48 protein-coding genes, 2 tRNA genes and 1 pseudogene (2 of these 51 running past the window's edge) are annotated in these 57671 nt (G+C 32.2%); 17 read left to right on the top strand and 34 right to left on the bottom strand.

The window, feature by feature from the left end:
- Positions 1 to 198: the start of a bacillithiol biosynthesis cysteine-adding enzyme BshC gene (gene bshC, locus AC4FQX_RS02070; RefSeq protein ID WP_491166002.1), read on the bottom strand. 1392 nt of this gene lie to the left of the window's left edge; 198 of the gene's 1590 nt are visible here — the first part of the coding sequence; its start codon is at positions 196 to 198; its stop codon lies beyond the left edge, outside the window.
- 447 nt (positions 199 to 645) lie between these two features.
- Here bshC and AC4FQX_RS02065 point away from each other — a divergent pair.
- From AC4FQX_RS02065 to AC4FQX_RS02055, 3 genes and pseudogenes are all read left to right on the top strand, one after another.
- Positions 646 to 744, top strand: a pseudogene (locus tag AC4FQX_RS02065) (peptide chain release factor H); the annotation flags it as partial.
- A 35-nt stretch (positions 745 to 779) separates the two neighbouring features.
- A complete protein-coding gene (locus tag AC4FQX_RS02060; RefSeq protein WP_491166001.1) occupies positions 780 to 1334 on the top strand; it encodes a tetratricopeptide repeat protein in 555 nt (184 codons plus the stop codon).
- Between the two features lie 131 nt (positions 1335 to 1465).
- Positions 1466 to 3664 (top strand): B12-binding domain-containing radical SAM protein, encoded by a 2199-nt coding sequence (locus tag AC4FQX_RS02055; RefSeq protein ID WP_491166000.1) that lies wholly within the window; start codon positions 1466 to 1468, stop codon positions 3662 to 3664.
- 2 nt (positions 3665 to 3666) lie between these two features.
- Here the strand turns inward: AC4FQX_RS02055 and AC4FQX_RS02050 are convergent, their stop codons facing one another.
- Together AC4FQX_RS02050 and AC4FQX_RS02045 are read right to left on the bottom strand one after the other, a co-directional pair.
- Complete coding sequence (locus AC4FQX_RS02050) at positions 3667 to 4026, bottom strand: hypothetical protein (protein ID WP_491165999.1); 360 nt, start codon at positions 4024 to 4026, stop codon at positions 3667 to 3669.
- A 34-nt stretch (positions 4027 to 4060) separates the two neighbouring features.
- The gene (locus AC4FQX_RS02045) at positions 4061 to 4879 is read right to left on the bottom strand and encodes a class I SAM-dependent methyltransferase (protein WP_491165998.1); all 819 of its coding nucleotides are present in this window, start codon (positions 4877 to 4879) and stop codon (positions 4061 to 4063) included.
- A 425-nt stretch (positions 4880 to 5304) separates the two neighbouring features.
- Here AC4FQX_RS02045 and AC4FQX_RS02040 point away from each other — a divergent pair, with 425 nt between their 5' ends.
- The 6 genes from AC4FQX_RS02040 (at position 5305) to AC4FQX_RS02015 (ending at position 10668) form a co-directional block, all read left to right on the top strand.
- Complete coding sequence (locus tag AC4FQX_RS02040) at positions 5305 to 6066, top strand: dimethylarginine dimethylaminohydrolase family protein (protein WP_491165997.1); 762 nt, start codon at positions 5305 to 5307, stop codon at positions 6064 to 6066.
- Between the two features lie 8 nt (positions 6067 to 6074).
- Entirely contained in the window at positions 6075 to 7526 is a 1452-nt protein-coding gene (locus tag AC4FQX_RS02035) for an amino acid permease (RefSeq protein ID WP_491165996.1), read from the top strand.
- 183 nt (positions 7527 to 7709) lie between these two features.
- Positions 7710 to 8147 carry a hypothetical protein gene (locus tag AC4FQX_RS02030; RefSeq protein WP_491165995.1) on the top strand — a complete coding sequence of 146 codons (438 nt, stop codon included), beginning with the start codon at positions 7710 to 7712 and terminating at the stop codon, positions 8145 to 8147.
- Positions 8148 to 8307: 160 nt separating this feature from the next.
- Positions 8308 to 9213, top strand: coding sequence for a helix-turn-helix domain-containing protein (locus AC4FQX_RS02025; protein ID WP_491165994.1), 906 nt, complete (start codon positions 8308 to 8310; stop codon positions 9211 to 9213).
- A gap of 83 nt (positions 9214 to 9296) precedes the next feature.
- The gene (locus tag AC4FQX_RS02020) at positions 9297 to 9596 is read left to right on the top strand and encodes a putative quinol monooxygenase (RefSeq protein WP_491165993.1); all 300 of its coding nucleotides are present in this window, start codon (positions 9297 to 9299) and stop codon (positions 9594 to 9596) included.
- 85 nt (positions 9597 to 9681) lie between these two features.
- Positions 9682 to 10668, top strand: a complete 987-nt coding sequence (locus tag AC4FQX_RS02015; protein WP_491165992.1) for an aldo/keto reductase — start codon at positions 9682 to 9684, stop codon at positions 10666 to 10668.
- Between the two features lie 361 nt (positions 10669 to 11029).
- Here AC4FQX_RS02015 and AC4FQX_RS02010 read toward each other — a convergent pair whose 3' ends face one another.
- The 5 genes from AC4FQX_RS02010 to AC4FQX_RS01990 form a co-directional block, all read right to left on the bottom strand.
- A complete protein-coding gene (locus tag AC4FQX_RS02010) occupies positions 11030 to 12247 on the bottom strand; it encodes an MFS transporter (protein ID WP_491165991.1) in 1218 nt (405 codons plus the stop codon).
- 158 nt (positions 12248 to 12405) lie between these two features.
- Entirely contained in the window at positions 12406 to 13734 is a 1329-nt protein-coding gene (gene rimO, locus AC4FQX_RS02005; protein WP_491165990.1) for a 30S ribosomal protein S12 methylthiotransferase RimO, read from the bottom strand.
- A 99-nt stretch (positions 13735 to 13833) separates the two neighbouring features.
- Entirely contained in the window at positions 13834 to 15798 is a 1965-nt protein-coding gene (locus AC4FQX_RS02000; protein ID WP_491165989.1) for a T9SS type A sorting domain-containing protein, read from the bottom strand.
- Between the two features lie 234 nt (positions 15799 to 16032).
- Positions 16033 to 17520 (bottom strand): OmpP1/FadL family transporter, encoded by a 1488-nt coding sequence (locus AC4FQX_RS01995; protein ID WP_491165988.1) that lies wholly within the window; start codon positions 17518 to 17520, stop codon positions 16033 to 16035.
- Positions 17521 to 17611: 91 nt separating this feature from the next.
- The gene (locus AC4FQX_RS01990; protein ID WP_491165987.1) at positions 17612 to 18784 is read right to left on the bottom strand and encodes a hypothetical protein; all 1173 of its coding nucleotides are present in this window, start codon (positions 18782 to 18784) and stop codon (positions 17612 to 17614) included.
- 117 nt (positions 18785 to 18901) lie between these two features.
- Here AC4FQX_RS01990 and proS point away from each other — a divergent pair, with 117 nt between their 5' ends.
- The 6 genes from proS (at position 18902) to typA (ending at position 26188) form a co-directional block, all read left to right on the top strand.
- On the top strand, positions 18902 to 20380 hold the full coding sequence (gene proS, locus AC4FQX_RS01985; RefSeq protein WP_491165986.1) for a proline--tRNA ligase: 1479 nt from the start codon (positions 18902 to 18904) through the stop codon (positions 20378 to 20380).
- Positions 20381 to 20457: 77 nt separating this feature from the next.
- A tRNA-Glu gene (locus AC4FQX_RS01980) sits at positions 20458 to 20529 on the top strand.
- Between the two features lie 50 nt (positions 20530 to 20579).
- Positions 20580 to 20651: transfer RNA gene (locus AC4FQX_RS01975), tRNA-Glu, on the top strand.
- A 37-nt stretch (positions 20652 to 20688) separates the two neighbouring features.
- Positions 20689 to 20943, top strand: a complete 255-nt coding sequence (gene rpsT, locus AC4FQX_RS01970; protein WP_491165985.1) for a 30S ribosomal protein S20 — start codon at positions 20689 to 20691, stop codon at positions 20941 to 20943.
- A gap of 218 nt (positions 20944 to 21161) precedes the next feature.
- Positions 21162 to 24032: a DEAD/DEAH box helicase gene (locus tag AC4FQX_RS01965; RefSeq protein ID WP_491165984.1), complete on the top strand. Its 2871-nt coding sequence runs from the start codon at positions 21162 to 21164 to the stop codon at positions 24030 to 24032.
- A 356-nt stretch (positions 24033 to 24388) separates the two neighbouring features.
- A complete protein-coding gene (gene typA / locus AC4FQX_RS01960; RefSeq protein WP_491165983.1) occupies positions 24389 to 26188 on the top strand; it encodes a translational GTPase TypA in 1800 nt (599 codons plus the stop codon).
- 209 nt (positions 26189 to 26397) lie between these two features.
- Here the strand turns inward: typA and AC4FQX_RS01955 are convergent, their stop codons facing one another.
- The 5 genes from AC4FQX_RS01955 to AC4FQX_RS01935 all read right to left on the bottom strand — a co-directional run bounded on the left by AC4FQX_RS01955 (position 26398) and on the right by AC4FQX_RS01935 (position 31227).
- Positions 26398 to 27456 (bottom strand): CDP-glycerol glycerophosphotransferase family protein, encoded by a 1059-nt coding sequence (locus AC4FQX_RS01955; RefSeq protein ID WP_491165982.1) that lies wholly within the window; start codon positions 27454 to 27456, stop codon positions 26398 to 26400.
- Positions 27456 to 28187: a phosphocholine cytidylyltransferase family protein gene (locus AC4FQX_RS01950; RefSeq protein ID WP_491165981.1), complete on the bottom strand. Its 732-nt coding sequence runs from the start codon at positions 28185 to 28187 to the stop codon at positions 27456 to 27458. The genes AC4FQX_RS01955 and AC4FQX_RS01950 overlap by 1 nt, the downstream gene beginning before the upstream one ends.
- An 11-nt stretch (positions 28188 to 28198) precedes the next feature.
- The gene (locus AC4FQX_RS01945) at positions 28199 to 29263 is read right to left on the bottom strand and encodes a pyridoxal phosphate-dependent aminotransferase (protein ID WP_491165980.1); all 1065 of its coding nucleotides are present in this window, start codon (positions 29261 to 29263) and stop codon (positions 28199 to 28201) included.
- A gap of 184 nt (positions 29264 to 29447) precedes the next feature.
- Positions 29448 to 30287: an ABC transporter permease gene (locus AC4FQX_RS01940; RefSeq protein ID WP_491165979.1), complete on the bottom strand. Its 840-nt coding sequence runs from the start codon at positions 30285 to 30287 to the stop codon at positions 29448 to 29450.
- A gap of 46 nt (positions 30288 to 30333) precedes the next feature.
- A complete protein-coding gene (locus AC4FQX_RS01935; RefSeq protein ID WP_491165978.1) occupies positions 30334 to 31227 on the bottom strand; it encodes an ABC transporter ATP-binding protein in 894 nt (297 codons plus the stop codon).
- Between the two features lie 95 nt (positions 31228 to 31322).
- Between AC4FQX_RS01935 and AC4FQX_RS01930 the strand changes: the two genes are divergently transcribed.
- The gene (locus tag AC4FQX_RS01930) at positions 31323 to 32363 is read left to right on the top strand and encodes a hypothetical protein (RefSeq protein WP_491165977.1); all 1041 of its coding nucleotides are present in this window, start codon (positions 31323 to 31325) and stop codon (positions 32361 to 32363) included.
- Positions 32364 to 32378: 15 nt separating this feature from the next.
- On the opposite strand, the gene AC4FQX_RS01925 is transcribed toward AC4FQX_RS01930, so the two are convergent.
- The 20 genes from AC4FQX_RS01925 to AC4FQX_RS01830 form a co-directional block, all read right to left on the bottom strand.
- Positions 32379 to 34196, bottom strand: coding sequence for a hypothetical protein (locus tag AC4FQX_RS01925; RefSeq protein WP_491165976.1), 1818 nt, complete (start codon positions 34194 to 34196; stop codon positions 32379 to 32381).
- Positions 34197 to 34383: 187 nt separating this feature from the next.
- On the bottom strand, positions 34384 to 35442 hold the full coding sequence (locus AC4FQX_RS01920) for a nucleoid-associated protein (protein ID WP_491165975.1): 1059 nt from the start codon (positions 35440 to 35442) through the stop codon (positions 34384 to 34386).
- A gap of 101 nt (positions 35443 to 35543) precedes the next feature.
- Positions 35544 to 36089 (bottom strand): IS1096 element passenger TnpR family protein, encoded by a 546-nt coding sequence (locus tag AC4FQX_RS01915; protein WP_491165974.1) that lies wholly within the window; start codon positions 36087 to 36089, stop codon positions 35544 to 35546.
- A 141-nt stretch (positions 36090 to 36230) separates the two neighbouring features.
- Positions 36231 to 38024, bottom strand: a complete 1794-nt coding sequence (locus AC4FQX_RS01910; RefSeq protein ID WP_491165973.1) for an ABC transporter ATP-binding protein — start codon at positions 38022 to 38024, stop codon at positions 36231 to 36233.
- A 243-nt stretch (positions 38025 to 38267) separates the two neighbouring features.
- Complete coding sequence (locus tag AC4FQX_RS01905) at positions 38268 to 39335, bottom strand: DUF2931 family protein (RefSeq protein WP_491165972.1); 1068 nt, start codon at positions 39333 to 39335, stop codon at positions 38268 to 38270.
- Between the two features lies 1 nt (position 39336).
- Positions 39337 to 41421: a phospholipase effector Tle1 domain-containing protein gene (locus AC4FQX_RS01900; RefSeq protein WP_491165971.1), complete on the bottom strand. Its 2085-nt coding sequence runs from the start codon at positions 41419 to 41421 to the stop codon at positions 39337 to 39339.
- 18 nt (positions 41422 to 41439) lie between these two features.
- Positions 41440 to 41919: a DUF4280 domain-containing protein gene (locus tag AC4FQX_RS01895; RefSeq protein WP_491165970.1), complete on the bottom strand. Its 480-nt coding sequence runs from the start codon at positions 41917 to 41919 to the stop codon at positions 41440 to 41442.
- A 23-nt stretch (positions 41920 to 41942) separates the two neighbouring features.
- Positions 41943 to 42866: a hypothetical protein gene (locus AC4FQX_RS01890; protein WP_491165969.1), complete on the bottom strand. Its 924-nt coding sequence runs from the start codon at positions 42864 to 42866 to the stop codon at positions 41943 to 41945.
- A gap of 210 nt (positions 42867 to 43076) precedes the next feature.
- The gene (locus AC4FQX_RS01885) at positions 43077 to 43406 is read right to left on the bottom strand and encodes a DMT family transporter (RefSeq protein ID WP_491165968.1); all 330 of its coding nucleotides are present in this window, start codon (positions 43404 to 43406) and stop codon (positions 43077 to 43079) included.
- Between the two features lie 69 nt (positions 43407 to 43475).
- Positions 43476 to 44048: a Crp/Fnr family transcriptional regulator gene (locus tag AC4FQX_RS01880; RefSeq protein WP_491165967.1), complete on the bottom strand. Its 573-nt coding sequence runs from the start codon at positions 44046 to 44048 to the stop codon at positions 43476 to 43478.
- Positions 44049 to 44064: 16 nt separating this feature from the next.
- Positions 44065 to 45099: a COX15/CtaA family protein gene (locus AC4FQX_RS01875; RefSeq protein ID WP_491165966.1), complete on the bottom strand. Its 1035-nt coding sequence runs from the start codon at positions 45097 to 45099 to the stop codon at positions 44065 to 44067.
- A gap of 185 nt (positions 45100 to 45284) precedes the next feature.
- On the bottom strand, positions 45285 to 46718 hold the full coding sequence (locus tag AC4FQX_RS01870; protein WP_491165965.1) for a CCA tRNA nucleotidyltransferase: 1434 nt from the start codon (positions 46716 to 46718) through the stop codon (positions 45285 to 45287).
- On the bottom strand, positions 46718 to 47278 hold the full coding sequence (locus tag AC4FQX_RS01865) for an L-threonylcarbamoyladenylate synthase (RefSeq protein WP_491165964.1): 561 nt from the start codon (positions 47276 to 47278) through the stop codon (positions 46718 to 46720). Before AC4FQX_RS01865 ends, AC4FQX_RS01870 begins: the two co-directional genes overlap by 1 nt.
- Positions 47279 to 47308: 30 nt before the next feature.
- Positions 47309 to 48688, bottom strand: coding sequence for an ArnT family glycosyltransferase (locus AC4FQX_RS01860; protein ID WP_491165963.1), 1380 nt, complete (start codon positions 48686 to 48688; stop codon positions 47309 to 47311).
- Positions 48689 to 48704: 16 nt separating this feature from the next.
- Positions 48705 to 49820 (bottom strand): dTDP-4-amino-4,6-dideoxygalactose transaminase, encoded by a 1116-nt coding sequence (rffA, locus tag AC4FQX_RS01855; RefSeq protein WP_491165962.1) that lies wholly within the window; start codon positions 49818 to 49820, stop codon positions 48705 to 48707.
- Between the two features lie 32 nt (positions 49821 to 49852).
- Positions 49853 to 51433, bottom strand: coding sequence for a hypothetical protein (locus AC4FQX_RS01850; protein ID WP_491165961.1), 1581 nt, complete (start codon positions 51431 to 51433; stop codon positions 49853 to 49855).
- Between the two features lie 1156 nt (positions 51434 to 52589).
- Positions 52590 to 53273, bottom strand: a complete 684-nt coding sequence (locus AC4FQX_RS01845; RefSeq protein WP_491165960.1) for a GNAT family N-acetyltransferase — start codon at positions 53271 to 53273, stop codon at positions 52590 to 52592.
- On the bottom strand, positions 53270 to 54196 hold the full coding sequence (locus AC4FQX_RS01840) for a glycosyltransferase family 2 protein (RefSeq protein ID WP_491165959.1): 927 nt from the start codon (positions 54194 to 54196) through the stop codon (positions 53270 to 53272). The genes AC4FQX_RS01845 and AC4FQX_RS01840 overlap by 4 nt, the downstream gene beginning before the upstream one ends.
- A 1-nt stretch (position 54197) precedes the next feature.
- Positions 54198 to 54563, bottom strand: coding sequence for an EamA family transporter (locus tag AC4FQX_RS01835; RefSeq protein ID WP_491165958.1), 366 nt, complete (start codon positions 54561 to 54563; stop codon positions 54198 to 54200).
- 311 nt (positions 54564 to 54874) lie between these two features.
- Positions 54875 to 55984 carry a glycosyltransferase family 4 protein gene (locus AC4FQX_RS01830; protein ID WP_491165957.1) on the bottom strand — a complete coding sequence of 370 codons (1110 nt, stop codon included), beginning with the start codon at positions 55982 to 55984 and terminating at the stop codon, positions 54875 to 54877.
- A 153-nt stretch (positions 55985 to 56137) separates the two neighbouring features.
- Between AC4FQX_RS01830 and AC4FQX_RS01825 the strand changes: the two genes are divergently transcribed.
- Positions 56138 to 56911 carry a lipopolysaccharide kinase InaA family protein gene (locus AC4FQX_RS01825; RefSeq protein ID WP_491165956.1) on the top strand — a complete coding sequence of 258 codons (774 nt, stop codon included), beginning with the start codon at positions 56138 to 56140 and terminating at the stop codon, positions 56909 to 56911.
- On the opposite strand, the gene AC4FQX_RS01820 is transcribed toward AC4FQX_RS01825, so the two are convergent.
- Positions 56908 to 57671, bottom strand: the 3' portion of a protein-coding gene (locus AC4FQX_RS01820) for a glycosyltransferase family 2 protein (RefSeq protein WP_491165955.1). It continues 4 nt past the right edge of the window; the window shows 764 of its 768 coding nt (coding positions 5–768); the start codon falls outside the window, past its right edge; its stop codon occupies positions 56908 to 56910. The genes AC4FQX_RS01825 and AC4FQX_RS01820 overlap by 4 nt on opposite strands.

The raw sequence follows: 57671 nt of genomic DNA, 5'->3' as shown, positions 1-57671 counted from the left end.
TTTATGTAGTGCAGCTACCAGAACACTACGATGATTCCGGTCAAAATTTTGTTGTTTCTCTATAATTTGATCTTTGAAATTCTCTATAGAAGGAAAACGATTATAAAGAGACTGAATATTAGGTTTTTGATCTAAATAGTCATTCATTAACGGAGTGAAATATCCAGATTCTTGATAGCTAATACAATCAGTAGGCATATTAAATGATTTAAGTTTTCGCTAAATTAATGAAAAATATAGTACGAAAAAGGCTTTAACAATAGGTTATGATTTAGTGTTTTTGATTCAGTAATCAGAGTCTGAAAGAAGACTTTTACAGCAAAAAAGGAACTTTAATAGAATGAATATTTTTTTTGTCTATCTAAGTGTTTTGTTTATAGTTGATTACTTTTTTTGAGTAAAAATAATATGTAATTGATCTATTTTCCAGATGTATGATATTATTTTAATAGGAGAAAATATTGATCAAGTCTCAATGGTATATAAGGATATTACTAAAATAATAATAAATCAGGTAGAACAGGTTGATATTCTAGGTACTTTTACATTAGAAACGGTAAGAATGGATCGATAATTGCAGATGTTAGGTTATATTCTATTTTTACTGTAAGAAATAAGTGTGGAGAACAGAACCGGAAAAGGGAAAACGAACTGAATGTAGAAAGAGGAAATCCGGTAAGAACCTTTAAAGGAACTGATTTCAAAAAACAGAAAGATGAGAAAAGTTACAGAGCCACTTTTTAAAAATTAAACCACAATTTAATAAACGAACTGAAACGATGGGAACAAATATTCATGATACGCATTTATTCGAAGCATTAGATGCATATCCCTATAATTTATCGGAAGCCATAGAATCTCTTAATTATGCTTTATCTTATGATAATAAGAACACACTGGCATTATGTTTAAAAGGGAGAGTTTATGCGGAACAACTTAAGGATTACGAACAGGCAAAATTATGTTATGAGGAAGCTCTTGCAGTAGATATTCATGCACTTGAGGTATATCCAAATTTTATTCTGACTCTGATCTGGAATGAGGATTATGATCAGGCGCAAAAGCTGATTGATTTTGCGATGACAATAAAAGGAATGGATAAAGCGCAGATCTATTTGAGACAGGCTATGCTTTTTGAGAGTTTACTCCAATTTAAAGAGGCTAAAAAAGCAGCAAAACAGGCTATTTTGAATAATTTTGATGCCGATCTGCAACAGGATATTTGGGAAGTACATAGCCGAATTAAAGATAAAATAAAATTATTATCAGGGAAAACATCTAAAAAAAATAAGGAGACAAAAAAGAAGAAAAAAGTCAATAAAAAGAAAAAATAATCTTTATAAACTAAATAAGGTACAGGATAATAACTGTACCTTATTTAGTTTATAGCTTCATTTTAAAATTATCTATATAAAGTAGAGCTCTTTGAGAAATTAGAGATAATTTTGCAGTTAAATTTTTAGCATTGAAAGCAACGATTTTCTTACTTACTCCACCTTTTACTCAGCTGAACACACCTTATCCGGCAACAGCCTATATTAAGGGATTTCTGAATACAAAAAAGATAACTGCTTTTCAGGCAGATTTGGGTATTGAAGTGATTCTGGAATTATTTTCAAAAACAGGATTGCAACAACTTTTCAATGTAATTAATCAGCAGGAACTATCTAAAGATCTGAATATTCAACGGATTGTTACTCTTCAGGAAGAATATATTAAGACAATAGATGCTGTGATTTTATTTCTGCAGGGTAAAAATCCAACATTGGCACATCTGATCTGTCAGGAAGATTTTTTACCGGAAGCTTCTCGTTTTGCTGCACTGGAAGAATTGGACTGGGCATTCGGAACTATGGGGACTCAGGATAAAGCAAAACATCTGGCAACTTTATATCTTGAGGATATTTCTGATCTGATTGTAGCCTGTATAGATGAGAATTTTGGTTTTAGTCGTTATGCAGAACGGCTAGGAAGATCAGCCAACAGTTTTGATGAACTGTATCAGGTTTTGCAGCAGGAGTATACGTATACAGACGAGATTCTAATTGGAATATTAGAAGAACGAATGAAAGCAGTTCAGCCTAAAGTAGTTGCAATATCAGTTCCTTTTCCAGGAAATTTATATGCTGCTTTCCGTTGCGGACAATGGATAAAGAAATCTTATCCGGAAGTGAAAGTAGCAATGGGTGGAGGTTTTGCTAATACTGAATTACGTTCCGTGTCTGATCCGCGTGTTTTTGAATTCTTTGATTTTATTCTTCTGGATGATGGAGAAGCACCTATCGAGAATCTGATAGAATATGTGGAAGGAAATAGACCAATTACAGAATTGAAACGTACTTTTACTTTGCAGAATGGTGAGGTAACCTATATTGATACTAAAAACAGCAGAGATTATAAACAATCGGAGATAGGAACACCCGATTACAGCGATTTGTTGCTAGATCAGTATATCTCAGTAATTGAGATTGTAAATCCAATGCATCGCATGTGGAGTGACGGAAGATGGAATAAACTGACGATGGCACATGGTTGTTACTGGGGGAAATGTACCTTTTGTGATATTTCACTGGATTACATCAAAATATATGAACCTGTTGCAGCAAAGCTGTTATGTGACCGTATTGAAGAAATGATGGTGCAGACAGGGCAGAATGGATTTCATTTTGTAGATGAAGCAGCACCTCCTGCCTTGATGAGAGCACTTGCTTTAGAAATCTTAAGACGAAAAATAACAGTTACCTGGTGGACAAATATCCGATTTGAAAAAAGTTTTACACGTGATCTGTGTCTGTTGTTAAAAGCTTCCGGTTGTATGGCAGTTTCCGGAGGACTTGAAGTTGCTTCAGATCGATTACTGGAGTTGATACGAAAGGGAGTGACGGTATCGCAGGTAGCAAAAGTAACCCGTAATTTTACTGAAGCAGGAATAATGGTTCATGCCTATCTGATGTATGGTTTTCCGACACAAACAGCGCAGGAAACGATTGACTCTCTGGAAATGGTACGACAAATGTTTGAAGCGGGGGTTTTACAGTCCGGTTTCTGGCATCAGTTTGCTATGACCGCACATAGCCCTGTCGGAATGTATCCTGAAAAATTTGGTGTGCTTAAAGAAACCGAAGTGATCGGAACTTTTGCTAATAATGACATTGTTCATATTGATAAAATAGGGGCAGACCATGAGAAGTACAGTTTTGGACTAAAAAAATCATTGTTCAATTTTATGCATGGGATTTGTTTTGATTATCCTCTGCAGGATTGGTTTGAGTTTAAGATACCCAAAACAAAGATACCGGAAGATTTTATATTTAATGCTGTTCATGAAGAAGAAGAACTGCTTATAAAATCATCTGCTAAGGTTGCATGGTTAGGAGGAAAACCGATTATAAACCATTTTACAAAAAGAAAAAAAGGAAATCAGTGGGAAATAACAACGCTTACTTTTCATGATAAAAAAGAAAGTTTTAGTATTCAGATCGGCAAAGAACAGGGAGAATGGATCGTAGAAATATTGTGGAAACTCTCTGTATTAAATGAAAAGATATATTCTTTTCAGGAAATAAAAACGGATTATGAATTAAAAGGTTTAGAAGACTTTGAGTTACTCTGGTATTCTAAACCCTTTAATACATTGCGGGAATTTGGACTTTTGATTTTATAGGTCTATTTTCTCAGCATTTTTTTATCTCTTTCAGATTTTATCATCAGATACTTTTCCGTCTGTTCTTTTGTAAGTACAGGAAGTATTTCTTCATCCATTTTATCGGAAAGAAGTTTCATTTTTTCTGTTTTTTCCTCTGTTCGCATTCCTTCCTGCTCTGAGATAACGGTCATTTTATTTTTATTATCTGTTAGAACAGTTGTTATCACTGCTTTCTGAAAATCATCAAGTGTTAATAGTTTATCCAGATATTGAACAGAAGACTGAATAAAATCTAAAGGTTCTTTTTTAGATTGCGCAGAAGTGTTTATTGAAAGAAGGAAGAATACCAGTAAGGTAATATAAGATATATTCAATTTCATAGTTTGTATTATTTATGATTTAAAACCCATAAATTTACGAATTATTACTTTTAAATGCTGTTACAAAAAACAACAAATTTGGCAGAACAATAGGGTGTGTAACAATGTATCTTTCGATTTCCTGATGTGGTTGTATTACAGAATCGAAACCTTTGGAAGAAAAATAGTCTGCAACCTCTTCTTTATTAAAATGACCGATAAAAGGTTCTTTATTGGCTTCTAAAAAAGAAAGAACATTACTGATCATTTCTCTTTTTGGATGTTCTTTATCTAAAAGAACTTGTTCGTTGAAAAAGTCTGCCATTATTCCTGTAATATTGAAATTAGCAATAAAAAAATCGAGAATTTCAAAGACTTTCTTCGCTCGAATAAAACAGGTGCCTCCTTCCCAAAGTAATACAGTTCTTTTTTTGAAGGAAAAGTTATGTATTAAAAGTTCATCTTTTAATTTTTCAGGATCAATATTAGTGAGATCACAGTGTAATATTGTTGCTTTTGTTTTAAGAGGTAGTTTATTATAAGCTTCATTAATTGCAGGAGCAGAGATGTCCAGTCCTATTATTTTTTTATCTGACAAACCTTCTATTGTATCTGCTTTTGTATCCAGACCAATACTTAAGATTAATACTTGTTCAAATTTATCACTATTAGTTTTTATTTGTTTATTAAAGTAATATTCTCTGGTTTTTATATTGTTCGTAAACATTCCTCCGTTTGCATCATTAATATACTTCTGAATGAAATCAGCATCTTCTTCATGATCCTGAATTAAAAGCTGAGCTCTTTCATTTTTAAGTTTTTTTGCTCTTATATAAGAGACAGCATACATTGTTTTACTTAAGTTTTGATCCATAAATCTTTATTGTTGTTGTTTTATTGTTGTTTCTTTTAATATTGTATGGTATCTGTTATTTATTGGCTAATATAAGTTTTATTTATATAATAAATTGTGTTAAATTGTAATTTATTTATTTATTAACGCTCAGAAAAATATCTATGTACAGAAATCTATTCGATTTATAACACTTTAAAGAGCGCTTAAAGTGAAGATAATACATGTATTTAAGCTCTTTTTAGCTTATTTTTATAATTTATTGCTTTTTTTTAATTGATTCTGGAATTATTGATGTTTTATTGATATATTAGCGATATATAGAAAATAGTTTCTAACAATATGAGACTTTGTTAAACAGATTATAAATGCTGTTTATAATTTTAATGTCTCTAGTTATTATACTATCTAAAATAAATTTGTATAACTAAATTAAAAGGAAGAATATGTTCAAAAATGTTATTGTAAAAAAACCAGGAAAAAGTTATGTTGAAGGTTTAACAACCTCAAATTTAGGTGTTCCGGATTATGAAAAATTATTAAAGCAGCATCAAGGATATATTGAAGCATTAAAGAAGTGTAACGTAGGAGTTCATTATCTTGAAGAATCGGAAGCTTTTCCTGATTCTACATTTGTAGAAGATACTGCCGTTCTGACCTCTTCTTTTGCAGTAGTTACCAATCCGGGAGCAGAGACCCGTAATGGTGAAAAGGATCTGATGGAGCCTGAACTGGAAAAATTTTATACTAAAAAATACTATATCAAATTTCCCGGTACAGTAGAAGGAGGAGATGTACTTCAGATCGGTAATAAATTCTATATAGGTGTTTCCACCCGTACTAATCAGGAAGGGGCAGAACAGTTAAAAAGAATATTAGAAAGAGAGAACTATGAAGCTTATGTTTTAACTTTAAAAGAATTTTTCCATCTAAAAACAGGGATTTCCTATCTGGGCAATAATACAGTAGTTCTTGCCGGAGAATATGTAGGTCATCCGTTATTTGAGGAATATTCACAAATTGTGGTTCCTAAAGAAGATGAATATTCTGCAAACTGTATTCGTGTAAATGATTATGTGCTTATTCCTCTTGGTTATCCAAAAACTAAAGAAAAAATGCAGTCTTCCGGGTTTTCAGTTATTGAAGTAGAAATGAGTGAGTTTCAGAAACAGGATGGAGGATTAAGCTGTCTTTCTTTACGTTTTTAATTTTTTTTATGCAGAATAAAAAAAAGAAAAATAAAAAAGTATTAGTTCGCGCAATGAAGAGTAGACATCTTATGATGCTGTCTTTAGGAGGGATTATAGGTACAGGTTTGTTTCTGAATGTGGGTTTGACCATTAATCAGGCAGGTCCTGCAGGAGCCATATTGGGTTACCTGATCGGAGGAGCTATTTTATTTATGGTAATGACTTGTTTAGGAGAGCTGGCTGTTGAAATGCCGGTTTCAGGGTCTTTTCAAACCTATGCAACAAAATTCATTAGCCCTTCTGTTGGTTACGCTCTAGGCTGGGTTTACTTTATAGGAGTTGCAGCAACTGCTGGTGTAGAAGTTACAGCAACAGGAATTTTAATGCAGCATTGGTTTCCGGACGTACCCGTTTGGATATGGTGTGTTGTTTTCATAATGGCATTATTTGTTATGAATGCTGTTTCTACGAAAGCTTTTGCCGAATCTGAATTCTGGTTTGCAGGAATAAAAATAGCAGCTGTAGCTTTCTTTATTGTTATAGGAGTTTTAGTTATTTTTGGTTGGATACCTATTGAAAGAGCAGAGCCTGCGCACTTTGTGGATAATTTATTTCCTGCTAAGATGTTTCCCTCAGGTATATTCATTGTGTTTGTCACTATGATGAATGTTATATTTTCCTATCAGGGATCAGAAGTAGTAGGAATAGCAGCAGGAGAATCAGAAAACCCTCAAAAGAATGTTCCAAGAGCTATAAAAACAATTATTATCAGAGTTATATTTTTTTATATTGCTTCGATAATTGTATTGGCAACCATATTTCCATATACGGAACTGGGGGTGTCAGAAAGTCCTTTTGTTACCCTTATGAAAGTTGTAGGAATCCCATATGCTCCGGATATTATGAATTTAGTGATATTAATTGCTATTTTATCAGTAGGAAACTCCTGTATATATGCCTCTTCTCGAATTATATGGGCAATGTCAAAACAGGGAATGGTTACTAAATCTCTTTCAAAACTAACTAAAAATAAAGTTCCAATGAATGCATTGCTTTTTACTTTATTATTTTCATGCATTTCATTGTTGACAGTAGTAATGGAGGCAGATATTGTATATGTATTATTGGTTTCTATTGCTGGAATTGCGGTAACTATCTCATGGATGGGTATTACAATGTCTCATTTTATGTTCCGGCGTAAGTTTATAAGAAAGGGGGGGGATCTGGCAGATTTAAAGTATAAAGCGATATGGTATCCTTTTTTACCTTTATTCTGTTTTTCTTTTTGTTTTATGATTTTAGTATTTTTAGCCTGGGATCCAACTCAGCGTATTGGTTTACTCTGTGGAGTTTCTTTTTTCATTTTGACAGGATCTTATTATAAAATAATCTTAGAACCCCGAATAAAGGCTAAAAAAGAAAGGAAAAATATAGCAAAAGCAAAGCTGGTCTATCAAGAAATTTCAGATAAAGAATAAAATAGAAATGGTTATTTTAAAAAGGGAGGTACAATAGTTTGTATCTCCTTTTTTATGAAATATAGAGGCTGTTTTCTGTTAATAGAATCGTTGAAGATTTAAAGTAGTATAGAATCTGATTCTAATAGGATTGTTTTATTTATATTCGCGATTATTAATTTTTAATTATAAAATAATAGAGTTATGGCTGTATTGAATACGTTTCTACAAATAGTAGCAGGTGTTGTAGTGTTGGTTTTGATTTATTATATATTTCATTTATTTAATTATATCTATTTTAAAAAAGGTGATTTTAAGAAAGCTCTAAAAGGAGTAGTTGTTACTGTTATTGTTTTATTTGGTTTGATTTTTCTTGGGATTAAAGTAGAAAATAGTATTGTGACTTATAGAGATATTGATGGGTATTATCTTGAAGCGCTTGAGAAAGATTCAGTTGATCGCAATCCCTCAGATTTACAAATAATTGCAAGTTTAGCAAGGGTCAATTTAAAAGAAGAAGATGAGCAAAAATATAGAGAAGTTATAAAAGAAGCTTTTCTGGAGGCATATACCAATCCATTTAAAACAAGAGAAATGGCTCTGGAAGAGTATGAGAAAATAATGAAAGAAAAAAAGAAGTAAAAAGATGTTCGTTTTCTCGGATATTTCCAGTAGGAAATAAGAAAATATATTTCAAAAAAAAACAGAATTAGTATAAATTTTTTTATACTGATTCTGTTTTTTATTTTTATATAAAAAAATTCCGGTTTGATTTTTTGTTTGATTTTTATAACTTTAAAAAATGAGACATACAGAAACGATACAGGAGTTCTACGACCGTTTTTCTACGGCAAATGAAATTAATTTACCTATTAGTAAAGCGGGGGTTGGTCATTTTAATATTTTCCCCCGATGGCGTTGTTCTGCAGAATATAGACGTCGTGATTTTTATAAAATAGCTTTGGTAATAGGAACAGGGAAATTATTTTATGCAGATAAAGAAATTATAATTGACCGACCTGCTTTGATTTTTTCTAATCCGGTTATTCCTTATTCATGGGAAGCAGTATCGGATTTGCAGGAAGGCTGGATTTGTTTATTTACAGAAGAGTTTATTCAGCCATGGAATCATATAGTTTCTGTGCAGGATTTTTCGATATTTCGTATGGAAGATAGTCCTGTGTTTTTTCCGGAAGAAAACTCCTTGAAAGAGATTTTTTTCCTGTTTGAGAAAATGGCACAGGAAATGGCTTCTGATTATTTGTATAAATACAATATATTGCGAAATTATTTACAGCTAATAATTCATGAAATATTAAAACAGTATTCCGAAACAGGAATTAAAAATAAGCAAGTTAATGCAGCTCATCGCATTACATTTGATTTTTTAGAATTACTGGAAAAACAATTTCCGATTGATTCACCTGAGAACCCTCTGAAATTGAAAACAGTACAGGATTATGCACAAACTCTGTCAGTCCACAGTAATCATCTGAATCATTCTGTAAAAGAGATTACCGGTAAAACAACTTCTCAGCATTTATCAGACAGAGTGATACAGGAAGGAAAAGCACTACTCCAAAATACGGATTGGAACATATCAGAAATAGCATATGCCTTGGGATTTAATTATTCATCTTATTTTACTAACTTTTTTCGTAAAAATACAGGTATTTCTCCAAAAGAGTTTCGGATAAGAATTATTTGATTTTTATATGTATCACTTTCATTTTTATAATTTATAAAAACAGAAGTGTTTTAATTTTGTGATATTAAAAAATATAATAAATCATGGGGTTAAAAAATAAAAAAAGAGAAGTTACGGTAATTATAAAGTCTAAATTAGGTAAATCTGAAGAACTTAAAGTTGCTGTTTTAGATTTAATTGAAGAAACAATAAAAGAACCCGGATGTGAAATATTTAAAGTATTTCAAAATGATCAGGATCCTGAAGAATTTATTCTTTGGGAGGTTTTTAGTGACTCATCTGCAATTGATATACATATGGAAAAAGAGTACACCAAAAAATATTTCTCTCTAGAGCTTGCAGAATCTTATAAAGGGATTTATCATTCAGAATTATCCAGATAAACGATAGCGCCAGAGGCTTAAAAATAGAAGAGTTTATTTTAAATTTTAAACAGACTCTAAGAATAATTAAATTTTATTTATCAAAATGAAGTACAGAAAATTAGGAAAAACGGATGAGAACCTTTCTGCAATAGGATTAGGTTGTATGGGAATGTCACATGCTTATGGAAGTAGAGATGATAAAGAAAGTATAGCTACTTTACATAAAGCATTAGATCTGGGTATTAACTTCTGGGATACTGCCGATTTTTATGGCGGTGGGGCTAACGAAGAGTTAATAGCAAAGGTTTTAAAAGAGAACAGAGATAAAGTGTTTCTTGCTACAAAATTTGGTTATCGCTTTAAAGGAGGAAACCTTTTAGCGACTGAATTTGACGGGTCTCCTAAATGGATGAGACAAGCAATTGAATTAAGCTTAAAGAGATTAAATGTGGAATGTATTGATTTGTATTATGCACATCGAGTAGATCCAAACGTGCCTATAGAAGAAACTGTTGGAGCAATGGCGGAACTGGTACAGGAAGGAAAGGTGAAGTATTTGGGATTATCAGAAGCTTCGGTCAAATCTTTACGAAAAGCAAATAGTGTACACCCGATCTCAGCATTACAAAGTGAATATTCATTATTGACAAGAGATGTCGAAAAAGAAATAATACCGGTTGTAAATGAATTGGGAATATCATTTATTCCATTCTCACCGCTAGGAAGAGGGATGTTTACAGATAATTTTGACATGTCTCAGATCGAAGAAGGTGATGCCAGATTGTTTCTGCCTCGTTTTCAAGGAGAACATCTTATTAATAATCAGAATCTGATGAAAGAGTTAACCAAATTTGCTCATGGAAAAAATAGTAGTACGGCACAACTTGCTTTAGCATGGATTCTGGCAAAAGGAACAAATATTATTCCAATACCGGGAACAAAAAAACAAAAATATCTGGAGTTGAATGCTCAGGCAGTTACTATTGATCTCACCATAGACGAAGTGGCTGAAATAGAAAATATAATAGCGAAATACCCTAATACAGGAGATCGTTATCCTGAAGCAGCAATGAAACAAGTTAATCATTAAAAATTAAAACACGGTTATTTCAGAAAAGGAATAACCGTGTTTTTTATAAGATACTATTTATGTTTTATCTTCTAATTTTGCTCATGTGTCAAGCGAATATTCTTTACAGATAGCATAATCTTTGTTTACGAGTATTTTTAAAACTTGTGAAACGTTCATAGCTTCCATTTCAAGATATTTTGCTGGGTATTATCCATATTAAATTTTTTCTTATAAAATAACCGTTTAATATTAACCATCGCCATATTTTTTGGAACTTTATGATATATTTGAGAATGGTGTTCAGACGTTTAATTTGTTTGCGAACTTAAAATGTAAAGACGTAGTCTATCTGTTTAAATGAAAAATAATTATTGTTTTTTTATTGTTTAGAACGAAGTAATCGGCTTGATAAAATGAAAGAGATCAGGATTAATCCGGTTAAACTAAGTGTAAGAAGATTCCATTTTCCATGATAATAAATTACTCCTGTTCCTGTTCCGATTAGACTGGAACCGATATAATAAAATAACCAGTAAATAGAGGTAGCCATACTTTTTCCTTTTTTGGCATGTTCTGATATCATTCGGCTGGCTAAGGTATGTGTAGCAAAAAAACTAAAGGTAAATATTCCTAATCCAATGATTATAAAGAACAGATTATCGGGAAGCATTAGTCCTAATCCTATGATGACTAAAATGATAGATAGTCTGATTAGTTTGAAGGAGGAGTAGATATCCGACCATTTTCCTATTATCATTGATCCGGCAACTCCTGTTATATACATTAAAAAGATAAAAGCAATAACATAATGCGGAAGTGAAAAGGGAATAGTTTCCAGACGAAAGCCCAAATAATTATAAATACTGACAAAACTACCCATCATTAAGGCTGCCACAAAGTACAGCCGAATCATTAGATCGTCTTTTAAAAAGATTTTCATCTGATGCAGACTTTCTGTGCTATTTGATTTTTGCGGTTTGAAAAATTTGGATTCCGGGAATAAGCGGGTAAAGAGTAGCCCCAGAAGTAAACTTCCGATCCCTATGCCGATCACAGCACCTCTCCAGCCAACCCATCCTGACAAAAGAGCTGCAAAAACACGTCCGCTCATTCCTCCAATTGTATTTCCGCTCAGATATAAACTGATTGCAAAACCAAGTATTCGCACATCGACTTCTTCTGATAAATAGGCTAAAGACACGGAGGAAACACCTGCAAGGACCATTCCTTTGATTAAATTGAGTCCAATCAGTACCGGAAAACTAAAAATAAATCCGGAAGCAATGGTCAGTAAAGAGGAAACAAGAAGTGAAAAGGCCATTAATTTTTTTCTTGGTAATTCATCTGCTTTAAAGGCAAGAAAGAACAAACCTAAAGCCATTCCTATTGTACAGGATGAAACCGTCCAGCTACTTTCTGCGGGAGTAATATTAAATTCTTCGCAGAGCGAAGATAACATAGGCTGGAATACATAAAGCTGAGCAAATATTGAAAGTCCGGATAAGAATATACCGATTTTAATGCTGTTAAAACGTTTCGTATTCTTTTGTGCTTTTTCCAAAAGATCAGATTCTTTTGCTATGGGAGATACTATCATATTCTGCATCCTTATTGAGTAAGGATTTCAACTAAGATTAATTTGTAATACGTAAAGTTATCAATTTTTTAGTTTTGTAGGGTAGAAAAAAAGTTTCAAAATAAAAAAGCCAACTACTTAGAAAGAGTTGGCTTTTTTACTATAATATCTGTTTATACTTACAAAGTAGAAGCTTCAACAGGAACTCCATATAAGTCAAATTCCGTAGCATCTGTAATCGTTATATTTACAAATTCTCCGGTTTTTACATAATGTAAGTTAGCATCAATTAAGACTTCATTATCTACATCAGGAGAGTCAAACTCTGTTCTTCCAATAAAATGTTCTCCTTCTTTTCTGTCAATGATACAACGATACGTTTTGCCTATTTTTTCCTGATTCAGATCCCATGATATTTGCGCCTGAATCTCCATGATTTCGGCGGCACGTTGTTGTTTTACTTCTTCAGGAACATCATCTTCTAATGAGTAAGCATGTGTGTTTTCTTCATGTGAATATGCGAAACATCCCAAACGTTCAAAACGCATTTCCTCAACCCAGTTTTTCAGTATTTGGAAATCTTCTTCGGTTTCTCCCGGATATCCTACTATCAGAGTAGTACGAATTGCCATTTCCGGAACGGCAGCTCTGAATTCTTTTAATAATTTAGTTGTTTTTTCCTGAGTAGTTCCGCGACGCATCGATTTCAGAATAGAATCTGAAATGTGTTGTAATGGAATATCAAGGTAATTACAAATTTTCGGTTCACGTTTCATGATTTCCAGTACATCCATCGGGAAACCGGTAGGGAAAGCGTAATGTAAACGAATCCATTCGATTCCTTCTACTTTTACCAGCGCTTCAAGTAACTCTCCTAAATTACGTTTCTTATATAAATCCAGACCGTAATAAGTCAAATCCTGAGCAATTAAGATTAGTTCTTTTACTCCGTTTTTAGCCAGACCTTCTGCTTCTTTTACTAATTTTTCAATAGATTGAGAAATATGTTTACCACGCATAATTGGAATAGCACAGAAACTGCATGGACGATCACAACCTTCTGCAATTTTCAGGTAAGCATAATTTTTAGGAGTAGTTGTTAATCGTTCTCCTAATAATTCGTGTTTATAATCCGCACCTAAAGCTTTCAGTAATAGAGGTAACTCTGTAGTTCCGAAATACTGATTTACATTAGGGATTTCTTTTTCTAAATCCGGTCTGTAACGTTCCGATAAACATCCTGTTACAAAAACTTTATCTACTAAACCCTGTTCTTTTTTATCAACGTATTCTAAAATAGTATTGATCGATTCTTCTTTTGCGTTATTAATAAATCCGCAGGTATTAATTACTATAATATTTCCTTCTTCTGCCTGAGGAGCTTCGTGTGTTACTTCTTTACCGCTGGCACGTAGTTGTCCCATCAGTACTTCACTGTCATATACGTTTTTAGAACACCCGAGAGTGATCACGTTAATCTTGTTCTTTTTTAAAGATTTGGTTCTCATAGAATTATAAATTGGAGTGCAAAATTACATTTTTTATCATTAGAAGTACCATGATTCCTTCTATTATTTGAAGAGGGTTTAAGTTTGTAAATATTTAATTTAGTTTTTGATTATTTTTTTTGTTAGAAGTGTTTCTTCATTATTTATATGTAGAATATAGATTCCTGATGGAGCAGAATGAGTATTTATTTCTATTAAATTATCAGAAATTATAGTTTTATTAATTTTTATTTCATTACCAAATGTATCGAAAAGTTTTATTTTTTCTAAATTTTTAAATTTGTTGGTATTTTGTAAATAAAAATTATTTGTTGTTGGGTTTGGATATAAATTGAAATTGTTATTTGTTATAGATAAGTTTCTTTCTGTTTCAATATTCTGTAAATGTATATTGTCAATTATCGGATTTGAATTTAAGTTTTCTCGGTCTTCTGAGATAGAGATTATTTCTTTTTTATTTTCGTTATTTGTTATCAATGTTAAACTTCTTCTACCTCCTCCTCTAGAGCCTGTAGTGCCTATTGGTCTATTGACTATTATTTCATTGCCATTATTTATAGTTGCATTATTTTGAATAATTAATCTCCTAAAAGTTGTTTTTGAAGTACCTCTTCGAGCAGGACTTGTAAAAACATGAATATAATTTTGATTTATTGCTCCATTTATGTTATTCCATATTAGAGGATTTGATTCATTTGTTGCTATTTGCCATTGGTAAGAAAAATTATCAGAAATATTAGGGATATTTCCATTGAAAGGTTGAGGTTGACTATTGTTTGAATTTAAATTTTGACTACAGCAAATTGTATTTTCTATAATTTTATCGCTTACATTTATCGTTATTGTATTACTTACATTATGACCATTGTTGTAGAATGCTACTCTTCTATACGATATTGTTTTAGTAAATAAATTTGTGGGTGAATAATCTTTGGATATTATGCCGATAATATTTGTCCAATCATTATTTAAATATTTTTGTTGCCATTGATATGTTGATATATTTGAATACTCTGCTATGTCATTACAGCCTCTTCTTACACATCCTTCTTTTATTTTTATTTTTGGTTGTGTCGTAGAGAAAGGTTGTGCTTGCTTTCCAGTAGTAACAATTTGATTTTCAGATATATTATTGTATAAAATAGGATTGCTGCTTTTTATTATTGCACAATTAAAATTTATATCTATTTCTTGAAAACTAAGCCGAATCTTTAAATATGAGCTTGGGGATAAATCAGATGATTTTATTTTTAGATTATTAAATGTTAATGTACCATTGGTAATAGTTGGTGTAGTCCATTCACTTAAACTTGCTTTAATCGATGTGTTGTCAGCTATTTGAATTACTATACTTGGATAATAACCAAGATTAAGTTCTGATCCGTATGTACAATTAAAATTAAAAGATAAATCAATTGTTCTTATTCCAATTTCGTCATTTTCATAATCAGGAACAACTATTGTATTATTTATTAATGGTAATCCATTGCTATATAAAATATTCTTTATGTTTAAATTTGCTGTTGATGGTTTATATGGCTCATTTCCTGTTTTTGTACCACCAATAATCTTATATGTTAATTTATTTGAAATTACAGTTGTTGTATTTTCTGCTCTATAACTAAAAACAATAGAACAACCAGTATTATATACAGTACTTCTTTTAAAACGTAATTTTTGTCGATAAGTATAGCTATAGTTTGTATTGTTGAATTCTAATTTTATAGGTTTTACGAAGAGATAATGTGGAACAACGCCATTATTATAATATTCAGTCTGTTCATTATCAAAGGAATTTGGCTCAAAAAAATAACCGTTTGAAAAACCTTGATTGAAATTAATACTGCTCCCAGTATATGAAGTTTTTACATCAAATTCTATTTCTAGATCATCGACTCCATTAAAACTGAATGTATTATTTGGTAGTACCAAACCATTGGTTACAATATTCAATATTTCAATATTAACTTTAGGTTCATAATTAATATTTACACATTTATTTGTTGAGTATAATGTAAAATTAACTAGTAGTAATGCAATAAAATAATTTTTTAGTTGAATCATAATTTTATTTTAGGTTAATTACAAATATATAGTAAAAAACTACAAAATAAATTAATGATTATTAAGTATAAGATTTTATTCTAAAAAACAATCTTGACTGATTTATTAAAAAACAGATTGTTTTTTGTCAGGATTAAAAATAAGGGTAATTTAAAAAGATAAACCGTAGAGTAGAGGTGCACGGCCGTGCACCTCTACTCTACGGTTTATCTTTTTATACAGATGGTTTTACTGTTATAATTCAAATAATAGAGACAGAGATATATTATTAGTAACAGATTTGATCTTAGCACTGTCTGTTAAGCCGGTACTAAAGAAAGGCTGATTATAATCTCTTTTAGCATGGGAATAAGCTAAGTCTAATTTTGTAGATCCAAAATTAATACCGATACCACCGGAGAAGCCCTGCAGATCACCGATTGTTTTTCCATTTTTATAAGGGCTTTGTTCATAACGATAACCCCCTCTGAAACTTACATTTTCAACACGATATTCTCCACCAATTCTTACTTCGGAAGTTCCCTGAAGTACGTTTGACATTTCTCTGTTCAGATCACTGAAATTACGATCGGAATTAAACTTTGTATCACTATAGTCTTTAAAAGCATAATCAACAGAAAGCAATCCATTTTGTCCAAAAACAAAAGCTAAACTTCCTGTATAAGTTGCAGGACTTTGTAATTTATAAGTAGGGTATATATTTATAATTCCCGGATAATAAGAAATATACGGGCCTTTAGGGCAATCAGGGCAATATGTTTCCATACCTTGTGTTAATTCATCATTTAGTCTGTACCATGTAGGAGACTGGTAAGATAAACCTAAACGAATTTCATCCGTTGGTTTAATAATCGTTCCTAACTGAAAAGAGAACCCATTTCCATGTGTATACAGGTCATTGTTGTAACGTACATCTTGTACACCGTTATTAGGAGTTCTTGTAGTGCTATCATAGATGTCTTCATAGAAACTAGTTGATCTTTTATAGTCTACAAAATGGGCATTCAGGTTTAAACCAAAATAAAGCCAATCCTGATATTGTGTAGCGAAGTTAAAAGACAATTTTCCATTATAACCGGAAGAGGACATAGTACTCTCCTGATGATAATTATCAGTTCCTCCCATATTAGAAAAATAGTTGTTTGTTCCGGATGTGTTTTCAATAAGATAGGTTCCATATGCTAAAGAAGCTTGTTGTTCACGGAAGTTTAATTGATTATAATCCAGATTAAGTATATCTGTTGATTTTCCGTTAGCCTGATTTATAAAATATTGTGCAACTGAATTAGTAGGGTTATTACCTACTATAAAACTCTTATTGTCAAAGTTATTAGTATTTTCATAATTAATTCCTAATGAGAATTTCTTCCAGTCGTTATTGCTACTCTGATTGTCAAAAACAAAAACAGCACCAATCTGACTCAGATCAAAATCATTGTTTTTTTTAGAATATCTGCTTCCAAAATAATCTGATTTATTATTAGTATGGTAATTACTTACTGTAAAACCTACCTGATTATTAATAAAAACAGCTGAACCGGCAGGGTTAATACCTATTGAGGATAAATCTCCTCCTAGTGCACCAAATGCACCACTCATCGCTCTGAATCTTGCAGTACCATTTAAGTTATCCTGCGAAAAACGCATTGCATCTGATATATCCTGACCTTGCATTGCAGTAATTGAGAGCCCTACAAATGCTATTGATAAAATTTTTTTCATCTTTTTAGTTTTTTAATTAGAACAAAAAATACCCATTAAATGCAAAGGTGAGTTACAATAACATGGGTATTTTTTTAATTTTTGTGTGTATTTATCTTCTACCGCCTCCGCCAGAAGAACGTCCACCGCCTCCACCACCATATGAACCTCCACCACCGGATCTTCCTCCGCTATAGCTTGAAGAAGGTCTTGAGTAAGAAGAGCTGGGAGCGCTGTAATTACTACTGTTACTGCTTCTTCTGGTGTTGTTGTAATTACTACTTCCGGAGTTGTTATAAGCAGGTCTGGTAGCTGCATTATTGGTTGTATTACTACTGTTTCTTCTGGTAGTATTGTAATTGGTATTGTTATTACCATTATAAACAGGTCTGGTAGTTGCATTACTACTGTTACTGTTTCTTCTGGTAGTATTATAATTGGTATTGTTATTACCTTTATAAACAGGTCTGGTAGTTGCATTACTGCTGTTACTGTTTCTTCTGGTAGTATTATAATTTGTGTTATTCGTATTATAATTTGGTCTGCTTGTAGTATTACTGTTTCTTCTGGTAGTATTATAATTGGTGTTACTGCCATTTGAGTAATCTCTTCTTCCACTATTGTAATAACTGTCGCTACCACGTCTTCCATTATTGTAGTAAACGTTGTTATTATAGTAACCATTATTCCAGTGATTGTGGTAGTATCCACCACCATACCAGCCAGATCCCCAACCCCAGCTAGGACCATACCAGGAATTACCCCATCCGCCATAATAGCTGTTATAGGGACTCCATCCCCAATTGAAACCAACACTAGGACCATACCATGAATTCCATCCAAAACTCCATCCGGAGTTATAGTTGTAATAGTAAGGATTCCAGTTATTATTATAGTAATTTACTGTGACGCGGTCAGGATTACTACCCCATCCGGAATAGCCACTTGTATATCCGACACCCTGACTTGCATCAAAGCTTTCAGTATTGTCGTAGTAAGTATCTACGTCTGTAAAAATATCTACAGGTTTATCGGAGTTAGAACTATATCTGTCAGATAAAGAGCTAAAATAGTTTTGATATTCACTATTCTGATTGTTTGTATTTGTGGCATAATAATCATTTCGAGTTGTAGAGGTATTTGATCTAGAACTTCCGCTGTAGATACCATCACTGTCATAATAAGACGAGTTTTGATAAGAACCACAGGAAGTGACTAAAATGCTAAGAAGTCCCATTAAAATATAAAGGGATGTTTTTTTCTGTGAAAAATAATAAGTTTTCATATCTCGCATTTTTATTGTTGGACATTACAAAAATAGTTAGTTTTGCACGAACTATCTAATTAAGTTTAGTTAAACCGTTTATTACAATAAAACAATATTTGTGCCAAACTATTACATATGAGCAAGAACCTAACAAAAAGATCAGAAGATTATTCGAAGTGGTATAACGAATTAGTTGTCAAAGCCGACTTGGCTGAAAATTCAGCAGTGAGAGGATGTATGGTAATTAAACCTTATGGTTATGCAATTTGGGAAAAGATGCAAGCAGAGCTGGACAGAATGTTTAAAGAAACAGGCCATCAGAATGCTTATTTTCCTTTGTTTGTTCCCAAAAGTATGTTTGAGGCAGAAGAAAAAAACGCAGAAGGATTTGCAAAAGAATGTGCTATAGTGACACATTACAGACTGAAAAATGACCCTGATAAACCGGGGAAATTAATGGTAGATCCAAATGCAAAATTAGAGGAGGAATTAATTGTTCGTCCAACGAGTGAAGCGATTATCTGGAATACCTATAAAGGATGGGTGCAGTCTTACAGAGATTTGCCTCTTTTGATTAATCAATGGGCTAATGTAGTGCGTTGGGAAATGAGAACACGTTTATTTTTAAGAACGGCAGAGTTCTTATGGCAGGAAGGACATACGGCACACGCAACTCAGGCAGAAGCAATACAGGAAGCAGAGCAGATGAATAATGTGTATGCGAGTTTTGCAGAAAATTTTATGGCTATTCCGGTGATAAGAGGAACTAAAACAGAGTCAGAGCGATTTGCCGGAGCTGTGGAGACCTACTGTATTGAAGCGTTAATGCAGGATGGAAAAGCATTACAGGCAGGAACCTCTCACTTTTTAGGGCAGAACTTTGCAAAGGCGTTTGATGTTAAGTTTTCAAATGCTGAAGGGAAGCAGGAATTTGTATGGGGGACATCATGGGGAGTTTCTACCCGATTAATGGGTGCTCTGGTAATGACGCATTCAGATGATAATGGATTGGTTTTGCCTCCTAATTTAGCACCAATACAGGTTGTAATTGTACCGATACATAAAACAGATGAACAGTTAGCTGAAATAACGGCGGAGGTTAATGGTCTGACTGCTCAGTTGAGAAAACTGAATATTTCAGTTAAGTATGATGACAGAACGACTCAAAAACCAGGATTCAAGTTTAATGAGTACGAATTAAAAGGAGTTCCTGTACGAATTGCTATCGGTCCGAAAGATCTTGAAAACGGAACTTTTGAGGTGGCAAGGAGAGATACATTAACAAAAGAGACGGTTTCTAAAGAAGGAATAGTAAATTATATTCAGAACCTTTTAGGACAGATCCAGACTGAATTATTTACTAAAGCTTTACATTACAGAGATACTCATATTACGGAAGTAAATAGCTTTGAGGAGTTTAAGGAGATTTTAGAGAATAAAGGGGGTTTTGTGTCTGCACATTGGGATGGAACAGCGGAGACAGAAGAGAAGATTCAGGAGCTTACAAAAGCAACCATAAGATGTATTCCTCAGGGTAGAGCAGAAGAAGCGGGAAGCTGTGTATTTACAGGTAATCCTTCTATTGGAAGAGTGCTTTTTGCAAAGTCATATTAAAAAAAAATAAAATTTTTACAGAAGCTCTTGCACAAATGAAAAAATGTTGTATTTTTGCATCCGCATTACAGAAGTAAGGTCCGTTCGTCTATCGGTTAGGACGCCAGGTTTTCATCCTGGTAAGGGGGGTTCGATTCCCCCACGGACTACAAGTTCAAAATAATATTGGTTACGATATATAAGGGCTTAGAAGGATAATGGTCCGTTCGTCTAGGGGTTAGGACGCCAGGTTTTCATCCTGGTAACAGGGGTTCGATTCCCCTACGGACTACTAAAAAAATATTAAAGATTTAATTTATTTAAAACAAATGGCAAATCATAAGTCAGCTTTAAAAAGAATCAGAAGCAACGAAAAGAAAAGAGTGTTAAACAGATATCAACACAGAACTACTCGTAACGCGATTAAAGCATTACGTCTAGCTACTGAAAAAGGTGAGGCTACTGAGAAATTATCAAGTGTAATTTCTATGATTGATAAATTAGCTAAGAAAAATATCATTCACGATAATAAAGCTTCAAACTTAAAATCTAAGTTAACAAGACACGTAGCAACTCTATCATAAGTTATAGCGTTTTTACTTTACTTTATAAAAAAGGTTCCTAATACAATTAGGAACCTTTTTTATTGATATATGCTTTGTTTTGTATTAGTTCAATCAAGGCTCTGTTTAATGAATTTTATTCTATTTTATTATTTTTATTGGATCAAGACGAATTATAAATACTGTCTTGTAGATAGAGTAAGTTCAAAATAAATAAAATCAATATACAAATAAGGCAATTGGATACTCAACATAAAAAATTAAAAAAAATAGCAGTCCCTTTTATTTTGTTTGATTTTTATAATCCCAAATATTCGTTTTTGATTCGTTTTGGAGAAGTTATAAAATTAGAGAATGAAATAAAACTAAAGGTTTATCCTAATGATGAACTTATAAAAGTCAGGTTAGCTGTCTTTGATTCATCTTTTATAAAAATTATAGATCCGTTCACTTATCCTTTTATTAGTAACTATTTTTTGGAGAAAAAATTATTACTTCAAAAAGAATTAATAGATTTTGAAACCAATCCAAGGGTTCTTTTAAAGCATAATCATTATCTTAAAACCCATATTCATCAATATTGGAGTCAATTACAAAAATACCCTGTAACGTATATAAAAGAGTATTTTGATGACAAGCGTATTGATATTCCGGTAGTATTAACGAGTGAGAATATTATATCTGAAATCACATTATCTTTGGATGTAAACGGGAATTTTTTGCTAACATTAGATTTTTTTAATTCCTGTAATCGATTATCCGACTGGAAAATATATGGTAATCAATTTCTATATTATAAAGAAAACGATAAAAACAAGCTGGCTTTACCTAGTTCAGGTATAACACATTCAAGAATTGTAAAATTTAAAGGGCTTAAGGTTATTTCTATTCCGAAAGAACGTTTTAATTTGGACTTTTATGTCCAATATTCAGGTATTTTGTCTGAAACGTTTCGGGTGAATGATTCTGTACATTTAGAATTGATTAGGGAGATTCCTGAGATTAAAATACAAATTGATGAAATGCTTTTTGATTATGTTCGGATTACTCCTGTGTTTTGTTATCAAAACATAGTTTGTAATTATAATGATAAAAAAGAATATTTTACAAACGACTCTTTTGGATTGGTAAAAATTATACGTGATTTTGAGTTGGAGCGGAATGTAATATTGGAATTACAAGCATTTGATGTTTCTTTTAATTCACAAAATGATTCTTATTTTCATAAAAATGTACTGGGTAAGGAAAGAGAAAAATATGTTTCTGAATTAATTTCTTTTTTTAAAGCGAAGAATTATTCCTACGAGCTTTTATTAGATATAACAGTTAAAGAATATGTGTCTGATATACCTTTTCTGACAGGTAAGACTATAGATAAAATAGATTGGTTTGATTTAGAGGTAGATGTAGTTTGGGGAGATATATCAATTCCTTTTAATGAAGTAAAAGATGCAGTTTTGAGCAATCGGGAAGAAATAGAAATAGGGGTAGATTTGTATGGGAGAATACCTCAGGAATGGAAAGGGAAATATGATTATTTATTTGCAAAAGGATCAAAAAAGAATGTTTTTAAATTTAATAAAAAGCATTTTAATGAATTTGATACCTTTCAGGGGTTTGAAGACTTTATAGATTCAAATATCAAGCAGGATATTGAGTTAAAAAAAGAACAATTAATGCATTTGGATACAATAGAAACGATTCCTGTTTCAAATGCGATACAAGCTTCCCTTCGACTTTATCAGGAAGAGGGATTTAAATGGATGCAGTCGTTAGAACAAATAGGATGGGGAGGTTGTCTGGCAGATGATATGGGATTGGGGAAAACGTTGCAAACGATTACTTTTTTACAATATTTAAAAGAAAAATATCCAAATTCTATTTCTTTAATTGTTTGTCCAACAGCATTAATCTATAATTGGACTGATGAAATAAAGAAGTTCTGCCCAACGTTGCGTTATCATGTTTATTATGGGTTGAACCGAATATTAGATTCTGATTTTATTCGGGATAATGATGTGATTATTACTTCGTATGGAGTGGTACGTAATGATTTAGAAAGTTTGAGGGAATACACTTTCAGATATATTATTCTAGATGAGAGTCATATAATCCGAAATCAGAATACACAAACTACAAGGGCAATTAATGCTTTAAAATCAGTAAATAAACTGATCCTTTCAGGGACGCCAATTCAAAATAACCTATTGGATTTATATACTCAGTTTGAGTTTATAAATAAAGGCTTTTTTGGGACAGAGAAGGGGTTTAGTGCGGATTATGGTGCTAAGAATGCTTCGGAGGCTGATTTGATTCGGTTAAAAAAGAGAGTTGCGCCTTTTATACTGAGGAGAACTAAAAAAGAAGTAGCAAAAGATTTACCTGAAAAATCAGAAACGATCCTTTGGTGTGAGATGACACCGGAACAAAAAGAGCTTTATGAGAGTTACAGACAGGAGTATAGAGAGACTGTTCTGAATACTATGGATAATGAAACGTTTAACAGGTCAAGACTTCAGGTATTACAGGGTATTACTCGTTTAAGGCAAATTTGTGTTCATCCTAATCTAATTGCTTCTGAAACACAGCAGTTTAGAGAAACAGCAAAAATGACCGCTTTGTTTGAAGAAATTATTCCCAATATCGGATCCGGTAAAATTTTAATATTTTCACAATTTACTACCATGTTGCAACTGGTGAAAAATGAACTGGATGACAGGAGGATGAAGTATAGTTATCTTGATGGGAAAACCCCTTCAAAGGAGAGGAAAACCATTGTGGATGACTTTCAGGATAATGATACGAATCAGCTTTTTTTACTTTCATTAAAAGCAGGAGGTGTTGGTCTGAATTTGACTGCTGCTGAATATGTTGTTATTCTTGATCCGTGGTGGAATCCTTCTGCAGAGGCACAAGCGATTGATCGTTGTTATAGAATAGGGCAGACAAAAGCCGTTTTTGCCTATAAATTTATCTGTAAAAACACTATAGAAGAAAAAATTCTTAATCTGCAACAACATAAAATTGAAACAAGTGACAGTATTCTGGGAGATGCGGACAGCATGATGAAGCAATTTACTCTGGAGGATATCAAATCATTATTTGAGTAGTGTTGAGGCTTGTTTAAATCACTGTTTATGATGATTATAATACTATTTTTTCGGAAATAGGTTAGCTGTTTTTGTTTTGAAAAAAAAATGATATTATATTGTAAAAGAATATGTTATTCTTTATCGAAGCTTTTGTAATTAAGACTTTTGTTAAAATACAGTTGTTATTGCTGTATATAATTAGATTGTTTGGGAATGAAATATTTTAAAATCATTAATTTAATATTTTCGCTCAATTTAATTATTAAATAGTCTTTAATCATTTCATAATTAATTATTAAGAAGCAGGTTTCTATATAAAAAAATATTTTGTATATCAAAATAAAGTGTAACTTTGCACCCACAAAAAAACACAGATGGCTTCTATAAGAAATATTGCGATTATTGCCCACGTCGATCACGGTAAAACTACACTGGTTGATAAAATTATGTATTATTGTCAATTGTTTCGTGAAAACGAAAACACAGGAGACTTAATTCTTGATAATAATGATCTGGAACGAGAAAGAGGTATTACAATTACTTCAAAGAACGTTTCGGTAAACTTTAAAGGAACAAAGATCAATGTTATTGATACTCCCGGTCACGCCGATTTTGGTGGAGAGGTAGAGAGAGTATTAAACATGGCTGATGGTGTTTTATTGATTGTAGATGCGTTTGAAGGACCAATGCCACAAACTCGTTTTGTATTACAGAAAGCTATCGATTTAGGATTAAAACCATGTGTTGTAATCAATAAAGTAGATAAAGAAAACTGTACTCCGGAAGAAGTTCACGAAAAAGTATTTGACCTGATGTTTGAATTGGGTGCAGAGGAATGGCAACTGGATTTTCCGACTGTTTACGGTTCGGCTAAAAATAACTGGATGTCTGATGACTGGAAAAAACCAACGGACAGTTTAGAGCCACTTCTTGATATGGTTGTTAAACATGTACCGGAGCCAAAAGTATCTGAAGGAACACCACAAATGTTAATTACATCTTTAGATTTCTCAAGCTTTACAGGTCGTATCGCTATCGGACGTTTACAGAGAGGTGTGTTAAAAGAAGGAATGAATATCTCTTTAGTAAAAAGAGACGGAAAAATAATCAAGTCTAAAATTAAAGAACTTAATGTTTTTGAAGGACTTGGAAGAAAAAAAGTAAGTGAAGTAGTAGCAGGAGATATTTGTGCTGTTATTGGTCTTGAAAGTTTTGATATTGGTGATACTATCGCTGATGCAGAAAATCCAGAAGCATTACAGACCATTGCTATTGATGAGCCTACAATGAGTATGTTATTCACAATTAATGATTCACCATTCTTCGGTAAAGAAGGTAAATATGTAACTTCTCGTCATATTAAAGATCGTTTAGCAAAAGAACTAGAGAAAAACTTAGCCTTGAGAGTAGGAGATACTGATAGTGCTGATAAGTTTATGGTATTTGGTCGTGGTGTATTGCACTTATCTGTTCTGATCGAAACAATGCGTCGTGAAGGATACGAATTACAAATTGGTCAGCCACAAGTAATCATTAAAGAAGTTAATGGTGTAAAATGTGAGCCGATTGAGGAACTGACTATTGATTTACCAGAAGGTCTTTCCGGTAGAGCAGTAGAGTTTGTAAGTCTTCGTAAAGGTGAAATGTTAAGTATGGATCCAAAAGGAGAACGTATGGTTGTTAAATTCAATATTCCTTCAAGAGGTATTATCGGTTTAAGAAATCAGTTACTTACCGCTACAGCAGGAGAAGCAATTATGTCTCACCGTTTCATAGGATATGAACCATACAAAGGTGAAATTCCGGGACGAAATAATGGTTCTTTAATTTCTATGGAGAATGGAAAAGCAATTCCTTATTCAATTGATAAATTACAGGATAGAGGTAAGTTCTTTGTTGATCCTAATGAGGATATTTATGAAGGACAGGTTATCGGTGAAAACAGTCGTGGAGATGATATGACAGTTAACGTAACGAAAACTAAAAAATTATCAAACGTACGTTCTTCCGGAGCAGATGATAAAGCGAGAATTATTCCTGCTGTTAAATTCTCTCTTGAAGAAGCTTTAGAATACATTCAGAAAGATGAATATGTTGAGGTAACTCCAAAATGTATCCGTTTGAGAAAAATATATCTTACTGAAAATGACAGAAAACGTTTTAAAATTGCTTAATTCGTTCTCTTGATTTCAAATAAAAAACCATCAATTTATATTGATGGTTTTTTTATTAGTTGATAGTTTTGTGAAATGTTATTTGTAAAAAGTAAAATGTGTGGATCGATTAATAATTGTCAATTGATCGTTTAGAACCGTGATTGAATACTGCCTTACTGGGGACTGAATACTTATTTATTGATCCGCTAACTTTCAGATTTTTGACATTAGACTTTCAACATCTTTATTGATCCGAATTTTTTAATACTCTGATATTTTCGCCAAAGATTTAGTTTTCGTTTTTTAGGAACGCCATGTTGAGTAATATAATTTTTAACAGCTTCAATCATACGTTGAGCAACTTTCCCGTCCAGATGGGGATCATAGTTGTCAATAATCCACTTTCGTTTTTCTTTGTATTCATCACTGGTTTGTACAACTTCATAAGCATGGCATAACTGATCCACATCTGTAATATCCATCCAGTATTTATCTATGGCTACATTTTTGTAAGTTATAACAGGTTTATTAAGTAATAAAAATTCATAAACTGCGGATGATGTATCGCTAATCATAATATCTGAAGCTAAAATATATTTTGAAATATTATGATCATCAATCCAGACTATATTTTCTACTTCTTCGGCTAGTTGTTTGTATTCATCAATCCATTCCTGTTTAGTAAGGGGATGGAATTTTAAAAGAACAACAGCATCTTTTTCTTTTGCCAGTTTAATGAGGTTCTCTTTAATAAAGGGCAATGATGTTAGAGAAGGTGAGAAGGTAGGAGCATAAAGAACGATCTTCGATTTCTTATATTTGGACAAAATTTGTTGTTTATAATCATCAAAGGTATGTAGATTATTATAAATCCAGTCCTGACGACTCCATCCTGTTTCTACAACTTCAAAGTCTTTATATTTCAAAGCCAGTTGCTGAAAAGGTTTTGTGAAAAAAGGACCTTGTGTGAGGTACATATCTAAATAACGTCGAATAACCCAGTGATCTTTCTTTTCAGCGGCATAACCATGGAAAATCTCTGCTTTTACACCTGGTAAATAATAAGGAACAATATTCCCGGGTACAAAAATCGCTTCCGGTGAATAATCGTATATTTCCTGGATAGAATTCGTCCACTTTACGGAGTTGCTTAAACTGAAATCTTGTATGTTTCGGGCATCTACAAACCAAAGAATATCGTGTTCTTTTGTTTTATTCACTTCGTCCTGCAGGGGTGAAAGGATACTTATTGCATATTTATGCTCACAAAAAAGAACTATTTTCATTACTGTAGGATTAAAGGTAATCTATCACATGCATGTTCAAAGTCTTCAACTGTATCAAGTTCCATTGAGAATAAACGGGTTGTATCGACAATGTACATATCAGCTCCTTTGAGTATAATATTCTCAAAAGCGGCTTCATAGAATATTCCGGACTGATTTTTATTAAGTATCATATCATCCAGTTCTTCAAAAAGTTGTTTGACAAGGTTTGCAGAGAATTTCTCTATTCCGATAGATTCTCCAACGGCATCTTTAATAGAGCAGACTTTACTAATCTCTTTTATTCTATTGGTATCATCTACAATCACTTTTATTTCTTCATCTCCTAATTCATGAGAATTTAGTGCCAGGCAGTTTTCATAAGAGGAGTCTAGTAATTTTGTTATGATTACAGGGTCAAAAAGAATATCACTGTCTAAAAGAAATATAGACTGGTTTTTCACACTCTCTTTGGTAAGCCATAAAGAATGTATATTGTTAGTAGAAGCATAATCAGGATTGAAAATATATTCAACTTTTAATTCAGGATAATTAGCTGAAACATAATCTTCAATCATTTCTTTTAAATATCCTGTAACTATTATCAGCTCTTTAAAGCCATTTAACAGAAGAGCATCAATGGTACGACCTAAAAGACTCTTAGACCCAACTTCAAGCAGACACTTAGGGGTATCGTTAGTGAGAGGGCGAAGACGTGAAGCAATGCCTGCGGCAAGAATAATGGCTTTCATTTTGATTTTAATTATTTATTCAGAGCTACTTTTCTGATTATTTCTACTACTTTCTGATTGATAGGCGATGTTCCGAGAGTGATGCGCATATGGGTGCGTAATCCTTCTTCGTTCATGAATTTGACAATGATATTATCTTTCTTTAATTCTTCCTGGATTTTTTCTTTTAATTCAATAGGGTATTTTACCAGTACAAAATTGGCATCTGATTTATATACTTTAAATCCGTCAATGTTATTTAAACCTTTTTTGTACAACTCTTTATCCTGTTGCATTTTTGCCGCGTTCTTATCGTAGTAATCTGTGGATTTAAGGGCTGCAATCCCTAGTTGTTCTGTTAGTTTGTTATATCCCAGATACATTGTGCTGAAATTAGCAAACTTTTTTAATGATTCTCCCATAAAACCGTATCCCAGGCGTAGTCCCGGTAAGCCATAGAACTTAGAAAGTGTTCTGATGATAAGTAAATTCGGGAATTCTTTTATCAAAGCAGAAATATAGGTTATATCCTTATTAGCAAAAGAAGTATAGGCTTCATCAATTACGATGACTGTTTCTTTATCGATACCTGACAGGATATCTCTGATCTCTTCAATTGAAAGAGAGTTACCTGTAGGATTATTTGGGCTTGCCAGTAATACCATATCCGGTTTTTCTTCCTGAGCAATTCTTTTTATTTCAGAGATATGGTATTTAAATTCATCTCCTTCTTCATAAAGCGGATACATAATGGTTTCACCATTAACTTCATCAGCAATTGATTTATAATACCACCATGAGAACGTTGGTATTAGTATTTTTCGTTGTTGATGCCCTTGACTTAAAAAGCAGTGTATAATATCTTTTAGAATGTTTTCGCCCCCATACCCTAAAACTACATTTGATTCGGGTACATTATACATCTCTCCTATATATTGTGATAATTCACTTTTAATCCCGTTCTGAAAGCATCGTGTATAAGTGCATAGTTCCTGAGGATCGAAATCTTTTAAAACCTGTGCAACAACAGGAGAAATATCGAAAGAGTATTCGTTTCGATCAAGGTATATTAAATTTTTATTTTCTGAGTTACTCATAATTATGAAGTGTATTTGTGTGCACAAAAGTATTAAAATATAACAATATACTTGTTGTGCATCTGATAAAAAATAGAAAGCTTTTAGACTGAGTTTTTTATACTATAATTTTGAAAATGATTATAGTATAAATTTTATTATAGATTGATTTTAAAAATTGTTATCTGTATTTTTTTATTCATTTTTAAAGATCTCTTTTTTCGAGTAATCGATAAGACAGAAATACAAAGATGGCAGTCCATGCCAGAACAATTATAATCTGATATATATGTACGCTATAATCATTAGGTCCAAATCCTCCGGGTATTTGTTGTTCCAGATCCTGAACCATAGAGAGTCTTCTGAAAGGAGATTGAATTAGATTACTCATAGCTTCTAAAGGCAGGAATTGGCTGAATTTATCTACAAGAACAGGATCTCCAAGAATAATATATTTCATCACACCGATTAGTATTCCTTCGATAATATTCCAGACAAATAAGAATCCTAAAGCAAAAGCGGAACGTTTGACTAAAATACCTAAAAATAAACAGAAAGAGAAAAATCCTGTTAGTTTTACAAAATAAGCAACCAGATATTCCAGATCAGAAAAAATAATTCCTATTTCCGTATGAGAAGAAAAGAATAATCCTAGTATCAGGGACATGATAAAAACAAATACAGTAGAAGTTAAGGCAAATACTACAATGGTCAAGAATTTAGATAAAATAAATTCTTTTTTACTTAATCCGTCTATTAGGTTTTGTTTTAATGTGCCATAACTGTATTCATTTGCCATCATGGAAACGATTACAATAGCAAGAAATAGTTTTAATATGGCAGCAATATAAGTATTAAAATGCCAGATATAAGGGAAATTGAAAATTCCCTGTTCTGCTAACTGAAATTCGATCGGACCAAATTTAAATTTAATAGAGGCAATTAAAGCAATAAAAGTAAGTAATATAAAATAGGTAAGGGTTAAAACTCTGCCGGCTTTATTCTTTCCTATTTTTTGTAATTCTATTTGTAGTAAACGATTCATTTTTAATCGGTGTATTTAATTTGTGGATGCTTTTTTGGATAGGTCTTTAATTAGCAGTGATCTGTAAAAACTGTTCTTCTAAACTGTGTTTACGTTTCACTAAATGGCTTAAATAGATATGATGTTCTGCCAGATACTGATTTAGAGCAGAGGCTTCTAAAGGATTTTTCAGATACACAAAAAGTCTGCCTTCCTGAATTTCAATTTTATCAACTGCAGGATGTTTACTTAGAATAAATTGTAGTGATTCTCTGTTTTCTGCATCTAATTCAAAAAAACCTTCATTAGAAGTAATACCGTCTACCGGACCGGTATAAAGAATTTCTCCTTTGCGGAGAACAACAACATGGGTACATACTTTTTCTACTTCGTCTAATAAATGAGAAGCTAATAAAATAGTAGTTCCATGGGAAGCAATTTCTTTAATAATATCTCTGATCTGACGAATTCCTTGTGGATCCAGTCCATTTGTAGGTTCATCCAGAATTAATATTTCAGGATCGTTTAAAAGGGCGGAAGCGATAGCCAGACGTTGTTTCATTCCTAAGGAGAAAGTGCTGAATTTGCTGTTCTTTCTGTCATTAAGTCCTACTATTTCCAGTTTTTCTTCAATTTTAGAATAATTGACTTGTTTGATTTTACAAACCAGTTTTAAATTCTCGTAAGCGGTCATATATGGATAGAAGTTGGGTCTTTCAATAATAGCTCCTACTTTCTTTAATGCATCATGTGTTTGCATTGTGCCTCCGAACCAGCTGTAGGAACCGGATGTTTTGTTTACCACATTCAGAATAATTCCTAAAGTGGTGGATTTTCCGCTACCGTTAGGTCCTAAGATACCATAGACATTTCCTTTTTTTATTTCAAAAGATACATTTTTAACGGCTTTAAGTAAGCCGAAATGTTTACTGAGGTTTTCAATTGTAAGTATTGTTTCCAAATGCAATAGGTATTTAATAAGTATATGACGGGCAATTTAAGGATTTGTTACCATAAATTATTCAAATAATTGTAAATTTGAGAAAAGACAGTGACATGGATGAACCAATAATGCAGAAAAAAAAGCCTACGTATCTTATTAATGAAAAGCTTTCGGAATATTTAGAACATTATAACAGGACGTATAATATACCTCTTTTTTATGACGATCTGCTGCGTTTTGCCGGTTCAATAGTAGTTTATGATGAAGATGATGAGGATACGCTTTGGGTAAGGGTATATTATTCAGAATATGAAAGGGAAGATATTGAACTGAATCTTAAAAAGGTATATACGTTGTTGCATTCAGATGGGAATGATGGTATTATACAGTACTTAAATGTCGATTCGATCGATTTTTGCACCTTTGGAAACTCTCAGCCTTTCAGAGTAAAGATAAGAAATATTCTAAATGATAATTATACGAATTTTTATATTAAAAAAGCAGATGCTTCACGGATTTACGGGCTGGAGTTGGAACATATTATGTCTCCTGATAAAATCAATTTTTTAGTATATAAAGATACTTTGATTGAGGAACATATTATGGGAATTCCGGGAGATGTTTTTATAAAAAAAATGTTACCGAAATGTTCTTCTACTGAAAAAGCCCAGATCGCAAAAGAGTTTGTTAAATTCAATGAACGATGTATGATACGTCTTTTAGGTGATATGCGTTCTTATAATTATGTGATTATTCCTATACATGATTTTGACCATGTGGTTTATAAAATTCGGGCTATTGATTTCGATCAGGAAACATATGAAGGTAATTTTAAAATTTACCGGCCTCAGTTTTTCAAAGAAAATTATTTAATGGTCAAGCTGGTAGGAGAGAAGTTGCAGGAGAGCTCAATAGAACAGTATAAAAACGAGGAGCGTTCTGTGCTGTCAAAAAGAATAGTTACTGCTAAAAAACGCACCAGAAGGCTTTTAAAAACGATAAAGAAAGATATTCTGGCTCCGGAAGAAAATATTAATCAGCTAAAATCAGATTTATTTAAGTATACTTCAAATCCTGCTTTTGAAAATTGTCAAACTATGGGGGAGATTTTAAAAGTATCTTTGATACATTTTTTAGGAAGAGAAAATTTTTAAATTAAAATAAAATTTTTAATGATAAGGGATGGCTGTCGGTTTTCCAAAGTTGAAACCGGACAGATCAAAATCTGTTGTTTTGACAGAATTAGTTTTGAAAAGATTATCTCCCACGTTTGGTATTGTCGGGTAAAAAGCGAATGATAACTGAAATGAATTAAAAACGAGATATCGGTTGTCAATGATTACGCCTACTGCAAACTGAGAATATACTTTGCTTTTAGAGAATCCGGTATGTTCGTTTCCCAGCATTCCAAATGTAGAGCTTATATAAGGTCCAAACTGAAAACCCCAGAGTTCCCAAGGTGAATAAGACTGTGTCTGAAGGGTAAGTAATAGTTTTTTGGTCCCGATCAGTCGGGTACTGTTAAATCCCGGAATACCATAATCATCATTGATAGACAGTTTGTCATAGGGATTTCGGTTAAAGCCCAGTACTAATTCCGGTCTTATAAATTGTCTGAATTTCCAGTTTCCCCATTCCATCAGATTGGTAAAATAAATTGCCTCAATACTGAAAGCGCTATCTTCCAGACGCCCACTATTAAAAAAGGTTCCATATTCTGTGTTTATACTGAGATAACCCCATTTATAGTAATCTCCTGATGCAAGTCGTGTTCCCATATAATATCGTCCGGTAGCATTCTTTCTTTGATAACCCGAAGTGATTCCATAAATTCTTCCGATAGGTACGTCTTCAGTGACACCATATTTAAAAATATATTTGTCTTGAACGAATTTTCGGGAAGCAATACCTATTCCTGCCATGTAAAAGTCTTGTTTTGAGAATATATTCAGGGTATCATAAATTACGTCAGGTGCTTGTTTATAACGGATTCTGAGAAAACGTGCAGATGTGATAAGATTTGTAGTACGGTCTTCTTCTGTTTTTCCTTTAGAAACAGGAAAGGAGTGCCCTCCCCAGAAATCCTGAGTATTGAATCTGAAACGCTGAAAAGAATAATCACCAACAATATCTCTTAAAGAATCGGACTGATACTGTTGATCGATGTAAATCCCGGCTGCCCACCTGGTAAGAGGAGAAAAGAAGGGACGTTCTATATCCAGACTTTTAGTATAGTTCCTGTCAAAATCAATCTCGTAATTTAAGGCGGTGTTGATATATGTATTCGCTATATTGGGAATATAATATCTTGTGTTGTAAGCATTATGATTGCCGGTGATCTTTTTTTTGAATCGGTTCTTGAATTCATGTCCTGTTCCCAAAAAGTTTCTTTCTGTCAGCTGAACATCAAAACGGGATCCGGAAAAGGAAAAATCGGGAATGGTACTCCAGGCATCCAGAACTCTGATGTTAATGTCAATAGAATCAGTATCAGCAATCTTTTCGGGCGTGAAACGAACTTCTCTGATATATCTCTGGGATCTTATTAAACGTTCAGACTCTTTTACTGTAATGGAGTCTAAAGATTGGTTTTTATGAAAAAGCAATAAGTTTTTTATGGCTAATTTTCTGGTTTTATGATGTAGATTATTACCGGTTCTGGTAATAAATTGTTGTGGAGTAACGGTGGTATCATAAACAGAGTAACCGAAAGGATCCAAAACAACAATATTTATTTGTCGAATGACTTTGCCTTCATATTCAGTATAGTGAACAGGAGGAGCTTTCTCTTTGTTTTTATAGGTTCTTTTCTGATTAACCGGTCTGAAAATAAGACGATGAACTGCTTTTGTAAATTTCCTTTTCTTAGAGTAGGACTCTAAGTCTTTGTAAACTTTGACAGTATCCTGTTTTTGAGCTATAGTAGTTTGATATACAAAAAGTAATAAAAGAAAAACAATTATTTTATTTTTAGAGCTGGTTACCATACCGATTTTCTAAATAAACTATATTAAGTTTAATTATCAAAAATAGTATTTTTAATTTTATAATCAGAAAAAAGAAAAAGAGGAAAAAAGTCAGGACAAAAATATTTTATTTTTGGCGTCTGCCTCTGATAAAAAGAGAAGATAAATTTCAAATACTTTTGTCCTGAGTTAGTTTTAACGGATATAATTAGCTTTTTTGTTCTTTGTTGAAGTAAACCAGATAGTAATACATCTGTTTTTCTTCATCCCAGCCTTTTTCTACATATTTTTCGGCACTTTCTGGGTTGATAAAGTCTAATTTTATCTGAATGTTGGTATCCAGATTAATTACATTTTTAATTTTCTTTCTTGCATCACTTACAGCAGCATTTGCAATAGGGAAATTGGTTATATCTTCAATACTGTATTTTTCTCCTTTATCTATTTTGTAGTTTTTAAATTCCGGAATCAGATCCGGATTATCTAAAACTTCGTTTAAGAAGTTGGTTTCTTCAAAATCGTCATTTTTAGCAAAGTAGTTTACAGAACGGTTCATGAACATCACTTCTTCTTTTTTATCCTCTGCCGGAAGTACTACGTCTTTAGCAAAATCCTGACAGAATTTTAAATATTTTTTTGTGATGAAGTTCTCATCCTGAAAAGCATCTACGGATAAGAAATGTTCTAACCAGTAACGGGCATCATAACGGTTGCTGTCAATAGTCAGTATTTTATAACCTTCTTCTTTTTTATAATTAAAAATGATACAACCTTTATCTAATTTATTCAGACTAACTCCTTGTTGAAGGATCATTTCCAGTGTGGTATCTTTTTCTTCAAATTGTAAGAAGTCGTTTTTTAGTTCACTTTTAAAAATTCCAATTGCATCTACAACATTATTATCAATATTTAGATTGGTCAGATAAGTGACATATACTTCTCCGTTTTTAATATGCGGATGGTTGGATTGTTCAAAAAGATGTTTTGTAATTTTTTTTGATACTTCGTGTGCTTTCCCCGGATCGGCAAATATCTCATTTGAAAAATTGTACATATCATTATAATCCAGATCCACATCATGTGCAAACTGAAAATAGTTTTCTTCTTTATCTCTGAATGGTTTAAAGAAAAATTCTTTAATTAAAGGAGTGATCTCGTCATTTAAGGTATAAGGCTGCTCTGATAAAAAGATAGCTTCGTTTCTGCTTTTGTTGCCTACTCTGTGAATAGAAAGCGTTTCAATGTGGGTATTAAATAAGTTGATCATGTCGTTTAGTTTATTTTAAATGCTGAATTTTAAATTTTAAATGTATTTTTAAAGCAATTTAATTTTCAAATTAGCACATTTTCAAATTTTCAAATATTATTTTAATTCCAGTTTTCTTCAAACCCCATATCTTCATAATTTTCATCGTTATCTAGAGAATCGAAGTCATCATCATCGAAGTCATCTTCAAATTCGCCATAGATATCATCTTTAGAAATACCTTCATTAAAGTCTTTTGTAGGAGCTTCTATTGGTAATTCACCGTGTGCAAAAAGTAAATGAGGATAACGTTCTCCTTCTTCAGGATATTCTTCTATTGCTGCTAATTCTACAAGGAAAGTCCACATATTCAGAAAATCATATACATAGATCAGTTTTGTATTATCTTCATTTAATAATTCTGAAAGTACATAATCACTCATTATTTTTTGTTCTCCGGCAACGTCACCTGTGTCAAAAAGAGAAATTTCTTCTTCTTGTGTCCATTCCTGATCACAGGTATAGAAAGAAGCGATTTCCATTCCGTCAAAACCAAAAGCATTAACAATAGCATTGTGAAAATCTTCTAAAGTAGCATTGTCCATTATCGCGATGTCTCTGAAAACATCTTCTTCTGCATCGAGAATTACTCTTAATTTATAAACCATGATCTATTTTTTTATTGAGGAACAAAGGTAAATAATTTTTAGACTATTCATTTCTTGGATTTTCAGATAATTCGTTTATTGGTTATTTGACGGTTCGATTATTTGATTATTCAATGAATGGGTTGGGTAAGAATAAGGACGTTAGAAAGTATCATTTATTGTATCAATAGTATCTGTTTTAGGTATAGTTTTTATTTTACGTTCACCGATCTGCTGACGCCACATAGCGTAATAAAGACCTTTACTTTCAACTAATTCATCATGGGTTCCCTGTTCTGTTATTTTTCCTTTTTCCAGTACGTATATTGTATTAGCGTGCATTATGGTAGATAAACGGTGAGCGATCAGAATTGTTATTTGTTGTTTTTCTCTTGAGATTTCTTTTACCGTATCTGTGATTTGTTCTTCGGTCAGAGAATCCAGTGCTGAGGTTGCTTCATCAAAGATCAGCAGTCTTGGTTTACGCAATAAAGCCCTGGCAATTGATAATCGTTGTTTTTCTCCACCGGATACTTTTTTTCCGCCTTCTCCCAAAACAGTATCCAGTTCTTTTCCCGAATCACTGAAAATATTCATGGCAGAAGCTTTTTCGAGTGCAATAAACATTTCTTCGTCTGTTGCATCCGGTTTTACAAACTGTAAATTTTCACGAATGGTTCCGGAAAATAGCTGAGTGTCCTGAGTAACAAAACCAAGCTGTTTCCGAATACGATTATAGCGCAGGTCTTTAATGGAAACATCATCATACAGAATATCTCCGCTAACAGGAGTATAGAGACCTACCAGTAGTTTTACTAAAGTAGATTTTCCTGCGCCGGATGGTCCGACAAAGGCAATTGTATCTCCCAGTTTTGCATCAAATGATATTTCTTTGATAGCGTTTTTTGTTGCATTTTTATGTCTGAAGGTTACTTCTTTAAAACGAAGTGTTGTGATTAAACCAACTTCTACGGGTTCTTCCGGTCTGTATTCCGGCTCTTTTATCATTAGTTCATTGAATAACTGAAGAGAAGCATCTGCTTCACGATAAGACAGGATTATACTTCCCAAATCCTGTAAAGGACCAATAATACCTGTGGAAATAAACTGCATTGAGATCAGTTCTCCGGGAGAGAGGACATTTCTGAAAATTAACCAAAGCAATATGAAAAGAATGGATTGCTTTAATATGGTAAGTACAGCGCCTTGCAGAAAGGTAAGAGTCCTTACTTTTCTGACCTTTTCCATTTCCAGATTATAAATTTCCTGGGTATGTACTTTTAATCGTCTTATTTCCTGATAGGTAAGCCCAAGACTTTTAACCAGTTCTATATTGCGTAAACTTTCGGTTATGGTTCCACTCATTTGACGATTTTGGCGGATAAGAGATCTTTGTAATGTTTTGATAGTGCGACTTAATATACTTGTTAATCCGCCTAAGAGGACAACTCCTATTAAAAATACAGGAACTAATGCCCAGTGTTTTGTGATAGCATACCAGAGTAAGAATCCAATACCAACGATGGAAGAGAAGAGGATATTGATAAAAGAAGTAATGAAACGTTCGGTATCATTACGAACTTTTTGAAGAATAGATAATATTTCACCACTACTCTGATCTTCAAATTCCTGATACGGTAACCGTAATGTTTGACGTAAACCATCATTAAAAATTTGCATTCCGAATTTTTGAACCACTAATCGAATTACGTAATCTTTAAAAGCCATTACCAGTCTTGCTGCTAAAGCGATGCCTACGGCAAGGAGCAGTAGTTTCAGAACACCGTTTACCAGTTCATCTTGTGTTTTATTTCCTGTATGTAGTGTGTAATTGTCTATAATCTGACCAAAGATAATAGGATCATAAAGAGATAATATTTGGGCGACTCCGGCAAGAACTAAGGCTAAGATTATCAACCAGTGATAAGGTTTCAAATACGTCCAGAGTAGTTTCATTTTGAAAGGGATTAGAGGGATATACTTCTAAATATACTCAAATATAAGAAACTACCTTTTATTAAAGTGCAATATACCATACTAAACAGTCTTTGATTAAAAAAATGACGATGTAGCAATTCATTTATTACTACATCGTCAGAATTATTTTTGATAACGTAATTTAAGAATATAAATTTACTAACTATAATTAGCTTATACTAATATTTTAAGATTACATTTAACATTATTAATTAATTTGAGTTATTTCCCATGTTGCCTCCATACTCTGGTTTTTACTTTTTGTAGTGGTATAGCCCTTTTATCTCCTCTTACCATAAAAGTAACATCCATATACTCAAAAGCTATTTTAGCAATAATTTCTATGGGTTCGTCTTTATTGTTTTTAGTTAATTCCTGAAAAACGGCATACAATTCTTCCTCATCAAAGGTTACTTCATCCCAATAGATAGAAAAATAAATTTCAGAATATTTTGGTAAAGGTCTGGGTTCAAAATCATAGTGATTGATTTCGTCAAATCCGACATAATCATTTTCTCCGTTATAATAGTCATTCCGAACCGCTGTTAAAGAATCGTTTTTATAAAATTGGACGGTATATTTCCAGTTAAATTGCTCAAAACATCGTTTCCAGAGATGATATGGAATACCGTTTTTTTGTATATAGTCTTGGGTTTCCTCAGGAACAATATTTTTAAAATTCCAATCATAAAATTCTTTTGCTTCTTTATAAATATTTTTGACGGGTAGAAAGTCGTTTATTTCAACATAAGCTGTTTTCGCCTGATAAGTACCTACTAATTTATGATGGGAGCTGGAAGCACTACTTAAAAAAACAGCCACTACTCCCCCCGGTGCTACGGCTATGGTAATATTGGTATAGGTATAGTGTTCTTTTGGCTCTGGGGCACCAATATCATAATAGCCCTGTTCAAATAATGCTTTTATTTTTTCTGCGGGCAATAGGGTATCAATGGTCCAGAACTTTTTTTCAGCATGACTTACCCAGGTTAGTGACAGCATCGAGGGAATTCCGCTGCCTCCTCCTGCATCGGTACCATTAGAATTCCAGCTACCTTCCTGCGTTCCTGCGTTATAGAATGAGGCTAACATTTTTTGTTCGGTGGCTAAATAACCGCCTTTATGCACTTCTATGGGATAGTCTTTGGGAGCGGTTACACTACAACTCCAACTATAGGTTTTTTCTGTTGTATTCATTTTTATTATTTTATCGTAGGAATAGATTCCAATGGCTACACTACAGAGCATTAGAATCAAACTGCTATTTTTTATTCGTTTTATTTTTTTCATTTTAGAATGGTATTTCCGTTCTTATTCTGTCTTTTTCAGGTTGATTGACCAGCCCGAGTACCGCATTATAATGCAGATAGTGATTGCGTAGTTTTTTTAACTCTGGTTCAGGTATTTCATAATGTAATATATGATTGGGTATAGTGATCATTTTTTCAGTATATTCTTTTAAATAAGATTGGATATTCTGCAGAAAAGAGATATTGTCCGGAATAGTATTAGCTGTAAATTGATGTCTTTCTTTTAGTCTTTTATTTTTAAATACTAATCCTTTTTTTTCGGCAAAATCCAGCATCGTATAGAGCGGAATAAAGCTATACTGATTGCTGAGGTAGTCTCGGGTACCGATAAGGATATGATCGTGCTGATTGGTTATTTGATTAAAACGGAGTTGTTCCGGTTGGTACCAGCCTTCGGCTACTAAACGTTCTTTTTCGGATTGCAGTTTGCTTTCAAAAGGGTATTCCATAATGGCACTGATTTCGTTGTTGCCTTCCACATAACTGCCACCTACATCACAGTGTACACCAGGGAAATTTAGCTCGATATGGTCTTTTTTTACCGGAATACGTGCCAGATTAAAGTTCGCCCGATGTTCATCTTGGGCAGTGATATGCAGTACTGATTTTGCTTTACTAATAGAATTAAGTCCCAAGGTACAGATATCATTGGATTGCCGGATGCCATGATGTGGTACGGTATCATACAGCCCCGCAAAACGAACTACCAGTTTAGTGAAAATAATTTCTTTTTGTGCGAATAAGTACCCTAACCAGCCGTGAGCGGGCAGTATTTCGCTATTGGCAGTTTGTTCCGGCAGCGTAATTTGATGTACGAAGTTGCGGGCAGCCGCAGCACCCCGGCTAAAACCGAAAATATCGATGGTAAGGGTATCAAAAGTTGTTTTTTTCTCAATTTTATGGGTCAGTTGTTCAATGGCGCGTTTTACCCGGGCAATAATACCGGCAGTGCCCATTCCCAGTCCTGATCCTACAAACAGATCGTCGTTTTTATAATCTTGTTCCCGGACTTGACCGTCCAGATCTGCGAGCGTATTACTGCCCATGCCTTCAGTATAGATTTTATACTTTGGATGCATCTTATTATATATATCTTCTTGATAATACTGAAATAAAATAGCGGGATTAGACAGGTCATTTTCATAACTGCCCTCATTATACCGGTATTTTTTTTCGTCTTCAAGGTCTTTTTTATGCGTGGCTTTTTTGCCGGTTTTTTCCTCCCATGCCTGTCGGGCAAGGGTATTGTACTGATTGTTTAGTGTACCATCTATAAAAACACCAAACGTATAGTTTTTCTTTTTATCATCATTGGGATTGTTTGGTTGCGTTCTGCCTGTTGTTACAGGGCTGTTTCCATAGTTGGGTTCAATATATTGGGTCAGTTCATTTTTTATTTTAATCTGGGTTTGGTCTTCGATGCTGTCGAGTATTCCGGCATAGTGTATCTGAACATAATATTCATGTACGGCTTCTTTAATAAGATCCATTTTGTTTAACCGCTTTTGATAGAATGCTGTATTCTGAAACACAAGTGCTGCTTTTCCATATTGGTTTACTCTGGCGGTATACGTCCCCATATTCCGGCTGGAAGCACCGTGCCCTTTTCCGTATTGATCTTCCCAAACGGTAACCTGTAGTGGTTCGTTTCTGGGGATATTCAGGGTTTCTATATGGAGTTTTACGGTATCAAGATAGCCTACGGTTCGGTCACCGATCGGTTCATGTTCGGTATCGGTCCAGTAGACCCGTTGTACTTTCGGACTTCCTGTTAATGGTTTGATCGTAAGACTTGCAATTTCTTTTGTCCCTGAGGCAGTGGTATATTGTGCTTCGAGTAAATAGGTTTTTCCCATGGCAGGCTGGTTAAACCTAAAAGAACCTTCGTCTTTGTATAATTTGAAGCCTTCATTATTACTCAGTTTCCAGCGTACGGCTTCTTTTGGCGGGATAACAATTGTATTTTGTGTATTGGGTACAGCATATTTATCGGTAAAGGAATCCTGCAGCGAATAATAATAGCGTGTTCCTATTAAGGGGGTTTGATTTCCAACGATTATTTTCATAGGTAGATAGTATTTTAATTAATCGACTTCTTGTATTTCGGGATTAAAATTTTTCAGATCTCCAAAAGGGTAAATATGTGCCAAAATGGTATCGTCTGCATTATTCAGGTTGTTTTGCGTGATTTCTGATACTTGTCCGTGATCCTGTATGATAATGCAGTCCGGTCCTCCAACGGTACAACCGCCTGTACTGGTTTCTATAAGGGGTTTACCGCCATGTATAAGTGTAAGTTTTTCATAGAAATCACTCCATTTTGTAACGTTTACTGAACAGAGTTTATAACCGGAACCCACAGGCTGTAATTTGCAATTGCCAAAGGTGTTTTTTTCAAAGGTTGGTCCAATGTCTTTTGTGCTTGCGCAGCGTTTGTATTCTGCTTTAGAATCATTGATATACACTTTATCTTGTGTTTTTACTTTTAGAATATCGGTTTGTGGTGTTTCGCTGAATTTACAACGGCAAACGGCACCCTGAACGACATAGTGTTTCTCCGGCATAGTTTTATTTTTAAAGGGTTGGCTTAAATATTGTTCAGGAATGACCAGAAACCTTTTATTCTGACAGGTTCTTCTTCCCGGATAAACACTTTTTCTCTCTCATTAAAGTTGGTGGTAGTAGTAGAATCATCTAGTAATACCTGCCTTTTTTTCCTTCTGTCTTTTATGTTGGTATGACAGATTTCAAATTGTAAAGTGTTTTCCGGTTCGTTTCTGTTTTGATAAAGGATGGTTCCTTTTATGGATTGTATGGTGTGATCTTCGGGGTAGAGGAGATAACGGGCTTCAAAATCGCTTTTTTTCTTTGTTTCTTCTCCGGTATCTGCTGTTTTTACAGTAATGCTTACCTTATTATCTTCTGTATAATGTGGTTCGATATGTTGTTGCAGTACAAAAGGAAGCATTCCGGTTGCAGTGTCAAAAGGAAGTGTAGCGGAAACTCCCTGAGTATAGTCTGTTTGTAATATCGGGAAAAACAATTTGTATAACAATTCATTCTCCAGTTGTACAGCTATTTTGTCGGGATCAGAATACTGTTCTTCAAATTTCTGAAGTATTTTTGTAGTAACGGTACAGTTGTAATACTGCTGTATTTTTTGAGCTGTCCGGGTGCAGCGTTTTAATATTTCCTGATGATTAACAATATCAATAATTCTGTTTTCTGCATTGATTTCGACTGTAACAGGGTAGATACTTCCTGTAATCCGGCCTACCATTTCATAGACCTGGAGATCCGGTTTTCGGTAATTTATAAAGGGCTGTTTTCTGTTAAAGGAATAGAATCGTGTAACGGAATTGGTGCTTTTGAGGAATTTTAATTCTGTTTCATACTGGATTTTGGTCTTTTTCCCCGGATAGTGAACTATAATTCCATAATTATAGGGTATAGAATTAGGTTTAAACTGTAAAGTGTTTTCTTTGAAAGGGATATTTTTCTTTTCGTTCATTGCCATTTAGTATTTAAGAGTATACCTCTGTTTTTTTTATAAAAAACGTTATTATACCATGGCAATTTAACTATAAACAAGCAAACAGTTGTATTTTTTTACCGTTTGTGTGTTTTTTATTCTTATTTTTTATTTTGTGAAAAGGGTAAAACGTAAAGAAGCGGTCTAAAAAGGCCACTTCTTTACGTTTTATGTTATCCTGATTATTTGTTAATTAGATGAAACAAATTTGAGTCCTACTATTGAACAAATTAAGGTTGTGATAAATAATAATCTCCAAAAATCGGCAGGTTCTTTAAATATAAAAATTCCGATTAATACGGTTCCTACAGCGCCAATTCCTGTCCAGACAGCATAAGCTGTTCCCATAGGTAAAGTAAGTGTTGCTTTATATAATAATAGCATACTCACTACTAAACACACAAAGAAACCAATTAGCCATAAGGTAGAAGTGACACCTGCTGTTTCTTTTGCTTTACCCAAGCAAGTGGTAAAGCCAACTTCAAATAATCCTGCGATTATTAGTACTATCCAGTTCATCTTTTTAAATTTTAGACTGCAAATCTCCTGATAAAATTTGTAATAAAATTTATCAAATGTTAAAAAGAATTATTTTTTATTCGCTCTGATACGACTTAATGATACTTGAGTAATTCCCAGATAAGAAGCAATATATCCCAGTTGTATTCTTTTTATAATATCAGGGTTATTGTTAATGAGTTCATGATAACGGTCTGAGGCGGTTTTAAATTGTCTAAGGATCAGTCTTTCCTCTGTTTTTATTAATTCCAGTTCTGCTAATTTTCGCCCCCAGTTTGCTATTTCAATATCTTCTGTATATAATTGTTGTAATACGGAGGATTTTAAATGAAATAATTCTGAATCTTCAAGTAGTTCTACATTTTCATAACTGGGTTTTTGGTAAATATAGTTTTTAAAAGAAATAACAGAATCTCCTTCCATTCCAAACCAGAAGGTAACTTCATTTTCATTACTATAACAAAAAGCTCTTGTGAGTCCCTTTTTTATAAAGTAAATATCAGGCTCAATTTTATCTGCTTTAAATAACAGATAGCCTTTGGGATAAGTTATTACAGCTACGTTTTTTGTTATTTTTGACAGAGCACTGTCAGACAACGGATAAACGGATTGTAAAATTGATTCAATACTTTTTGCCTCCAATCAGAAAATAGTTTAGTTAAACCTCAGATGATGTGCTTATTGGTTTTCTTATGGTTTCTAATATCAGGTAAAACTGAATTCCAAATAAGATGGATGCTAAAACCAAGTGTGTTGCCTGCGTTCCGAAAGGAAAATCTAAATAATACATCGCAATACCGGAAAGAATTTCAATAATCAGAATCCAGAATACCCAGTTTACTTTTTTATATCCTAATTGTAGTTTGTTATTTTTATATAATAAATAGAAATTAACCAATAAAACAATAAAAGAAAAGGTTCTGTGAATATAAAAAGTTAAGGTTGGATTCTCCAGCCATAAGTTAGTTGAATAACCGATTGCTTTTACCTGTTCATCAATAAACTGACGTACCTGCGTTCCTAATACGATCTGGATTAAAGTAAGTATCAGAGAGATAACCAGTACATATTGGAATGTTTTATCTTTTTTGAAAGTATTGACTTTCTGATTTACTAAATGTAAGATATAAAGAATAACGGCTGCAATAACTAAAGCCATTACCATATGAACTGTTATTCTTACCGGAGCGAGATAGGAGTAAACCACTGTAGCGCCAAGCCATGCCTGAAAGCCCATTAAAAATACGGTAAGCCAGGAAAGTAATGGTATTGCTTTATTTTGTTTCCAGAAAGCAAAAGATAGTACTGCCATTACTATGGTGACTATTCCGGCTAATGCTCCACTGAGTCGGTTGATATATTCGATCCAGGTATGCACAGCATTAAAACTGGCATAATCATGTTTTGTATAATGTTTCCAGTGTGAGGCCTCAAATTCGGTTGTTGTGGTAAAGGTTTCTTTGGCAACAAACAGCTTTTCATCATGGATGATGACCTGCCCTTTTTCAAACGTATGATTCGGGGTCCATAAAATTTCTGAAATATCAGTAGGAGGGATATAATATCCAAAACATTTAGGCCAGTCCGGGCATCCCATTCCGGATCCTGTCATTCTTACCAATGCACCTGCAACAATCACAATGTAAACTAAAACTAAAGTTGTTCTTGCTGTTACGTTGAAATATTTTTTCATTTTTTTACTATTTAAGTAGCAATACCTTTTATCCGAATTGCCGTGTTGAAAATTATTTTTTAATTCACCTGCTACATCTCTTTAGTTCCTTTATTAGTAGTAATTGGGGTATCTTGTAAATAACAGACTAAAATAAACTTTAATTTTAACATTTATAGTGTATAAGCTGTAAATGTATCTGGTATTCAGTTGGCATTAATTTTTAATCCCAGTTTTGCTGCTCTTTTCAGCATATATTGATAAGCAGCATCATATTCATTCGGTATTTCTCCTTCAAGAATAGCTTCTTTAATGGACTCTTTGATAATTCCTATTTCTTTTGAAGGTTTTATATTAAATAATTCCATAATTTCTTCCCCTGATATTGGTGGCTGAAAGCAGCGAACATGGTCACGAGCTTCTACTTCAATAATCTTCTGACGTACGATTTTAAAGTTATTATGATATTTTTTAAACTTTACTTTATTTTTTGTTGTGATATCTGCCTCACATAAGATCATCAGATCTTCTACATCTTCTCCTGCATCAAAAACAAGACGTCTGACAGCGGAATCAGTAACAATATCTTGTGCCAGAACAATTGGACGAGAACTCATCATAACCATTTTCTGAACAAATTTCATCTTTTGGTTTAAAGGCATATGTAAACGTTCAAAAAGCTTTTTAACCATTTTTCCACCTACAAATTCATGTCCATGAAAAGTCCATCCTATTTTTTTATGAAAGCGTTTTGTCGGGGCTTTACCAATATCATGTAATAATGCAGACCAGCGTAGCCAGACATCATCCGTGTTTTTAGCAATGTTGTCAACTACTTCTAACGTATGATAGAAATTATCTTTGTGAGTTTGTCCTTCTACTTCTTCAACTCCTTGTAAATCGGTTAATTCCGGAAGGATACTATGCAGAAGCTTCGTTTGATGTAATAACAGAAATCCAACGGAAGGTTTTGGAGTAGAAAGAATTTTGTTTAATTCGTCAACAATTCGTTCGCCGGATATGATCTTAATACGTTCTTTATTCCGTTCAATGGCTTTTAAGGATTCTTCTTCAATTGTGAAATTCAACTGAGTAGCAAACCGAATAGCACGCATCATTCGTAAAGGATCATCAGAATAGGTGATATCCGGATCTAAAGGTGTACGTATGATTTTGTTTTTTAAGTCTTTTAAACCGTCAAACGGATCTAATAGCTGACCGTAATTGTCAGGATTTAATGAAATAGCAAATGCATTAATGGTAAAATCTCTGCGATCCTGATCGTCTTGTAAAGTTCCATTTTCAACAATCGGGTTTCGGCTGTCAGAAGAATAGGATTCTTTACGGGCTCCTACGAATTCAATTTCAGTATCTTCGTATCGGAGCATTGCTGTACCGTAGGTTTTAAAAACCTGTACTTTAGGTTTTTTAGGTAATAGTTCAGAAACCTTTAACGCCAGTTCAATACCACTACCTATGGCAACAATATCAATATCTTTTGCCGTGTTTCTCTGTAAAAGAAAATCTCTCACGAAACCACCTATAACGTAAGAATCAATATTTAGTTCTTTTGAGGCTTGTGAGATAATTTCAAAAATTGTATTATTTAATGCTTCTTTATAAAATTGGGCTGTCTTCATTAACGTCTTATCACTTTTACCTGCGCATCATTTCCTAGTTTTATTATAGTGGATGGCTTGCCGGCAATTACATCTTGATGCAAATTTACAATATAGTCTACGCCTTCCAAAATCTCTTTGCTTATTTCTTTAAAAGATTTAGGAGTAGGTTGTCCGCTGATATTTGCTGAAGTGGAAACTAAGGGTTTTTTCATTCTTTCTAACAATTTAAAGCAGAAAGGGTCTTTTACAACCCGTACTCCCAGAGTGTTATCCGGAGCAATAAGATTAGCAGCTACATTCCTTGGAGCATCAAGGATTAAAGTAGTTGGTTTTTCAGATAAGTCGATGATTTGCCAGGCTACTTCCGGTATTTCTTTAAAAAGGGTATACATCATCTTTTCTCCATTAGTAAGCACAATCATGCTCTTACTTTCCTCTCTCTGCTTTAGCTTATATATTCTGGAAACAGCTTCTGCATTTGTGGCATCGCATCCTATTCCCCAAACGGTATCTGTTGGATAAAGGATAATACCTCCGTTTTGGATCACTTCAAATGCTTTGTGGATTTCTTCGTTCATTTCTGGGAAAGATTTTAAAAATAAGGGTAATTATTTTTTATGATATATAATATATTTTTGACCGTTTAAAATTACTTCACTTTTATCAAATAAAGGAGAAAATATTTCATAAGAAGTACTTTCTTTTTCATTTACGACTAAATAGGCTCCTCTGTTCATGTTTTCAACGATTGTTTTCGGATAAAAATAACCGGGAAATGTGAAAGAAATTTTATCCAGTCTGATAGATTTAAAATCTGCCAGATAGTATAAAGCAGGAGAGGGACCAGATAAATATACTTCTGCCTGTTTTGGTATTTTACGCTGTATAGTGGCTAAGTCTGTTTTTTGAATGTTCAGATCATTTTTATAATGTTTAAAACTTCTTCCGCTTAAGTAACCTAACCTAAGTGTAGATCCTATTATAAGTAATAAAAGTAATGTTTGCCATTTTTTTATAGTATTGAAAGAGAGCAAATACACAAAAACAATGATACAATAGGGAACTAAAAATTGAAAATAATGAGTATGTAGTCCAAAAAATAAAACACTAAATGAACTGATAGGCAGTAAAAGAATAAAAATATCCTGTTGTTTTATTTTTTTTGAATATAAGGTAATAAATACAGGGATCAGAAGGACATAACTGTTTGAATAGATGAAGCGTAAAAACGGCTTAAAACTAAATTTATAATCAGTACCAGTACCTGATCCGATATCAAATTGAACTCCTTTTCCTAGTATATAGGTAATAAAATCATTCAAACTAACCTGATTAATATAAAAACAATATAAAATTATAACCGGAAAAAGAAGACCAATACTTAGTAAGATACTTTTTTTCAAGAAATATTTTTTTTGTACTATCAGATCAATCCCGATAGGTATAAGTATAAATAAGCCATATTGTTTGGCTAAAAAAGAAAGACCTATAAAAAACCCGATACCCAAAAACCCAAGTGTATTATTTTTGTTTCTGTAATAAAAATAGAGATATAACGATAAAATTTGGAAAAATACAGAGACAGGTTCTAACATTATATGTCCGCTGTCAAGAGATAAGTTTATAGTTATAAAAAGTAAAGAAAAGATTATTTTTAGTTTTTTATCATCACAGAATTGATTTAATATTTTATATAAAATTACGGATGAAGCTATAATAAACAGAATATTAATAAACAGATAGATTCTGAAATCTACTGAATCTGAAAATAATTGAGGAATGCTTACTATAAAAAGGGATAAAGGATTATAAGGAATAGCTATTTCAGTAAAATAGCTATTCCCTTTATGAATCTCTCTTATTATTGATAAATAATAACCGGAATCATCTCCAATAATGGGATGAAGTATAAAATATATTAAAAATAAAGCTAAAGCTATTATCAATAATGAAATGATAAAATTTTTGTTATTGATAATTTTAACCATTTCTATTTTGTTTTATTTATTTTAAAGTATTAATGATTTTAGTTATTGCTTCAATATTCTCAATTGTTAATTCATAAAACAAAGGTAATCGTATTAAGCAGTTGGTAAAGGTATCACTATTTTCTAAAATTCTCCCATCATGTTTAGTAGTATAAAAAGGGCTGGAGTGTAATGATAAATAATGAAAAACAGCATGAAAACCATTTTCTTTTAATAAAGCGATTAAGGCACTTCGTTTCTCTATGTTTTCAGCAGTCAAATAAAACATGTGAGCATTATTAGTTGCATAATTTGGTAGTGAAGGTATTTTGAAACTAGTATTATCCGGATTTAATTTAGTATAATAGGTATCCCAGAGGAGTTTTCTTTTGGATTGAATATCTTCCAGATTTTCTAATTGTGCCCATAAAAAAGCAGCGATTATTTCCGAAGGTAGGAAAGAAGAACCAGTATCAACCCAGCCATATTTATTAACTTCCCCTCTAAAAAACTCTGCTCTGTTAGTCCCTTTTTCCCAAATAATTTCAGCTCTGTTTATAAATCGTTCATCATTAATTGCAAGCATTCCGCCTTCACCGGAAATGATATTCTTCGTTTCATGAAATGAAAAAGCGGCAAGGTGACCTATAGACCCCAGTGCTTTTCCTTTATAATAGGAATCAATAGCCTGAGCAGCATCTTCAATAACCAATAAATTATATTTCTCAGCTAATGCCATTATTTTATCCATATCACAGGCTACTCCTGCATAATGAACGGGTACAATTGCTTTTGTTTTAGGAGTAATTAAAGCCTCTATTTTATCCGTATCAATATTAGGATTATCTGAGTAGGAATCAGCAAATACTATTTTTGCTCCCTGACGAACAAAAGCTAATGCTGTTGAAACAAATGTAAAACTGGGAATGATAACTTCATCTCCTTCTTTTATGTCGGCTAATATTGCACACATTTCTAAAGCATCTGTACAGGAAGTAGTCAATAATACTTTTTTAAAACCATATTTATTTTCAAAAAAAGTCTGACATTTTTGTGTAAATATTCCATTTCCGGATAATTTTCCTGAATTTACTGCCTGATAGATATAATGGGTTTCTTTGCCTGTTAAGTATGGTTTGTTGAAAGGAATCATATATATTATTAGTTAATTATAGCTGATTTTAATTATTTGGTTGTTCTTTTATCTCCGTTAAATTTTACAAAAGAAGTTTCTTTATTTTTTTCCATAGTATAACTTACATTATTATAGTCTTTTTTAAGATCTTTAATAATATTTGGGATATAAATCTCATCACTTTCATTCATTATTATAACATATTTTTTATTGATCAAATCATTAAAACTATTGAATTTATTTTTATTGTATGGAATGTTTACAGTCCATCCACTTAATGAAATATTATTCTCTTTCCAGATTTTATCTACTTTGAAAGGACTGATTTCCTGGATGGCTAAACCACTACCAAAAATAACATATGGAGAGGATTTTTTTTCAATAAATTTCATAGCATAGTTTAAGTTTTTTTTATTTTCTTGCTTTATATCTATATTTTTTAATATATAGATGTTTATGAAACCAATGGATAGTATAATTGCTACTAAAAAAATTAAGGTATTATAGGGCATTATTATATTTAATATTTTGTTTCGTGTTTTTATATTAAAGAGTAAACTAATATTTGTATTTAAAATCAGTACAAATGATAGTGTAATTAATCCTGAAAAGAAAACTCTTTCTTTTAAATACGAAATTAAAGGGATATAGATATTTATTGTTATAAAAAGTAGGGTTACTGTTATAATAATTATTTTTTCTCTTTTGTTATTCAAAGGAAATAAAGCGTATAAGAATAATAAAATAACAATATAGAAAATAACATAATTTTTGAATGTAATAACACTATTATTGATGCTTATTTTTTTATTATTTAAAGAAACAATCTTATTTAGAGTTTGAATACTTATTTCTTTTGGGTTCGTAAAGGAAGACTGAATTAATTGATAAGATAAATAATCTGTTATATTATAACATTCTTGTGGAGTTAGTTTGTTTGGGTTATCATTTATACGTGATCTAAAAGTATTGAATTCAGTATAATATGCCCAATCTTTATTAGAATATTCTGATTTATTTATGAGTTGAAAACTTAGAGATAGTATTCCGGCTAGAGAAAAGAATAGAAGCCTATTTTTTAGCTCTGCTTTTTCTATAATAATTAGAGGAGATAAAAGTATTAATACCAGTATGGATGCCTCAAATCGAATTAATGAAGCTATTGTGAAAAGTAATAATCCAATGGTTTTATAAAGGTATGATTTTCTCTTTATAATTAAAGAAAACCCAGCCAGGGCTAATATTGCAGTAATAGTTGTGAACTGTAAATTAGCAAGAAAATAGATGAAAAATGAACTAAAAAACATTAGAATACTTACTTTGACGTAATTACTGTTTTTGATCCTAAGTATTTCATAATAAATTATTGAAGACGAGATTATATAAAAGAATATGAATAATATCGGATACCAAGGAATAGAAGAAATATTCAAATATAAAAACTGTAGTATTTTTCCATAGTATATATTAATAAAAACAAGATGGTATTCAGGTGTACCTGTATAAGCACCAGATGCAAATAGCTGCATTATAACATCGTCATTTTCCTGAAATCGGATTTTAAATATAAAAGATATAATAACGTAGATTATTATACTATATATGACAGAGAATAAAATCTTTTTTTTCATAGCTAAAGATAATTATTTAAAACACCAACTCTTAATGAATATAAGACCCCAGATAAAAGATGTAGGATTAAAACACTATCAAGTAGCATACGTTTCTTTTTTTGAAATAATGTTCTTTTTTTAATATAAATACAAACAGAGATAAAAAACAATAAAAAGGAGCTAGGGATGATCTGCCAGTAAAAATTACCATGATACATTCTATCTCCACTTTCTGCCAGTAATAAAAAGAATATGAGAGCTGATAACATTATAAATAATGAATATAGGTATTCTAATCTCTTAAAGATACTTTTATCAATCATTGATAAAAGTATTGGAAAAGCAAAGCTGCAAAGAAAAGTTCCTAAACAATACAATATACTAGGGTAATTAGAGGGTTTCCAGCTAAGCCATACTTTAAAAGGGGCAAATATTAATTTGGAATTATCATCATAAAAATAATGGTAGATATAAATATATTGTATTATTATCAAGAAAAAACCGATTAGAAAAGGGATGTTTGTTTTTATAAATAATAAATTTATCTTTTTTACATGAATTAGGGATAGTATAAAATGTACAGGTATAATTACAAATAAAAAACTAGGTTTGATTATCACATTTATGATTATTAACAACAATATCCATACAAATCTTTTATTTGAATATTCTAAAACCAACTGATAAAAAGACAACCAGAATAATAGTATAGAAAAAGGTAAGACAGCAATAATGGTAGAATTGTGCCAGGCTGTGGGAACAAAATTGCCTAAATACATGAATGATGCAATAGGTAGAGCGAACATAAAGAATAACAGAAGAGATAATAAATCCTGATAGAAAGAATTTAATTTGTAATTTATATATTTTAAATATTCATGAATACAATATCTAATTATAATTATTTTTAATAGTGTGAATAATATTAAAGATAATATACTGGCTATGTAATAATTGTTATTAAATACCCCCCCAATTAAATGTACAGATAGATAATATCCAAAGTTTCCCATAATTGGTAATTCTCCTTTAATCGTTGATTCAAGGATTTGTTGATGAGCAACTATATCAGATTCATTATATATATTTATGTAAATAAATAAAGAATAGAATGTAATAAAAAGAGTAATTACCGTAAAAAAGAAATATGGACATTTATTTTTTTTTAAAAATATCATATTCTCCAATAATGTTTTATATATTCTGTTTCAATTATTTCATAACCTTGTTTAGTATAAAAAGAACAGGCTTGTGTGTTTTTTAATTGAGTTGGAATTCTTAATTCTGTAATGTTTTTATCTGCTAACAAACTTTCTACAGTTTGTAATAATTGGTATCCAATTCCTTTTCCCTGACTTTCGGGATTTACTGCAATAAGACCGATTGTTGTATATTCATTATGAGTTCTATACGTTATAAAACCTAAAATGGATCCCTCTTCTTTATAGACTAAAACATCATCAGCAAATTTTTTATTCAAAGAATTATCTACCCAGATCCGGTAAAGTTTTCTGAATTCTTCTTTTTTAAAATTAGGATCTAAGTTAAAACGACTTAACTTACCACTTTCATATGCCAGATTATAAATAGTTTCAATTTGGAATTTTCCATCTAATATAGGGTGGATATTATTATTTGTTTTATGAGGTGTTTTATGTACTTTTTTACTAAAAACAATTTTGACTTCTGAATAGGTATTACAAAAACCAGGAATGAGTATTGAATGGTCAGTTGCACTTTTTACATATAGCAAATCAAAAGTATTGTTATCAATGATATTGTTTGTATTTGTTAAAGAAAGACTACCGATTTTTTTATTAAAAAAATCAGAGTCCCATTTCAATTCTTCTATTTTCATTTTATTTCATCAATTATAAATGCCGGTCTGTTTTTTGTCTGATCAAATATTTTCCCTACATATATTCCTGTAATACCAATTGTTGTAATTATTATACCTGATAAAAACCAAATTGAAACAATTATTGAAGTATATCCTAAAACAATGATTTCTCCATTAAAAACTTTATATATAGTATAGAGGCCGACTAATAAAGATAAAGTGGAAATAAAAACGCCAAATTTCACAAATAATTTTAATGGTTTATTAGAAAAGGAAAGGATGGTGTTAAATGCTAAACTTAATAATTTTCTCAAACTGTAACTGGATTCACCAGAGTCTCTTTCTGCATGTTCAACAGCAACGGAAGTTGAATTATAACCGACCCAGCTGGAAAACAAAGGGAATGATTTAATATAATCTCCCATCTCTAATATAGATTGAATCGTTTTCTTATGATAGATACCAAAATTAGCAATCTCATTATCGTATTTTGTATCAGTAAAGTAACTGTAGGTTTTAGAATATATTTTTGAAGATAATTTTTTCAAAAAATGATCCTGACGATTTACTCTTCTTGCTAGTACGATATCATATCCTTCAATAGCTTTTTCATATAGTTTCTTTATCTCTTTAGGCTGATCCTGTAAGTCACAATCCATTACTACAATCCATTCCCCTTTAGCAAGAGATAAACCTGCAACTATTGCCGGGTGTTGCCCAAAATTACGACTTAGCCGGACACTTTTTACTTCAGGGAATTCTGAAGATAACCGTTTCATTACTTCCCATGAGTTATCAGGGCTTCTGTCATCTACTAATATTATTTCATAAGACTTATCTATTTCCAGCATTACCCTTTGAATTTCATCTACTAGTTTAGATATGATTTCATCAGCTCTATAAACGGGGCTTATTATGGTTATATGGGGGGTACAGTCCATTCTAAAATTTAACAGTTATAATTGTTCCTAATATAATTAAGGCTAATCCGACTACTTTTCCTATGGTAAAGGTTTCTCCTAAAAAAAGTATTCCTATAATAAAAACCAATGCCGGTGCTAAACTCATGAAAGGATAAGCTTTTGTTATTTCAAATTGAGTCATTGCAGCCATCCAGCAGATAGAAGCTAAAAAAGCAGCAACAAAACCTGAAAAAATATAAGGATCAAAGATAGTTTTTAAGAGAAAAAAAATTTTTTCTCTTAAATTTTCAGGAAGGCCTCTTAGTTGGTTTAATCTCCATTTTAGTATGATTTGACCATAAACAGTAAAGGTTAAGGTGCCTAATATATAAAAGTAAGGATTCATTTATTTTTTGGTAATTAGTGTTTCTGTCTGTACCATTTAGAAATTAATATGTTTTCTTAAGATACTTGTTTTTGTAAAAGGTTGCGCCTCTTTTTAATTTTTTATTTCTAGCTGAATTATGAAAATCAAAAGTAAGAATTTAAATTAATACAACTAAATTAAATACTTTTAATTGTTTAATTTTGTAGTTTTATTATTGGAATTTACCAGAGATATAGTTATTCTTTATGTAAACCAGAGAAATTTTTAAACATAGACAATTGCAGGTGTTTTAGAGAAAAGAGATTTAGTTTTCTTTAAAAGAATTGAATTTAACGAATAAGTTTGTTATAAGTATCAAGAACATCTTTAGCTGATTTTTCAGTTGTGAATTTTTCATAAAATAACTTATAAGATCTATCTGTAAATATTTTTCTTTTATCAGTATCGTTTATCAATAATTTGATGTTTTTTGCTAGACTTTTATAATCTTTAATATCTGATAAGTAACCGTTATAATCATGAGTTATAGCTTCAGGTATTCCACCGGCTTTAGTAGTAACAATAGGTACTTTTTTTAAAAAGGCTTCATAAATAGTTAAGGGTAATCCCTCTCTTTCAGAGCTCATTACATATAGATCAAACTGACTCATAAAATCTATAGCATGCGGCTGAAAACCCCCTAATGTTATATAATTTTGCAGTTCATATTTATGAATTAAATTTTCCAGTTTTGGTGTCAGTTCATTTGAAAATTTTCCGAGCTGAATTAAATGTATATTCTTAATATTTTCAACATAAACCAAGTGTTTTATTGTTTTTATAAGAGTAGGTAAATCTTTAGCTCTTGTATGATTTGCAATATTTCCAATAATAAATTTATCATTAGTTATTGGAAATAATTCATTGATGTTATGTGTGTGTGTTACTTCATTTCTATTTACGTTGATACCATCATAAATAACAATTAATTTTTTTCTGGATTCTTCTGTTATCATTTTTTTTAAGAAAGCTGTTTTAACAGCTTCAGACACACAGATTATCGCATCTATATTTTTATAATTGTATTTTAATGTGCTAAAAAAAGAACCACTACCACAAATATTTTTTCGGGAGAAAACCGTTTTGGTTTTTAATTGAAAAAGAAGATCGGATATAGTATAAAGAGTAGCAGAGTCTCCTGTATGTAAGTGTATAATATCGGGCTTTAATTTGTTAACCAGTTCTTTCAGAAATTTATAATTAGAAAATGTATTCAACTTATCTCCGTTACTGGAAATAAACTCTATTTTTTTATCATTACACTCTGCTTCAAGAGATGAATGTTTTATACCCAGTACAGTGTTTGTTATATTTAGTTTTTCTAAACTTAAGACAATATCAATTACTTGCTGTTCATTTCCTCCCCAGCTTTTAGCACCAGATATATGTAGTATCCTCATCTTTTTTTCGCGAAATTACAATATTTTTTATAAACTATTTTCTATTATCCGATTACCAGATAGTTGTTAACTAATAAATGAGGTCAGAATCTCTGTTTCTTAAATTGTTAATACAAAAAGTATTCCATAGTTTTGTACACTGATATTTTTTTAATGAGAACATATATACAAATAAATCCGGATTATACTAAATATAAACAAACAGTTTCTAACTGGATAGAAAATTTTGATAATCAGGGTGAAATTCTGGCTCACGGCAATCGGAATGTTATTAAAATATTTAATCTTGAAGGAAAAGAAATTAATATTAAATCTTTTAAGGTTCCCCATTTAATCAATAGTTTTGTTTATAAGTATTTCAGGAAGTCTAAAGCAAGGCGGTCATTTGAATATGCAGAGAGATTATTAGAAAAAGGAATAGGTACTCCTGAACCTATTGCTTATTCTGAATTCTTTTCTTTGTTAGGGTTGCAGAAGAGTTATTATATATGTGAACATCTTCAGGTTGATCTGACTTTTCGTGAATTGATCGAAGTTCCTAATTATCCTGATTATGAGATTATTTTGAGTCAGTTTATTTACTTTACATGGCAATTGCATGAGAAAGGTGTGGAATTTTTGGATCATTCCCCGGGGAACACATTAATAAAGAAGGTAGGGGAAGGGCAGTATCGTTTCTTTCTGGTTGATCTGAACAGAATGCGATTTCATAAATCTATGGATTTTGATAAACGTATGATGAATATGGCACATCTTACACCCAAAAAAGAAATGATTGCTCTTATGAGTGAAGAATATGCTAAGCTATATGACAAAGATGAAAAAGAAATCTTTGAGAAATTATGGTCCTATACGCATTCTTTTCAGACTAAGTTTCATCGAAAAAGAAGATTAAAGAAAAGATTAAAGTTTTGGAAAAAGAACTAGTCGTTTTTTCTCATTTTATTTAGTTCCTTGTATCTTTCATGAACGGTTAACGCATTTAGATAGCAAACAATAATTCCTTTTTTTCCGTCTAAAATTCCCAGTCGTATAATATAATTAAGAAGAAATCTATAAGCAGGTTTAATATAACGATGATAGAAATTAGGATAACGTCCTTGGTTATAAAGTTCCTGAGCCCTTAGTTTTCCGTAACTAATCATCTTTTTCTTATACGTTTCATAATCATTATAAGTATAATGAATAAGCTTATTTTTTAGTATACCAATAGATCCGTCTACTTGTAATGTTTCATGTACCAGACGTTCACTTATATAATGGGCTTTGTCTTTCTGAAATAGTCTGAAATTTTTATCCGTCTGACATCCGCTGAAATGTAACGGTTTATCTTTAAACATAAATTGTCTGTAGAAATAGTAGGCGCTACAGGCATCTTCTTTTTGCACTGTAGCTAAAATCTCCTGTTTTAGTTTTGGAGTAATTCTTTCGTCAGCATCCATAAATAATACCCAGGAATGTTTTGCTAAACTTAAGGCAAAATTCCGTTGTGCCGTAAAGTTTTCAAAAGCGTGTTGGACTAAGGTCACATTTTTAAAAGAATTGACTATTGGTACTGTGTTATCCTTGCTGAAAGAGTCAACAATAATCAATTCATCAACAAAATCCATGTTCTCTATTAATTCCGCTATGTTTTTTTCCTCATTGTATGCTATCACTAAACCACTAATAGGGTGTTTATTATCAG

Source organism: Flavobacterium sp. AK-301 (assembly GCF_058310215.1).
Note: the sequence above shows the minus strand (reverse complement) of the source record. Positions and strands in the feature narration are given on the sequence as shown.

Coding starts and splice junctions, on each gene's coding strand:
- rffA (WP_491165962.1), bottom strand. CDS start 49,820: ATGATTCCTTTCAACAAACCATACTTAACAGGCAAAGAAACCCATTAT.
- AC4FQX_RS01940 (WP_491165979.1), bottom strand. CDS start 30,287: ATGAATCGTTTACTACAAATAGAATTACAAAAAATAGGAAAGAATAAA.
- AC4FQX_RS01885 (WP_491165968.1), bottom strand. CDS start 43,406: ATGAACTGGATAGTACTAATAATCGCAGGATTATTTGAAGTTGGCTTT.
- AC4FQX_RS01860 (WP_491165963.1), bottom strand. CDS start 48,688: ATGGTTAAAATTATCAATAACAAAAATTTTATCATTTCATTATTGATA.
- AC4FQX_RS02020 (WP_491165993.1), top strand. CDS start 9,297: ATGGGGTTAAAAAATAAAAAAAGAGAAGTTACGGTAATTATAAAGTCT.
- AC4FQX_RS01950 (WP_491165981.1), bottom strand. CDS start 28,187: ATGAAAGCCATTATTCTTGCCGCAGGCATTGCTTCACGTCTTCGCCCT.
- AC4FQX_RS02050 (WP_491165999.1), bottom strand. CDS start 4,026: ATGAAATTGAATATATCTTATATTACCTTACTGGTATTCTTCCTTCTT.
- AC4FQX_RS01835 (WP_491165958.1), bottom strand. CDS start 54,563: ATGAATCCTTACTTTTATATATTAGGCACCTTAACCTTTACTGTTTAT.
- AC4FQX_RS02025 (WP_491165994.1), top strand. CDS start 8,308: ATGAGACATACAGAAACGATACAGGAGTTCTACGACCGTTTTTCTACG.
- AC4FQX_RS01915 (WP_491165974.1), bottom strand. CDS start 36,089: ATGGTTTATAAATTAAGAGTAATTCTCGATGCAGAAGAAGATGTTTTC.
- AC4FQX_RS02060 (WP_491166001.1), top strand. CDS start 780: ATGGGAACAAATATTCATGATACGCATTTATTCGAAGCATTAGATGCA.
- AC4FQX_RS01850 (WP_491165961.1), bottom strand. CDS start 51,433: ATGAAAAAAAAGATTTTATTCTCTGTCATATATAGTATAATAATCTAC.
- AC4FQX_RS01870 (WP_491165965.1), bottom strand. CDS start 46,718: ATGAAGACAGCCCAATTTTATAAAGAAGCATTAAATAATACAATTTTT.
- AC4FQX_RS01995 (WP_491165988.1), bottom strand. CDS start 17,520: ATGAAAAAAATTTTATCAATAGCATTTGTAGGGCTCTCAATTACTGCA.
- AC4FQX_RS02030 (WP_491165995.1), top strand. CDS start 7,710: ATGGCTGTATTGAATACGTTTCTACAAATAGTAGCAGGTGTTGTAGTG.
- AC4FQX_RS01840 (WP_491165959.1), bottom strand. CDS start 54,196: ATGGACTGTACCCCCCATATAACCATAATAAGCCCCGTTTATAGAGCT.
- AC4FQX_RS02035 (WP_491165996.1), top strand. CDS start 6,075: ATGCAGAATAAAAAAAAGAAAAATAAAAAAGTATTAGTTCGCGCAATG.
- AC4FQX_RS02000 (WP_491165989.1), bottom strand. CDS start 15,798: ATGATTCAACTAAAAAATTATTTTATTGCATTACTACTAGTTAATTTT.
- AC4FQX_RS01910 (WP_491165973.1), bottom strand. CDS start 38,024: ATGAAACTACTCTGGACGTATTTGAAACCTTATCACTGGTTGATAATC.
- AC4FQX_RS01900 (WP_491165971.1), bottom strand. CDS start 41,421: ATGAAAATAATCGTTGGAAATCAAACCCCCTTAATAGGAACACGCTAT.
- proS (WP_491165986.1), top strand. CDS start 18,902: ATGAGCAAGAACCTAACAAAAAGATCAGAAGATTATTCGAAGTGGTAT.
- AC4FQX_RS01945 (WP_491165980.1), bottom strand. CDS start 29,263: ATGAGTAACTCAGAAAATAAAAATTTAATATACCTTGATCGAAACGAA.
- AC4FQX_RS01830 (WP_491165957.1), bottom strand. CDS start 55,984: ATGAGGATACTACATATATCTGGTGCTAAAAGCTGGGGAGGAAATGAA.
- AC4FQX_RS01875 (WP_491165966.1), bottom strand. CDS start 45,099: ATGAAAAAATATTTCAACGTAACAGCAAGAACAACTTTAGTTTTAGTT.
- AC4FQX_RS01890 (WP_491165969.1), bottom strand. CDS start 42,866: ATGAACGAAAAGAAAAATATCCCTTTCAAAGAAAACACTTTACAGTTT.
- AC4FQX_RS02015 (WP_491165992.1), top strand. CDS start 9,682: ATGAAGTACAGAAAATTAGGAAAAACGGATGAGAACCTTTCTGCAATA.
- AC4FQX_RS02010 (WP_491165991.1), bottom strand. CDS start 12,247: ATGATAGTATCTCCCATAGCAAAAGAATCTGATCTTTTGGAAAAAGCA.
- rpsT (WP_491165985.1), top strand. CDS start 20,689: ATGGCAAATCATAAGTCAGCTTTAAAAAGAATCAGAAGCAACGAAAAG.
- AC4FQX_RS01865 (WP_491165964.1), bottom strand. CDS start 47,278: ATGAACGAAGAAATCCACAAAGCATTTGAAGTGATCCAAAACGGAGGT.
- rimO (WP_491165990.1), bottom strand. CDS start 13,734: ATGAGAACCAAATCTTTAAAAAAGAACAAGATTAACGTGATCACTCTC.
- AC4FQX_RS01920 (WP_491165975.1), bottom strand. CDS start 35,442: ATGATCAACTTATTTAATACCCACATTGAAACGCTTTCTATTCACAGA.
- typA (WP_491165983.1), top strand. CDS start 24,389: ATGGCTTCTATAAGAAATATTGCGATTATTGCCCACGTCGATCACGGT.
- AC4FQX_RS01930 (WP_491165977.1), top strand. CDS start 31,323: ATGGATGAACCAATAATGCAGAAAAAAAAGCCTACGTATCTTATTAAT.
- AC4FQX_RS01845 (WP_491165960.1), bottom strand. CDS start 53,273: ATGAAAATAGAAGAATTGAAATGGGACTCTGATTTTTTTAATAAAAAA.
- AC4FQX_RS01905 (WP_491165972.1), bottom strand. CDS start 39,335: ATGAAAAAAATAAAACGAATAAAAAATAGCAGTTTGATTCTAATGCTC.
- AC4FQX_RS02045 (WP_491165998.1), bottom strand. CDS start 4,879: ATGGATCAAAACTTAAGTAAAACAATGTATGCTGTCTCTTATATAAGA.
- AC4FQX_RS01825 (WP_491165956.1), top strand. CDS start 56,138: ATGAGAACATATATACAAATAAATCCGGATTATACTAAATATAAACAA.
- AC4FQX_RS01895 (WP_491165970.1), bottom strand. CDS start 41,919: ATGCCGGAGAAACACTATGTCGTTCAGGGTGCCGTTTGCCGTTGTAAA.
- AC4FQX_RS01990 (WP_491165987.1), bottom strand. CDS start 18,784: ATGAAAACTTATTATTTTTCACAGAAAAAAACATCCCTTTATATTTTA.
- AC4FQX_RS01955 (WP_491165982.1), bottom strand. CDS start 27,456: ATGAAAATAGTTCTTTTTTGTGAGCATAAATATGCAATAAGTATCCTT.
- AC4FQX_RS02040 (WP_491165997.1), top strand. CDS start 5,305: ATGTTCAAAAATGTTATTGTAAAAAAACCAGGAAAAAGTTATGTTGAA.
- AC4FQX_RS01925 (WP_491165976.1), bottom strand. CDS start 34,196: ATGGTAACCAGCTCTAAAAATAAAATAATTGTTTTTCTTTTATTACTT.